Origin of the sequence: Parabacteroides johnsonii DSM 18315 (assembly GCF_025151045.1) — a bacterium.
GTDB lineage: Bacteria > Bacteroidota > Bacteroidia > Bacteroidales > Tannerellaceae > Parabacteroides > Parabacteroides johnsonii.
In genome coordinates this window covers 2,883,576-2,941,246 of record NZ_CP102285.1, presented here as the reverse complement: position 1 = coordinate 2,941,246, position 57,671 = coordinate 2,883,576, and the positions used below count along the sequence as shown (strand labels likewise).

Below are 57,671 nucleotides of genomic sequence, written 5' to 3'. Positions count from 1 at the left end.
ACAGACATAACCTGCGCCGACGGTCAGCACGTAAAGCCCCGTTACCGCTTCAACCGGCAACGACAATGCCAATATCCACCAGTTAAGGAAGAACAGCACGAACCCTGCGGCAAGAGCCGTCCAGATTCTTCTCCAAGTGATTTTCTCTCCCTTGACGCCCTTTGTCCCCAGACAGGACAGGGCAAGCAGGAGGACGGCGAACAGTTTCGTGTAGAGGATGGAGCGGAACAGCCCCGCCGTGCGGTTGAAGTTCATCAGGATTCTGTCCACCACGCCGATGTCCACGCCCCAGAGCCGTATGGCTTCATAGCAGAACCAGTACACGTTCATGACCACTAAAATAATACTCACGGCACGCAGAAAATCCATGATTTTCGCCAATGCCCTCAAATCGTCTTCTTGTTGTGACATAGATTGAAAAATTTGATTCGTAGATACTTCTGATTACATTCCCAAGCCCTTGCGCCTCTTCTTTTTCCTCTTACGCTGCATCGCCCGGATAAAGGCTTCCTCCTCGGTGTCCACAGCCGGACCTTCGGGAGTGAGCAGACCGACACCGCCCGCCGTGTTCTCGAGGTCGGATGCGGTCTGTCCGCGCATATCCTCTCCTGTTTCCACCGGAACGGAAAGCGGAATCGGCGGCAGTCCGGCGTAAGGCAGCGTGAAATGTTCCTGCAAGGCGTTGGCGGAAAGTTCCTTGCCCATGCGCGAGCCGTTCAGCACGCAGCCCGTGCGGTGGTCGATGAACGTGGCTCCGTAGATGCGTCCTACCTCCGTGTAGCGCAGCACGGTGTCGATGCCTTTCTCCCTGAGCCGCGAAACGAACTTCTCCCTGTCATACGTGCCTTCAAGCACGGAAAGGACGGTGCGTTTTGTCATGTCGGCGAGTTTCCGGTCCTGAATCTCCTGTTTGGAACGGGCAAACTTCTTCTGCACGGCTTCATAGCCTGCGGACTTCCCGAAAAGCGAGGACTTGAACGGGTTGCCCGTCTTGTTACCGGCATCATCAGTGACGGAATAGACCAGCCCGTGATATTCTCGTCCGCGCACGTTTCCCCGCGCTTCCTCCACCGTCATATTATATAAGGAAAGAAGGGCGCGGTATTCGCCCATCGTCTGGAAACGGTACTGTCCGTTCAGAGCCTTGACGGTATTCCCGACCTGCCTCTTCATGTCGCCCACCGAAGCATCCACCTTGCGCAGCGGGTTTTCCAGACGTGGATTCTTACGCTCCGCCGGGTGCAGCCCGTACTTCCGTTCCAGTTCCCGTCGGATGCGGTCGCTGCGGCGGAAAAGGAAATCCTGATTGAGCCGCCTGCCTTTCTCGTCCACATTGATTGTCACAATATGCAGGTGGTGGCGGTTTATGTCCTCGTGCTTGAAAACAAGATACGGCTGGTCCCCGTAGCCGAGTTTCTCCAGATACTCGCGTGCGATGTCCTGCAATTCCGTATCGGTCAGCACGTCGTCGGGATACGGGTTGAGCGAGATATGGAGTACCGGTTTCTCCACCCTCGTATGCTCCGGCATACAGGCAAGAAAGCCCTCCATCGCTTTGCGTATGTCCACCGTCCCCGTGCCGTCATTGTAGATGCGGTTGGTGGTGAGCAGACGCCCTTTCGCCTCGTTGATCTTTTCCCCGTTGTAGGCAAGTGCGCCGTACAACGACTTTCCTACACTGATTTTTGCGACCATTTCGCCTCCATTTCCCTTGAAAGTTCCACAATCTGACGGCTCAGTTTCACGAGTTCGACGGTCTGTTGCTCCAGCTTGTAGAGCAACGCCATCGCCTTTTTCTCGGAAAAATGCAGCCTGAGTTCCTTCACGACTTGGTTGTAGTTCGTGCCTACCGCGCGGAACTGCGCATGGAAATCGGACAGTCTGGTGTAGTAATCCACCAGCGTCTTGTCCACTTTCAGCACCCTGAACGGCTGCCCGAAGAAGTGCGCCTTGATGAAAACCGACTTGGCGTAAACGCCCGACTTCTCGAACATGGCGAGGAAACGGTTGTGTTCCTCCTCGTTGAAACGGACGGTGTAGCGGAACACCGCCGGATCAAGTTTGGGATTTCTCCCGGTCTTGTTTCTTTTCTCTTTCATATAAACTTTGGATTTAGCGGATGGACGGCATAAGCCGCCGCTTCTTGGCACAGACACCGCAGGTTTGAAAGGCTTCCCGACTTCGGAGAGGAAGCCCGTCCCCTGCAAGGGCAAGTGCTTTTCGTGGCTGCTCAAAACGTTTTGAGCGGCTGAAAAGACATCTTGCTATGTTCAGGCGAACATAAAAATCCGTCGGGGACGGATTGGGGGAATGCCTTTCAAACTCCGGGCTGCACCACCTTCGGCGAACCCTGCCGTTCGGGTGCAAAGTTACGCCCTTAAAGCGGTATCGGACAGAGGCTTGACCCGGACAATCAGTGCCAACCGGCGCAACATGCCGCCACTTGCCGGGGAAGTGATACAAGTTCCAAAATATCCTTGTTTATTTGCAGTGTGATTCGGATGAAGGTCTGAAAATACACCCTTCCACACGGACATTCGGACAGCGGTCCGTTTATCTGTCCCAATGGTCAAAAGCGGGTGTATGTGGGCAAACAGGTTACTGTCCCCATATCCGTATGGATTGATTAAAGTACGGGTGAACGGAAAAGCGTACGGTTGTCCGCAGACGTAACCGGATTAGTGAGTGAATAGACAAACGGACGGATATGCGTGCGTATGTATGAATGGCAATACGTTGACGCAACCGGACAGAAGTATAACCAAATAAATTATCAAACAGATGAAAGAAGCAACCTATGTGGCGATCTCCACGCAGAAAGGAGGAGCCGGTAAGACAACCCTGACAGTGCTTGTGGCAAGCTACCTGCACTACGTGAAAGGCTACAATGTAGCCGTGGTGGACTGTGATTTTCCGCAGTACAGTATCCATGACATGCGCAAGCGTGACCTGAAAGCCGTCATAGAGGACGGGCACTACAAGATGCTGGCGTATGAGCAGCTCAAGCGGCTGAAGAAAAACCCATACACAATCAGATGCAGCCGCGCGGAGGATGCGATAAGAACCGCAGAGAATCTGACGGATGCGCAGCCCGATCTTGACTTCGTGTTCTTCGACCTTCCGGGCACTATCAACAATGCCGATGTGGTACGGACCATCGCCAAAATGGACTATATCTTCACACCCATCATCGCAGACCGGGTGGTAATGGAAAGCTCCATCAAGTTCGCCACCGTCATCAACGACCAGATGATAAGCACGGGCAAATCCGGCATAAAAGGGATTTATCTCGTATGGAACATGGTTGACGGGCGCGAGAAGACCGAGCTTTACAAGGCATACGACAAGGTCTGCGCCGAGTTCGCGCTGCCCATTCTTGAAACATTCCTGCCCGACAGCAAGCGTTTCCGTAAAGAAACGGCTGCGGAGCGCAAGGCTGTGTTCCGCTCCACCGCGTTCCCTGCGGACAAGGCACTGGTACGTGGCAGTAACCTTGACAAACTCGTCGATGAGATTCTCGGCATCATCAAAAACTGAACGTCATGGCAAAGAAAGCAAGAATAGAGGACATCGACAGCGATGCCGTAATCAATTCGTTCCGCATGGATGATACAAGCATACCGCCGCAGGCAAGAAGCACGGACGGGAGCGTGCAGGCTCCATCACCGGAAGACGGGATGCGGACGGTCATTCCTCCGCCTGCATCCCGTCCCAAAGAGGAACCTGAACGCAGGCGCAGGAATGGAAAGACGGAGAAAACCGATTATGACGGCACATTCGTATGCGAAGCCAACGTCACCGCAAGGCTCGGAAAACAAGTGTATATCCGTAAGGAGTACCACGACCGCATACATAAGATGCTTCATGTAATCGGTGGCAACGAGGTGACTATCGCCAGTTTTCTTGACAACGTGCTGACACACCATTTCACACAGTTCCAAGACGAGATCGCGGAATCGTTCAGGCGGCATATGGAATCCTACAATTTATAAACAGTTTAATCAACAACAAGAACATCATGAAAAGAAAGATGAACAACAGTCAGGCTGAGAGCCTGCAAACAAGAAAGAGTGAAAGAACCGCTGCCCGTGCAGCACAGTGTACAACCGGCTGCGGTCAGGGAACGGACGGCGGTGTGTTCCGCAAGGGCAAAGACGGCGTCAAGCCTATCTCCACCTTCCTGCAAGCATCGGAAATCAAGACACGGCAATGTATATACATCAGCCGCGAAATCCATGAGAAAGTCGCCATAGTTGCCAGCCGCATGGGTAACGGGTTGAGCATCGGCAAGTTTGTGGACAACATCCTCCGTGACCACTTCCGGCAATACGGGGCGCAGTACACGGAACAGATTGAAAACGCTAAAAAAGTAAGGCTATGACAAAAGTGTTTTTAGCCGTATCGGTTGCCTGCAACGTATGGTTCCTGTTCATGCTCCTGTCCGACAGGATAATGGAAACAAAATTCGTCCGCTTCCTGAAAGGCGTTTCCGGATTGTGGCAGTCATTGGGAGCGAAGGAGGGAAAAACGGAAACGGCATCTGTGGAAATTTCGGCTGGTGGTGGAACGGACATCATTGGTAAAAGCAAGTTCAAAATGGCTCCAACCCGGACAACCGCTGCCATACCGGCGCAAGAAGCCGCCACTTCGGAAAAAGGCATTGAGCTGTCGGAGGAAGAGGCTACTTTTGACGACGGAAACACGGAAACCGCCTCACGCCCGGCACAGGTCCCGGAGGAGAAACTCGATGAAACCTTCACGAGCATGCCGCCTTCGGAACTGGAATACGGGGAGGATGAGCCGGACGATGACGAACCGGACAAAGGGCAGGCTTCGGGAAGCAGCTTTGAGGACATCGACATGGCAGTCCAGACGATACGGAAGGATACGCCGTCCGACGAGGAGATGCGACACGCTGGAAAGGTCATGACGGAACTTGACGGGACGGAACTTTTTTCCAGAATAACGGAGAGCCTGACCGATGAAGCTATGAGCGGCAGGCTTGCAAAAGCGATGGCTGTCTTCGTGGATACGGTAAACATGACCGTGACACGGCAAAAAGACAAGGTATTCGTGATTCCTGACAAAATAGAGGAGTTTGACATCCGCGACTATGTATAACGAAAAAAGAAATGGTAATGAAAATGTAAAATTACACCCATGCGGCGAGGGAGCGCAAGGCACGTCCAGTTCGCAACGGACAGTCCCAAGTCCGTAGAAACAAACGGGCAACCCACTAAACCAAAGTAAAGTAACCGAGTATCAACCGCCCGACAAAGGACCATCCACTCTTTGGACGGCACAAAACAAGAACAGTTTTATGAACAAGAACAACAGACAGAAACTTATCCTCTCAGCGGCACTTCTGGTTGCCGCAACCGCCTCCGCCTTCGCGCAGGGGAACGGCATCGCGGGCATCAACGAAGCCACCTCTATGGTGAGTTCGTACTTCGACCCCGGCACGAAACTCATCTACGCCATCGGCGCAGTAGTCGGGCTTATCGGGGGCGTGAAAGTGTACGGGAAATTCTCGTCCGGCGACCCCGACACCTCCAAGACAGCGGCAAGCTGGTTCGGAGCGTGCATCTTCCTGATTGTCGCCGCCACCATCCTGCGCTCATTCTTCCTTTAATAAACTAATGTATGGCTGAATACCCGATAAACAAGGGTATCAGCCGTCCGGTAGAGTTCAAGGGCTTGAAGGCTCAGTACCTCTTCATCTTCTGCGGAGGTCTGCTGGCTCTCTTCGTCCTGTTCGTCATCCTCTACATGGTCGGCATCGACCAGTGGGTATGTATCGGCTTCGGCGTGGCATCGTCCTCCGTCCTCGTATGGCAGACCTTCGCGCTGAACGCCCGGTACGGCGAACACGGGCTTATGAAATTGGGAGCGGCACGGAGCCATCCCCGATACCTTATCAACCGGCGGCGGATCACCCGATTATTCAAACGGAAACGAAAGGAAGAAATGACATGAGGAATACATCCAAAATGACAACACTGGAAAACAAGTTCCCGCTGCTGGCTGTGGAGCATGGCTGTATCATTTCCAAAGACGCCGACATCACGGTGGCTTTCGAGGTGGAACTGCCGGAGCTTTACACCGTGACGGGTGCGGAGTACGAGGCGATACACGGTTACTGGTGTAAGGCAATCAAGGTGCTGCCGGACTTCTCCGTCGTCCACAAGCAGGACTGGTTCATCAAGGAACGCTATCAGCCGGAACTTCACAAGGACGACATGAGCTTTTTAAGCCGCTCTTTCGAGCGTCACTTCAACGAGCGTCCGTACCTGAAGCACACGTGCTACCTCTACCTGACCAAGACGACAAAGGAGCGTAACCGGATGCAGAGCAATTTCAGCACGCTGTGCCGGGGACATATCATCCCGAAGGAGCTTGACAAGGAAACCGCTGCGAAGTTCATGGAGGCTGCGGAACAGTTCGAGCGTATCATCAACGACAGCGGCTTTGTCAGGCTGCGCCGCCTCTCCACCGACGAGATTGTGGGGACGGACGGCAAAGCCGGACTGATAGAGCGTTACTTCTCGCTCATGCCCGAAGGCGACGCCACGTTGCAGGACATCGACCTCTCGGCACGGGAGATGCGCATCGGCGACAACCGCCTGTGCCTGCACACCCTGTCCGATGCGGAAGACCTTCCCGGCACGGTGGCTACCGACACCCGGTATGAGAAACTCTCCACCGACCGCTCGGACTGCCGCCTCTCCTTCGCCTCCCCGGTGGGGCTGCTGCTTTCCTGCAACCACATCTACAACCAGTACGTGATTATCGACAACAGCGAGGAGAACCTTCAAAAATTCGAGAAGTCCGCGAGGAATATGCAGTCGCTATCCCGCTATTCAAGGAGCAACAGCATCAACCGCGAGTGGATAGACCGCTACCTGAACGAGGCGCACTCCTACGGGCTGACCTCGGTGCGGGCGCACTTCAACGTCATGGCGTGGAGCGACGATGCGGAGGAATTGAAACACATAAAGAACGATGTTGGCAGCCAGCTGGCAAGCATGGAGTGCGTGCCGCGCCACAACACCATCGACTGCCCGACACTTTATTGGGCGGCTATGCCCGGCAACGCTGCGGACTTCCCAGCGGAGGAAAGCTTCCATACCTTCATCGAACAGGCTGTGTGCCTCTTCACGGAGGAAACCAACTACCGCAGCTCGCTCTCGCCCTTCGGCATCAAGATGGTGGACAGGCTCACGGGAAAGCCGCTGCACCTCGACATCAGCGACCTGCCGATGAAGCGGGGTGTCACGACCAACCGTAACAAGTTCGTATTAGGTCCTTCGGGCAGCGGCAAGTCGTTCTTCATGAACCACTTGGTGCGCCAATACTACGAACAGGGCGCGCATGTGGTATTGGTGGACACGGGAAACTCCTATCAGGGGCTATGCGAGATGATACGGCGCAAGACAGGCGGGGCGGACGGTGTGTATTTCACCTACACGGAGGAGAAGCCCATCAGCTTCAACCCTTTCTATACCGATGATTATCTGTTCGACGTGGAGAAGAAGGACAGCATCAAGACGCTGCTGCTGACGCTCTGGAAGTCGGAGGACGACAAGGTGACGAAAACCGAAAGCGGGGAATTGGGCAGTGCCGTGAATGCCTACATCGAGCGCATCAGGGCAGACCGGAGCATCGTCCCCTCGTTCAACACTTTCTATGAGTACATGCGCGACGACTACCGCAGGGAACTGGCGGAGCGTGACATCAAGGTGGAGAAGGAGGACTTCAACATCGACAACATGCTCACCACCATGCGGCAGTATTACCGGGGCGGACGCTACGACTTCCTGCTCAACTCGGCGGAGAATATCGACCTGCTGGGCAAACGGTTCATCGTCTTCGAGATTGATTCCATCAAGGACAACCGCGAACTGTTCCCGGTGGTGACCATCATCATCATGGAAGCCTTCATCAACAAGATGCGCAGGTTGAAGGGCGTGAGAAAGCAACTTATCGTGGAAGAGGCTTGGAAGGCTCTTTCGTCGGCGAACATGGCTGACTACCTGCGCTATATGTACAAGACGGTGCGCAAGTATTTCGGTGAAGCAATCGTGGTGACGCAGGAGGTGGACGACATCATTTCCTCGCCCGTCGTCAAGGAGAGCATCATCAACAACTCGGACTGTAAAATCCTGCTCGACCAGCGCAAGTACATGAACAAGTTCGACCAGATTCAGGCGTTGCTCGGACTGACGGAGAAGGAGAAGTCGCAGATACTCTCCATCAACATGGCGAACAACCCCTCACGGCTCTACAAAGAGGTGTGGATAGGCTTGGGCGGCACGCAGTCGGCGGTCTATGCCACCGAGGTCAGTGCTGAAGAATATCTGGCGTACACCACCGAGGAAACGGAAAAGGTGGAGGTGTACCGTCTGGCGGAGCAATTGGGCGGCGACATCGAAGCCGCCATCCGGCAGCTTGCCGAAAGGCGGAGAAACAAGAACAATCAATAAACCAATTATCAACGAAAAAAGAAAAGCGTATGAGCATATCAAGAATGAAAATGCTGCAAGTCAGCAAGTGTCTGATCGGATTGGCGGTCATGGTGCTGCAATCCTGCGACGTGGCGGAGAACCGCCGCGACCTGCTGTGCGGAAACTGGGAAAGCGTGGAGGGCAAACCCGACGTGCTTATCTACAAGGAGGGCGAAGCCTACAAGGTGACGGTATTCAAACGGAGCGGCATCCGCCGCAGGCTGAAACCGGAAACCTACCTCTTGCAGGAGGAGAACGGCAACCTGTTCATGAACACCGGATTCCGCATCGACGTGGCGTATAACGAAGCCACCGACGTGCTGACCTTCTCACCCAACGGGGACTACGTGCGTGTGAAGCCGCAGCCGGAAACTCCGGCAGAAGAATAATGAACCGCTAAAATCCAAAGAAAACATGAGAACAAGAATAACATTCGCCATCTGCCTGTGCCTGCTTTTCGCGGGCAGGGCTTCCGCCCAATGGGTCGTGAGCGATCCGGGCAATCTGGCGCAGGGCATCATCAACGCCTCGAAGAACATCATCCACACCTCAAAGACCGCCACGAACATGGTGAACAACTTTCAGGAAACGGTGAAAATCTACGAGCAGGGCAAGAAGTATTACGACGCCCTCAAATCCGTGAACAATCTGGTCAAGGACGCCCGCAAGGTGCAGCAGACCATCCTGATGGTGGGCGACATCACGGACATCTACGTGACCAGCTTCCAGAAGATGCTGCGCGACGACAACTTCACGGTGGAGGAACTCGGAGCCATCGCCTTCGGGTACACGAAGCTGCTTGAAGAATCCAATGACGTGCTGACGGAGCTGAAGAACGTGGTGAACATCACCACGCTCTCCATGACGGACAAGGAGCGCATGGACGTGGTGGAACGCTGCCACTCCAAGATGAAGCGTTACCGCAACCTCGTGAGCTACTACACCAACAAGAACATCAGCGTGAGCTACCTGCGTGCGAAGAAGAAAAACGACCTCGACCGTATCATGGGACTGTACGGCAGTATGAACGAAAGATACTGGTAGCCTATGGAGTTCGACAACCTTCACCAGATTCTCCGCTCGCTCTACGAGCAGATGATGCCGCTGTGCGCCGACATGGCGGGCGTGGCGAAAGGCATCGCCGGGCTGGGCGCGCTCTTCTATGTCGCCTACCGGGTATGGCAGTCGCTGGCGAGAGCCGAACCGATAGACGTCTTCCCGATGCTCCGTCCCTTTGCCGTCGGTCTGTGCATCATGTTCTTCCCTACGGTGGTGCTGGGCACGATAAACAGCGTCCTCTCGCCCGTCGTGCAGGGTACGGCGAAACTGCTCGAAACGCAGACTTTGGACATGAACAAGTACCGGGAGCAGAAGGACAGGCTGGAATACGAGGCGATGGTGCGCAATCCCGAAACCGCCTACCTCGTGTCCAACGAGGAATTTGACAAGCAACTGGAGGAATTGGGCTGGTCGCCCTCCGACATGGTGACGATGGCGGGGATGTATATCGACCGGGGGATGTACAAAATGAAGAAGGGCATCCGCGATTTCTTCCGCGAGATACTGGAACTGATGTTCCAAGCCGCCGCCCTCGTGATAGACACCATCCGCACCTTTTTCCTCGTGGTGCTGGCGATACTCGGTCCGATAGCCTTCGCCATATCGGTGTGGGACGGCTTCCAAAGCACGCTCACGCAGTGGATATGCCGCTACATTCAGGTCTATCTGTGGCTGCCCGTGTCGGACATATTCAGCACCATACTCGCCAAGATTCAGGTGTTGATGCTCCAGAGCGACATCGAGCGCATGCAGACCGACCCCAACTTCTCGCTGGATTCAAGCGACGGGGTGTATATCGTGTTCATGATAATCGGCATCATCGGCTACTTCACCATTCCGACGGTGGCGGGCTGGATCATCCAAGCCGGGGGCATGGGCGGCTACGGGCGCAACGTGAACCAGATGGCGGGACGCGCCGGAGGCATGGCGGGCAGCGTGGCGGGTGCAGCCGCAGGCAACGCGGTGGGACGCATCGGCAAGCTGCTGAAATAGAGGCATGAATTACGGGACAGGCATCCGCATAAAAGCAACATACGTATGTCACCTGTCATGACATACGTATGTAATAGGCTGCTACATACGTATGCAGTAGCTCATTACATACGTATGTGGCAACCCGTTACATACGTATGTGGCAAACGACCGCATACCGATCCTATTGTATAACGAATTAAGAACCGAAAAATAAAATCAGACAATGGAATTCAAGTCACTCAAAAACATCGAATCATCGTTCAGGCAGATACGCCTGTTCGGTATCGTCTTCCTCTCGCTGTGCGCCGTGATAACGGTATGGAGCGTGTGGAGTTCCTACCGCTTCGCGGAGCGGCAGCGTGAGAAGATATATGTGCTGGACAACGGCAAGTCGCTGATGCTGGCACTCTCGCAAGACCTCTCGCAGAACCGTCCGGCGGAAGCGAGGGAGCATGTGCGCCGCTTCCACGAGCTGTTTTTCACGCTCTCGCCCGAAAAGAGCGCGATAGAACACAACGTGAAGCGTGCGTTGCTGCTGGCGGACAAGAGCGTGTACAACTACTATTCGGACTTCGCCGAGAAGGGGTACTACAACCGCATCATCGCCGGGAACATCAACCAAGTGCTGAAGGTGGACAGCGTGGTGTGCGACTTCAACGGCTATCCCTACCGTGCCGTGACCTACGCCACGCAGAAAATCATCCGGCAGAGCAACGTCACCGAGCGCAGCCTCGTGACCACGTGCCGCCTTTTGAACTCGTCCCGTTCGGACGACAACCCGAACGGGTTCACCATCGAGGGATTCACTATCATCGAGAACAAGGATTTACAAACCATCAAAAGGTAAACGGATATGAAGAAAATCAAGAAATCATTTTGGGGCGCATATTGGAAACTCCATGACAAAAAGAAAATGCTGGTGGCAAGGCTCAGGGGCTATCTGGACGGTTTGCCGCCGAAGACACGCAGGCGCATCGTGCTGGCAATGCTCGCCGCATTCGCCGCGCTTGCCCTCTACACCTTCGGCAAAGCCGTGTATGACATCGGCAGGAATGACGGCAGCCGGATGGAGATAGACCATGCCGGACGGGTGGAACTGCCTGCACAGCAACAAACGGACAATCACTTAATACCTTATTTATATGGAACAGACGAAGAATGAACCCAAGAACGAAAACAAGGCGGAGAACAAACCGGAAAGCACGGCTACACCCGACAAGAAGGGAAAACCGAAAAAGGAGCGCAAGCCGCTGACCGAAGCCCAACGGCTGAAACGTCAGAAAATGATAGTGCTGCCCGCTATGGTGCTGGTATTCATCGGGGCGATGTGGCTGATATTCGCTCCGTCCTCCGGCAAGGAGCAGGAGCCGGGAACGGGCGGCTACAACATCGAGATGCCCGACGCGGACAAGGAGAACCGCCGGATTATCGGTGACAAGGCGAAAGCCTACGAGCAGGGGGCGATGGAGGAACGGCAGGAGAACCGCAGCCGCGCCATGCAGCAGTTGGGCGACCTGTTCGACCGCGAAACGTCGGAAGCGGATGGGGACAGCGACTTCGACCTTGCCAATCCCGGTGGAACGGAAGAGGCGGTGAAGCCCGCACCGAAGACCATCCAGTCCTCGGCAGCAGCCTACCGTGACCTCAATGCCACGCTCGGCAACTTCTACGAGCAGCCGAAGAACGACAACGCGGAGATGGACGAACTGCTGGAACGCATCGCCACGCTCGAATCCGAACTGGAAAGCGGAAAAGAGAGAAGCTCCACGATGGACGAGCAGGTGGCACTCATGGAAAAATCCTACGAGCTGGCGGCGAAGTACATGGGCGGTCAGAACGGCACGCAGGCGGCAGCGGGACAGACCGCAGAGCCGTCCCCCGTGCAGAAAGCCGGAAAGAACACGGCAAAACCAGTAAGGCAGGTGACGCATCAGGTGGTGTCCTCGCTCGGACAGCCCGTGAGCAATGCCGAATTTGTTGCCACCTTCTCGCAGGAGCGCAACCGCAGTTTCAACACGGCGGTGGGCGTCACGACCGTATCGGACAGGAACACCATACCGGCATGTGTCTATGGGGCGCAGAGCGTGACGGACGGGCAGGCGGTCAGGTTGCGGCTGCTGGAGCCGATGGCGGTGGCTGAGAGGATCATCCCCCGAAATGCGGTAGTGGTCGGCGCAGCCAAGATTCAGGGTGAACGGCTCGCCATCGAAATCACCTCTCTGGAACACGACGGTACGATTATCCCGGTGGAGTTGGAGGTCTATGACACGGACGGGCAGCCCGGCATATTCATCCCCAACTCGATGGAGATGAACGCCGTCAGGGAGGTTGCCGCCAACATGGGCGGTTCGCTCGGCAGCAGCATCAACATCTCCACCAATGCAGGAGCGCAGCTCGCCTCCGACTTGGGCAAGGGGCTGATACAAGGCACGAGCCAGTACATTGCCAAAAAGATGCGCACCGTCAAAGTGCATCTGAAAGCCGGGTACAGGGTCATGCTCTATCAGGAGAAGGACTGATGTATAATCATAAGAAATCCAATCAATAACAACAACCCACTAAATTCAAAGTAAAATGAGAAAAGTAATCATGATGTTTGCCCTCGCTATGGGCATCGCAACTGCCTATGCGCAGGAGAACGTGACCGTTGAAACGACCAACGGCAGTGAAGGACTGACCTTGACAAAGGAGGTCTATCCGCAGAAGGAGGCGGACGGCGACCTGTATCACGGTCTGACGAGAAAGCTGGGTTTTGACCGCATGGTTCCCCCGCACGGCTTGGAAGTGACCTACGACAAGACCGTGCATGTCATCTTCCCGGCGGAAGTGCGCTATGTCGATTTAGGCTCGCCCGACCTGATTGCGGGCAAAGCCGAAGGTGCGGAGAACGTCATCCGCGTGAAGGCTACCGTGAGGAACTTCCCGAACGAAACCAACATGTCCGTAATCACGGAGGACGGGAGTTTTTACACCTTCAACGTGAAGTATGCCGCCGAACCGCTGCTGCTCAACGTGGAGATGTGCGACTTCATCCATGACGGCGAGGCGGTGAACCGTCCGAACAATGCGCAGGAAATCTACCTGAAAGAGCTGGGCAGTGAAAGTCCCATGCTGGTGCGCCTTATCATGAAGTCCATCCACAAGCAGAACAAACGTGAGGTGAAGCATATCGGCTGCAAGCGTTTCGGCATCCAGTACCTTCTGAAAGGCATCTACACGCACAACGGGCTTCTGTATTTCCACACGGAAATCAGGAACCAGAGCAACGTGCCTTTCGATGTGGACTACATCACATGGAAAATCGTGGACAAGAAGGTGATGAAGCGTACCGCAGTGCAGGAGCGTATCATCCTGCCGCTCCGTGCGCAGAACTACGCCACGCTCGTGCCGGGCAAAAAAAGCGAACGCACGGTCTTCACGATGGCGAAGTTCACCATCCCCGACGGCAAGTGTCTCGTGGTGGAGCTGAACGAGAAGAACGGAGGTCGTCATCAGTCTTTCGTGATCGAGAATGAGGATTTGGTGCGTGCCAATAACATCAACGAACTCCAAGTGCGCTGACCATGAGAAAGTACATCGCAATCATCATCGCGTCGCTTGCCCTGTTCACGGGGCAGGCGTACGCCCAGCGATGTCTGCCGAAAATGCAGGGCATCGAGGTAAGGGCGAATCTGGCGGACGGCTTCAAACCCGGCGGCAACGACGGCGGGTACAGTTTCGGGGCGGCTCTCTCCACCTACACGAAGAAGGGCAACAAATGGATGTTCGGAGGTGAGTATCTCCTGAAGAACAACCCGTACAAGGATACCGCCATACCTGTGGTGCAGTTCACGGCGGAAGGCGGCTACTATTTCAAGATACTTTCCGATGCCCGTAAAATCATGTTCGTCTATGCGGGGGCTTCGGCTCTCGTCGGATATGAATCGGTGAATTGGGGCGAAAAGGTGCTGCAAGACGGCTCGACCCTGCATAACCGGGACGCCTTCATCTATGGCGGTGCGCTGACGCTGGACGTGGAGTTTTACGTGGCTGACCGTATCGCCCTGCTCGCCAATCTCCGGGAGCGTTGCCTGTGGGGTGGCGACACACGAAAGTTCCACACGCAGTTCGGGGTCGGCATCAAGTTCATCATCAACTGATGCGCCGCATGGAACGGACGGATATAGACACCATGAGGCAAATATCCCTCGCGGACTTTCTCGCACGGCTGGGACATGAGCCTGTACGGAGAAGCGGAAACGAGCTGTGGTATCTCGCGCCGTACCGCAATGAGCGCACGCCCTCTTTCCGCGTGAACGTGGCGAAACGGCTCTGGTACGATTTCGGTTTGGGCAAGGGCGGTGACATCTTCACGCTTGCCGGGGAGTTTGCCCGAAGCGGCGACTTCATGGCGCAGGCGAGATTCATAGCGGAAACCGCCCGTATGCCGTTTGTCGCATCGGAAAAGCCGTTGTTCCTGCCGGAGCCGTCCGAACCTGCCTTTGAGGGAGTGGAAGCCGTCCCGCTGCTCCGCTCACCATTAACAGAGTATCTGGCGGAACGGGGCATCCCTTATGCCGTTGCATCCCGCCACTGCTGCCGCCTGAACTACGGCGTGCGTGGAAAGCGGTATTTCGCAATCGGTTTCCCGAACGTGGCTGGCGGCTATGAAATCCGTAGCCGCTACTTCAAGGGTTGCGTACCACCGAAAGATGTGTCGCTGGTAAAACCGGAAGATACCGCCTCCGACGTGTGCAGCGTGTTCGAGGGTTTCATGGATTTTTTGTCCGCCCTTACGCTCGGATTGGAAACAGGCGACTGCCTTGTGCTGAACTCCGTTGCCAACGTGGGTAAGGCTGTGAAGCACTTATACGGGTACGGGCGCATCGACTGCTTCCTCGACCGTGACGAATCCGGGCGGAGGACGTTGGAAGCCCTCAAAGGACACTACGGCGGACGTGTCTGTGACCGTTCCGCACCCTATGACGGTTGCAAGGACTTGAACGAGTATCTGCAACTGACAGCAAAAAAAGAAATGAACAATAACTTAAAAATCAAAGGACAATGAACATACTGAACAACAAGAACAAGAGAACATCCATCTTCAAGGCATTGGCACTCTGCCTGTTCGCCGCCGTGTCGCTCACGCTCGCATCGTGTGACGACGACATGGACATCCAGCAATCCTATCCGTTCACGGTGGAAACCATGCCCGTACCGAACAAGGTGACAAAGGGGCAGACGGTGGAAATCCGCTGTGAGCTGAAAAGGACTGGCGACTTCGCCAACACGCTCTACACCATCCGGTATTTCCAGTTCGAGGGGGAAGGCAAGTTGGAAATGGACAACGGCATCACTTTCCTGCCCAACGACCGCTACCTGCTCGAAAACGAGAAGTTCCGGCTGTACTACACGGCAGAGGGCGACGAGGCGCACAGCTTCATCGTGGTGGTGGAGGACAATTTCAAAAATTCCTACGAATTGGAATTTGACTTCAACAACCGGAACGTGAAGGACGACATTCAGACCGTCATCCCCATAGGCAATTACAAACCTCTGCCAAGATGATGCGTGTATTCATGGCTATTCTCTGTTCGCTGCTGGCGGTCTGCTCCGTGTCCGCACGGGACAGCCGTCAGAAGGGGACGGACGGGCAGCCGGCAATCTACCGCCTGCCGCCTTTCGAGCGGGCGGTTCGGTGTACGAAGTATTTTGAGGGCTGGCACTCGGAGAAACACCACCCATACGTGGGCTGGGGTCATCAGGTGCAGCCGGGGGAAAAGTATTCGGCACGCACCATGACGAAGCGGCAGGCGGACGCGCTTCTGCGGAAAGACTTGCGGAAGTTCTGCGCCATGTTCCGCAAGTTCGGGCGTGACAGTTTGCTCCTTGCCACGCTCGCCTACAATGTCGGTCCATACCGGCTTTTGGGGAGCGGGAAGATACCCAAAAGCACGCTGATCCGAAAATTGGAGGCGGGCGACAGGAACATTTACCGGGAGTATATCGCTTTCTGCAACTACAAAGGTAAACGGCACGCCATGCTGCTCAAACGGAGAAAGGCAGAATTTGCACTGCTGTATGTACCATAAAAAACACTCGTCCCTTTCAATTCTAAGTAAGGGACGAGTGTAAATGCACTGTAATTTGGCTATTTGCTTATAAGTGACTATCTTTGCATAAATTTTATATCATCACATAAAATGAATAGAGGCTCTGAATGGCGAATTTGGGATTTACATGTTCATACTCCATTTTCGCTTGAACATAACTACAAATGCAATCCCGGAGAAAATGTTTGGGATAAATATATTGATGCCTTAGAACACCTTCCTGCGGATATAAAAGTTTTGGGAATCAATGACTATCTTTTTATTGATGGTTATCGTAAAGTACTTGAATATAGAGAACAAGGCAGATTGCAAAATATTGAATTAATTTTACCAGTTGTTGAATTTAGGTTGGCAAAATTTTGTGGTAATGAAAAATTCAAAAGGATAAATTATCATATTATCTTTTCTAATGAATTAACTCCAGATCAGATTCAACAACAATTTCTTAATGCTCTTACCGCACATTATACTTTAAGTCCTGATTGTAATCAGCAATGGGGTGGCGTTGTTACAAAAGAAAGTTTAGAAGAATTAGGTAATAAGATAATAAATTCAGTACCAGAAGAAAAAAGGAGTCAGTATTCATCACCTTTAAAAGAGGGATTCAATAACTTGAATCTTGAACTTTCAGTAATAATGAATCCGTTAAATAATGCCAATCATATATTTGAGGGTAAGTTTATTACAGCGATAGGTAAAACAGAATGGGATGATTTTAAATGGGATGATAATTCTATTGCCGAGAAAAAAAGTATAATCAATGGTGCTGATGTCGTTTTTACAGCGGCTCAGGACATTGAGAAATATAACAAATCCAAGAAAAAATTGCATGAACAAAAGGTTAATGAATTATTATTGGATTGTAGCGATGCACACTGTTTCGCTGATGATATTGCAATTAAAGATAGATTAGGAAATTGTAAAACATGGATAAAAGCAGATACAACCTTTGAAGGTTTAAAACAGATATTGTTTGAACCAGAAGATCGAGTTCGTGTTCAATCAACAAAGCCTGATGAAAAAAATATATATCAAGTTATAGATAGTGTAACTTTAGATGAAGAAGGTTTTTGGCATGGGACAATCCTTCTAAATCCGAATTTAAATACCATTGTAGGAGGACGTTCTACCGGTAAATCTTCTTTGCTTAAAGCTATTGCTGCAAAACATGGGAATAAAGAAGTTGATAAAGACGATTTCATAAGACAACATTTGGATGGTATTACTATTCGCTGGCAAGATGGAAATGATCAACTTGGTCGAGAGATTGAATATTTCCGTCAAAGCTATATGCATGACATTGCATTCGATTCCGATAAGACAAATCAAATTGTAGAGAATATAATACAATCTAAAGACGAAACAGGTTTATTAAGGAAGTATTATGAACATTTGACGGATTTATCTAAGGCTATTTCAGAAGGAGTATTTTCTGTTTTCCAAATGCAGAAAGAAATAAACTCTTTAAAGAAGTCTTTATTTGAAAAAGGGAAAAGGGAAGGTGTCAATCAACAATTAAGTTTATTAAAAGCAAAAGTTGCTGAGTTACAAAAAGGTGCAGAATTAACTCCCGAAGAAAGATTGGCATTAGATGCATCAATAAAACAAGTTCAAGAGAAGAAAAAATTGATATCAGATGCAGAACAAGATTTATTAATATTTGAGAGAATACTAAAATCTACTCCATTTGATGCTTCGTATGAGGAAAAATATCAATTTGGAGGTATGCAGTTTGGGTTAAATCAATCTGAAATATATAGATTGTTTAATGAACTGAGAATCAATACCGAAACAGAATGGAATAAAATAATCAATCAGCTTAAAAATAATACAATAAAAGCAAAGGAACAATTGTCATCTGAAATACAAACTATCATAAAATCAGAAATTTATAAAAAGGGAATCCGTATATTTGAGGAAAATAAAGAACTCAAAGATTTAAATACTAAAATCCAAGAAGAAGAAAAGAAACTTGCTGCTATTGATACAATGCAGAGTAAAATTAATAAAATTCTGCAACAACAAAATAGCTCAATTTTACAAATAATCAATGCTCATTGTTCCTTTAAGAAAAGTGCAAACCAAGTTTCAGAACAATTGTCAATTTCGTATGACGGCCTTGATATTCATATAAATATTAGTTTTCATAAAAAAGATTTACAGGATTTTTTGGAAACCAGACTTAATCAAAGAGGGTATGAACGACAAGGATATTTGCAAGAGTTGCTAAATAATTATGATGATAATAATGAAAGCAATAGCAATGCCTTTATGAAGGACTTGTTAACAGGTGATGTTTTGTTAAAGAATGGGTATGATGCACAAAATGTTGCTGTAGAATTTTTATCACGGAATTGGTATAGCCTTAATTATGGCATAACATATCAAGCTGATACTTTCGCAAATATGTCAGAAGGGAAACAAGCTTTTGTTATTTTGAAATTACTCTTAGATTTTAGCGACAAAAGATGTCCGATACTTATAGATCAACCCGAAGATAGTTTAGACAATCGTGCTATATATAATGAATTGGTTGCATATATTAAACGCAAAAAACGAGAACGTCAGATAATACTGGTAACACACAATTCAAATGTTGTAGTTAGTGCAGATGCAGAGAATGTAATTGTTGCCAATCAAAATGGTACTGATACCCCAAATTGGGGCGGTTTTAAATTTCAATATATTTATGGAGCATTAGAGAACACTAAATGCAAAGATAAAACAGATTCACAAATATTATCTTCTCAAGGAATACGAGAGCATATTTGCGATATTTTGGAAGGTGGACGCGAAGCCTTTAAAAAGCGTGAACAAAAATATGGATTTAGGAGGTGAGTGTATCCAGATATATATAATACTTTTCCATACAAACTCCGATGAAGCCGCAACTTCATCGGAGTTTCCGCTTTTCATACATTCGGGATTTTTCCTTTGCCGATTACTTCACCATCCCTGCAATGCTCTATGATGCCGGGCGAAAATCCCATCTCCCCGATTGCGATGTGCCGGATATACTCCGCATATTCCTGACCTTGAAAATTCCTGCCCATGAGGTTTTTGAAAATCATCCTTATGCTTGTTCCGTCATCGCTGTGCAGGATGATTTTTCCGTTCTGTCTGATTTCTTCCATGATTGAAACTTGTTTTTGTGAATACTATCGTAGATTGGGACAGCGGTTTCTTTGCTACTTTCTTTGTCCGCCATCATGCTCACCGAAAGAAAGTAGGGCGGCTTTCGCCGCCGCCACTCAAAAACGGGTATAAAGTCCCGTTACCATCGTGAACATTTCTTCCAGCATGTCGCAGTATATGCCCTCGTGCGTTGCAATGTCCTTTGTCTTGCACTCGAATGTCTTTTTACTGAACGTCCTGCGGTAGAAACGCATATTGTAGAGGTCTAAGCCGGCATCGTAGATGATGTCAAGGCGGTTTGCGCTCGTCTTGTTCCTCGCAAGGCTCATGCGTAAGCCGTTGCCCATGTCTATAAAGTCCTTGCTTCCCGTCATGGCGGCAAAGCGTCTGCCGCCTATCTGCTGTAAAATAGTCTTTGCTATCATGCTTTTCTTGGTTTTAGGTTGGCGGTGCGGACACCGCCAACTTGTTTAACATTCTGTTATCTCGGCAATGGGTGTGTTTCGTTTCAACCACTCCATCAGGCACTCCATATTGTACTCGCTTGTGATGACTGCCGTATGGCTGTTGATGGCGGTAAACCTGCTGCTCTCGTAGTCGTCTATCCACTTTTTTAGGGTATCAACTCCCCACGCTTCGGCATCGTCAAAAATGCCGTCCAATACTTTGATAGGCTTGCTGAACTTCACTATCAGCGTTTGATAGGCTGCGTTCATCGGTTGTCCTCCTTTCCTTCCTTTTCCGTGAGCCACTTGTCCCGTGCGGCTCGGCACTCGTCCAATGTGGGTTTGACACAAGAGAACAACTCTCCGTCTGTGGGGTGGCGGTAGTCGTACTGCACAAGTGTCCGCTTGCGTCTGCCGATACCTAATTGGAAACGCTCGTATTTCTCCGTACCTGCTTCCGTGCAGGTGCTTATTCCGCCCGTGGTCATTCGTGTTGCCATAATCGTTGATTTTAGAGTGGTTAAAAATGTACTGACAGAATTCTGTTCTTCATCACCATTTCGGGGTCGCTCGTATAGCGTTGGTGCAGGTAGAAATGGTGGGAGCCGAAGCCGTAAAGGAAAAACCTGTCAAGTCCGTGCTTCTCGGCAAAGTCCTTTACACTCCGTCTTAACTGCTCCTCACTCGTTGCCAGAGTGAGGAGGTTTACAAATTCAAGGAACATCGTGGGGATTTTATCGTCCCACAGACAAATCATGCTTTCAATTCTTACTTCCATACTATTGGGATTATAGGTTGATACTATGCCGCTTCCATCCGCTGGCGGATAAGGTTCACGTTGCTGTTCACAAGGTTTACAATGCGGTCGTGGTACTCGGTATTGGAATTGTGCAAGCCACGACTTTGCACCACCTCCAATGTCTTTAAGGAAACCTCCACTGTTTCTATGCGCTTGCCGTCAATGGTGGCGGATAGGATAAGGGAGTTCTTTTCAAGGAAATAGGAGTTGGAAAACACGCAATGGTGCAGTTCCGTCCCTTCCGCTGCAAACTCCGCCACGCTCTCCAACACACGCACCTGCAAAGTGCCGTCCGTGAAGGCGATGCCGAAGAATATGCCTTTGAGTTTGCGGTATGCCTTCTCGTGTTTCTTCGCTTGGCGGATGCGTTCCTCCAACTTCTTGCGCTCTATCTCCTTGTTGCGCTTGTGCATAAGTCTGTCGTGTTCGGCTTTTAGGTCGGAGGGGCAAACGTACTTCGGGCTGTTCGTGTCCTTGCCGAAATGCCGCAGGAGGTCTATGGTGTCACGCCACATGGAGCCGTCAGCAATGGTGTAGCCGTTGCGGATACATATCTTTACGGATGCCCAATACCTCTCTATGTCAAAGGAACTGCGGATGTAGTGGCGCAACATGGGGTATTGCCCTGCCTTCAACAGCGTTTCGGCTCGGCTGTCGGAAAGGATAGCCGTGAAAAGGTCGTAAGGCAGTATGTTGTGGTATTTGCCATTGAAGCCGTTGCGTTTCAGTTCGGGAATGAAACGCTGTCGGGGATAGGTGCAGACGGGGTTTATATCGTATGCACGGAGTTTGTTGTTCTTGCGTACCTCCATGTCGCTGTATTCCGCCCATAGGTCGTAGTAAAGTATGGACATTCCACGCAGTCGGGCGACGGTGACGGTTGTGCCTTTGGGCGAAATCCACCTTTGCACCACTTCATAAATGGAATACCCGGCTGCCTGTCCTGCCTTGTATCGGGACTTGACGAAGAAGAAGCGTATCACTTGGTACTGCTTGCAGGTGGTGACGATGGAGAAATACTCGTTCTCGCTGAACACGCTCTTTCGGGTGCGCAACGCTTCCAACTCCATGCCGCAATGCGGGCAGGTGCATCCGCAAACGGTGTCTGCAAGGTCGTGTTCACTTTTCCACGAATGTCCGCACTCGGTGCAGATGTTCGTGCCGTCCGCCCTCTTGATGGCGTAATGCTTGAAGCAATGGCGGAAAGCGTATGCCCTCTGTGTGGCGGTCAATTTTGGCAGTCGCTCGCTCAATCGTGCGACTTCCTGCTGTATGGGTGTTCTCGGTTTCATAATCAGAAATTGAATAGGTTGGGTTGTTGTACTTCTTGTGCGGTCGCTTTGGTGGTGGTTCTCGGCTTGCTGCGGTTCTGCAACTTGCGGAGTTCCTCCTCTTGGTATCTGCGGAGTGCGTTCTGCCGTGCTTCCGCCTTTTCCTCTGCCGTGAGTTCCACAACGTGGTTCACCGCCACTTGGCATTGGATAGGCTTGCCCACCTCTATCTCGTTCTCGTCATAGTAGTGGACTGCTTGCCCGAATATCTCCCCGTCCGTGAAGCCGTTGCAACCGCTCCGCTGCACGTAGTTGAGAATGTAGGTGACGCAATCGTCTATGTTCTTGGCAGGGTTGCGGTAGTTCCTCGCAAAGAGTGTATCTTCCGCTGCACGCTGCTCCAGATACATCTGTATCGTTCTCTTGAAATGTTCTGTTCCTTTCATATCGCTGTCGTTTTTAGATTGTCTGTTTCAGTATTTCTCTCCAATAGGTCGGCTCCACCTCGCTCAGAAGGAAGTCTGTAAAGTCCCTCCGTGCGTCCTTGTTCAGTTCTCGGTAGAGTTCACGGAACACGGATATGTTGCCGTTGATGTACGTTTCAACCATATACACGAAGATGTTGTCCACCTCGTAGTATCTGCACTGCTGCGCTGCCGTTTTGCTGCTTCTCTTTGCCATGTCGGTAAGGATTAAAGGGTGAATGACCAAAGGATGAAGCCGAAGAAGGCGGTTGCGGAAAGGATAGCCACGATTACGCCTATCGCCACTCGGAACACTCCGTTTACAATCTCTCTAATGATGCCCCAAAGGATGCCGAACACCCCGAAGGCGGTGCGCACCATCAAGCCGCATATCGCAAGCCCTATGTACTGCGCCATTTGTCTGAAATTTGCCGTTGCCGTCATAGCCGTATTATTTGTTAAGTTCCACGATGCTGTCAATCCTGCCGTAAAGGAAACTGCGGAGTGCGGTCTTGTCGGTAGCCTTGTATTCCGTCCAGTGTCCGTACTGCTTCACAATGTAGGTTCGGAGAATGTCGGAGAAGTCAAACATCCACCCTTGCAAGGGTACTGCGCTCTTGAAATAGGTATTGCTGTTCACGTTGCGTGTAAGCCAATCCTTTTCCTCTCGGCTCAATTTTTCACCGTTGTTGAGTTTGGTGCGAAGTCCGTACACCTTGGTGTCTTGCAGGTTCTCCAAACTTGGTACTTCCCATGCCACGAATTTTATTGCTATTGCTGTCCTCATATCCGTTGTTTTTTGATTTTTAATGCGGATTCAAGAGCTGAGGGAGTTGAGTTTCAAACTATCTTATCTGCCTCTCGTTTATCCGACATTTTTTTTATGCGTCTTTCTGTCGCATCGGTCGTTTTCGTTTCGGGTGCTTAAAAAGGTAGGGATTAGGGGATGCAAGGTTTTTCGGGAAAAATACTACCCGCAGGGCTGGAGATTTTTTCCGAAAACAGGAGGCTTGACCTTGCATTCCCGTCCAATCCCGGAATTACCTTTGCGTCCAGAACGGAAATGACTGCCTGATGCGGCTCACTGAAAGACGCGAAAATGGAGGTAAACGGAAGTGGAGGCAGATTGGACAGGAAAACTTCAAAAGAGAAATCCGTGAAAAAGGGAAAACGCCAAAAGGAAAAGGGACACTGCCGGAGGCGTAAAACCGGGCAAACCACCGACAAGGAAGTATGATTTTGTATGTCTGGCCGAGCGTGTCCGGTCTGACGGATAAAATCATTCTTCCCGGTTTGCCTGCCGTGTGTGACGGCTTGTTCCATTCATGGATCGGGCGGTCAGACACGGCTTTCCGCTTACGGCACAAAGGAACAGCGAAAAAAGAAATCCTATAAAAATCCGTAAAAGCACCTCTTTGGCATAAGCACAAAAGAAATGGGCCTTGCATCATCAGTCTAAACTGTTGTTTAGGCGTGAGGCAAAGCCCTTTTCTCCGCTTATGCGGCAGTCGGCATACGTTCGTTCAAAATCCTTTTGGGCGATGGTGTGCCGACGGATAAAATTGCTTTTACGGAAAAACTTGTATGAGAAGAAAAAAATTAGGGAGATTCATTTCAAAATCTCCCGTTTTATTGTTACTTTTGCATACGAAGAGTTCTTTGAAGGTTACGCAACGCGCAGAAGGATGACGCAGTAGATAACTAACTAAATCGTAACCTATTACTATCATGAGCAATTAACCTACGCTCAGTTCCAATAAATTACACTCTTTTCGTAACTTCCTGCCACTAAGTTACGATTTTTTCCCCTCAGGATTTCGGGATGATCCGTCATGCCAACGAAGCCGGTCATCGTGCCGATGAAGACGGTTGTAGTCGTGATGAAGACGGTCTTCATTGGCGACAAATGGCCTTTATTCTCTCGGCTGTATCCGTACAAATGTCCGTTCGGATTTAAATATTCGGTTCTCCGGAAGTTGAGCTTTGTCGGAATGTGTAGAATGGAGGCTGTCTTCTTGACAAAATGTATGTTTTTGAGGTGAGGTAGGCGGTTCTTTTACTCGTATGTCACAAAAAGCAGAACTTTAACGAAGAAAAGTCAATTTAAAATCATCCGTTTTGAGGATCAAAATAGAAAAAACATCGGGTTATTGTAAAAAATGCTGTATCACTTCTCGCATATGCGTACCATATATATCCATTTTTTTGAGAGAAAAAAAGATAAAAAAAACTTTCCCAAACATTTGCATAAAAGAAATCTTCGTTCTACTTTTGCACCCGCATTCGAGCGAGAGTGGCCGTGATTGACATGATGCGAAGTAGGTAACGGTGATAGGGAAGGATGAGGTTAGCGAGGCTAAGCGAGATGTCCGACCACCCGGAGGGTTTCGAAAAAAAACTTTTCAAATTTTCTTCTAAAAAATTTGTCAGTTTAAAAAAAGTCCTTACCTTTGCAGCCGCAATCGAAACGATAGCGATAAGTTCTTTGAAAATATTACATATCAACAAGTAGTACAAGAGACGTATATGAAATACGAAACATACCGTCAGTGACTACGATAAAGACGAGATTCTGAGCGAAGATATAAAACAATTTCAACAACGAAGAGTTTGATCCTGGCTCAGGATGAACGCTAGCGACAGGCTTAACACATGCAAGTCGAGGGGCAGCATGGTAAGTAGCAATACTTATTGATGGCGACCGGCGCACGGGTGAGTAACGCGTATGCAACTTACCTATCAGAGGGGGATAGCCCGGCGAAAGTCGGATTAATACTCCATAAAACAGGGGTTCCGCATGGGACTATTTGTTAAAGATTCATCGCTGATAGATAGGCATGCGTTCCATTAGGCAGTTGGCGGGGTAACGGCCCACCAAACCGACGATGGATAGGGGTTCTGAGAGGAAGGTCCCCCACATTGGTACTGAGACACACGGACCAAACTCCTACGGGAGGCAGCAGTGAGGAATATTGGTCAATGGCCGAGAGGCTGAACCAGCCAAGTCGCGTGAAGGATGAAGGATCTATGGTTTGTAAACTTCTTTTATAGGGGAATAAAGTGTGGGACGTGTTCCATTTTGTATGTACCCTATGAATAAGCATCGGCTAACTCCGTGCCAGCAGCCGCGGTAATACGGAGGATGCGAGCGTTATCCGGATTTATTGGGTTTAAAGGGTGCGTAGGTGGTAATTTAAGTCAGCGGTGAAAGTTTGTGGCTCAACCATAAAATTGCCGTTGAAACTGGGTTACTTGAGTGTGTTTGAGGTAGGCGGAATGCGTGGTGTAGCGGTGAAATGCATAGATATCACGCAGAACTCCAATTGCGAAGGCAGCTTACTAAACCATAACTGACACTGAAGCACGAAAGCGTGGGTATCAAACAGGATTAGATACCCTGGTAGTCCACGCAGTAAACGATGATTACTAGGAGTTTGCGATACACAGTAAGCTCTACAGCGAAAGCGTTAAGTAATCCACCTGGGGAGTACGCCGGCAACGGTGAAACTCAAAGGAATTGACGGGGGCCCGCACAAGCGGAGGAACATGTGGTTTAATTCGATGATACGCGAGGAACCTTACCCGGGTTTGAACGTAGTCAGACCGACCTTGAAAGAGGTCTTCTAGCAATAGCTGATTACGAGGTGCTGCATGGTTGTCGTCAGCTCGTGCCGTGAGGTGTCGGCTTAAGTGCCATAACGAGCGCAACCCTTATCACTAGTTACTAACAGGTCGTGCTGAGGACTCTGGTGAGACTGCCAGCGTAAGCTGTGAGGAAGGTGGGGATGACGTCAAATCAGCACGGCCCTTACATCCGGGGCGACACACGTGTTACAATGGCATGGACAAAGGGCAGCTACCTGGCGACAGGATGCTAATCTCTAAACCATGTCTCAGTTCGGATCGGAGTCTGCAACTCGACTCCGTGAAGCTGGATTCGCTAGTAATCGCGCATCAGCCATGGCGCGGTGAATACGTTCCCGGGCCTTGTACACACCGCCCGTCAAGCCATGGGAGCCGGGGGTACCTGAAGTCCGTAACCGCAAGGATCGGCCTAGGGTAAAACTGGTGACTGGGGCTAAGTCGTAACAAGGTAGCCGTACCGGAAGGTGCGGCTGGAACACCTCCTTTCTGGAGCCAGAGTCTCATGAGAAAGTAGTAATTTCAATGAGGTATGTTATTCTCTGGTACTACGGTTGAATATGTATAAAATATGATCTTAACCGGGCATGCCGGTATAGAGAAAGATGAGGCTGAGGTATTTATCTCAGGCGCACAACAGTTGACAGTCCTATAGCTCAGTTGGTTAGAGCGCTACACTGATAATGTAGAGGTCGGCAGTTCAACTCTGCCTGGGACTACCAAACAGTTGACAGTTGAGAGTAAACAGTTGAAAGGTAAACAACTTTCCACTCTGCACTCTGCACTTTCAACTCTCTACGGGGGATTAGCTCAGCTGGCTAGAGCATCTGCCTTGCACGCAGAGGGTCAACGGTTCGAATCCGTTATTCTCCACACAAGATGAGTGATTATTGATTTATTAATTATTAATTATTCATTAAACATAAGATCTTTGACGTATTGGACAACTTCAAAAAAGTAAAGTAACAAAAAAAGTAAGAGCAAGCTAAAGATATATCAATCCGACACGCAAGATTAATTATTAATTGTTTAATTATTAATTTTGAAAACTGTGTCAGTGATAAAGAAAGTAAGCAAGGGCAGACGGTGGATGCCTTGGCTCTCGGAGGCGATGAAGGACGTGATAAGCTGCGATAAGCTTGGGGTAGGTGCAAATAACCTTTGATCCCAAGATTTCCGAATGGGGCAACCCGGCTGGTAGAAGGCCAGTCATTCCGTAAGGAAAGCGAACGTGGGGAACTGAAACATCTAAGTACCCATAGGAGAAGAAAACAAAAGTGATTCCGCAAGTAGTGGCGAGCGAACGCGGAACAGCCCAAACCGATGTTGTTTAGGCAATATCGGGGTTGTAGGACCACGCCATGGCAAGCGATTAAGGAAGTAGAACGTTTTGGAAAAAACGGCCGTAGACGGTGAAAGCCCAGTATACGACTCTTTAATGAAGCCTAGTGGTATCCTGAGTAGCGCGGAGCACGAGAAATTCTGTGTGAACCAGCGGGGCCCATCCCGTAAGGCTAAATACTCCCGAGAGACCGATAGCGAACCAGTACTGTGAAGGAAAGGTGAAAAGCACCTCGAACAGAGGAGTGAAATAGTCCCTGAAACCGTCTGCCTACAAGCGGTCGGAGCAATCTTTTGATTGTGACGGCGTGCCTTTTGCATAATGAACCTACGAGTTACTTTCTCCGGCAAGGTTAAGGACTTCAGGTCCGGAGCCGAAGCGAAAGCGAGTCTTAAAAGGGCGGTATAGTCGGAGTGAGTAGACGCGAAACCAAGTGATCTACCCTTGGTCAGGATGAAGGTTGGGTAACACCAACTGGAGGTCCGAATGGGTATACGTTGAAAAGTGTTCCAATGAACTGAGGGTAGGGGTGAAAGGCTAATCAAACTTGGAGATAGCTCGTACTCCCCGAAATGCATTTAGGTGCAGCCTTTATATAGTATATAATGAGGTAGAGCGACTGATTGGATGCGAGGGCTTCACCGCCTATCAAGTCCAGATAAACTCCGAATGCGTTATATATATTTATAAGGAGTGAGGGCGCGGGTGCTAAGGTCCGCGTCCGAGAGGAGAAGAATCCAGACCATCAGCTAAGGTCCCCAAATAACAGTTAAGTTGAACTAACGAAGTCAGACTGCAGAGACAGCTAGGATGTTGGCTTGGAAGCAGCCATTCATTTAAAGAGTGCGTAACAGCTCACTAGTCGAGGAGTCTGGCGTGGATAATACTCGGGCATAAACTGTTTACCGAAGCTATGGATCTCGTATGAGATGGTAGGGGAGCATTCCATGTACGTCGAAGGTGAGGGATGACCCTTGCTGGAGTGCATGGAAACGCAAATGTAGGTATAAGTAACGATAAAGGAGGTGAGAAACCTCCTCGCCGAAAGACTAAGGTTTCCTGATCAACGTTAATCGGATCAGGGTAAGTCGGGACCTAAGGATAAGCCGAACGGCGATTCCGATGGAAGAATGGTTTAATATTCCCATACTACTTTATGGAGCGATGTGGAGACGGAGAAGTGACAGTCCTGCCATCTGACGGAATAGATGGTTAAAGGGTGTAGATGTAGATCGAAGTAGGCAAATCCGCTTTGAGAGTCGAACCTGACAGTATGTCGCGTACTTGTACAAGGCAATATGGACGTAATCAGGCTCCCTAGAAAATCCGCTAAGCAAATTCATAAAGTACCCGTACCGTAAACGGACACACGTAGTTGGGTTGAAAATACTGAGGCGCTCGAGTGATTCACGGTTAAGGAACTAGGCAAATTGACCCTGTAACTTCGGGATAAAGGGTCCCTGCAGAGATGTGGGCGCAGAGAATAGGTCCAGGCAACTGTTTAACAAAAACACATGGCTGTGCGAAATAGAAATATGAAGTATACAGCCTGACACCTGCCCGGTGCTGGAAGGTTAAGAGGAGAACTCATCGCAAGAGAAGGTTTGAATTGAAGCCCCAGTAAACGGCGGCCGTAACTATAACGGTCCTAAGGTAGCGAAATTCCTTGTCGGGTAAGTTCCGACCTGCACGAATGGTGTAATGATCTGGACACTGTCTCAACCGTGAGCTCGGTGAAATTGTAGTATCGGTGAAGATGCCGATTACCCGCGATGGGACGAAAAGACCCCGTGAACCTTTACTATAGCTTTACATTGAATTTGGGCAACTAATGTGTAGGATAGGCCGGAGACTATGAAGCAGGCACGCCAGTGTTTGTGGAGTCGTCGTTGAAATACGGCCCTTTGGTTGTTTGAGTTCTAACTCGCAGAAGCGAGGACACTGTATGGTGGGTAGTTTGACTGGGGTGGTCGCCTCCAAAAGAGTAACGGAGGCTTCTAAAGGTACCCTCAGACCGATTGGTAACCGGTCGTAGAGTGTAATGGCATAAGGGTGCTTGACTGGGAGGCCTACAAGCCGATCAGGTAGGAAACTAGAGCATAGTGATCCGGTGGTTCCGCATGGAAGGGCCATCGCTCAAAGGATAAAAGGTACTCCGGGGATAACAGGCTGATCGCTCCCAAGAGCTCATATCGACGGAGCGGTTTGGCACCTCGATGTCGGCTCGTCACATCCTGGGGCTGGAGAAGGTCCCAAGGGTTGGGCTGTTCGCCCATTAAAGTGGCACGCGAGCTGGGTTCAGAACGTCGTGAGACAGTTCGGTCTCTATCTATCGTGGGCGTAGGATATTTGAGGGGCTCTGACACTAGTACGAGAGGACCGTGTTGGACAGACCACTGGTTTACCGGTTGTACCGCCAGGTGCACCGCCGGGTATCTAAGTCTGGATTGGATAAGTGCTGAAAGCATCTAAGTACGAAGCCAGCCTCAAGATGAGATATCCCTGAGGGTCGTTGTAGACTACGACGTAGATAGGCTACAGGTGTAAGGGCAGTAATGTCGAAGCCGAGTAGTACTAATCGCCCGAGACTTTCGTATCATGTATAGGATTGATATATCGCTTAGGACGATCCGAAGTTGGGTCGTTAGCTCAGGAGTTATGTAGCTTAACTTGGGGTTGTCCGGTCAAAAATCTTAATATAAAAAGTTATTAAGGTGGTTATAGCGTTGGGGATCCACCTCTTCCCATTCCGAACAGAGAAGTTAAGCCCAACCACGTCGATGGTACTGCGTAAAAGTGGGAGAGTAGATAGCCGCCGTTTTTAGAAAGTAGAGTTACAGAGCTCAAAAGAGAAAAGGAGTTAGTCGTAAGACTGGCTCCTTTTTCTGTTTCTGCCTTTTTCGATTAAACTTCTGCCGGAAAGGACTTCACGGATCATACCGAAATCCTGAGGGATTAAAATATAATCATCTCCCAAAGTATCCATTGCATCTTCCTATAAGCCCCCTGATAGTATTATAATCCCCGATAGTGTAAAAATAATTCCAGATAAATTTGTTTTGTATAAAATAAAAGCGTTCCTTCGTGCTGTCACTCATTTTCAGAGAGATTATAGGTATAGAGTGAACAAAAACAAAGGAGCCTTGACTGTGCAATGGGTATAGCTTGACAACTTTCAGGTCAAGCTTTTTTATAACAGTATATAACGACAAGAAATATAATAACCCAAACCTTAACTATTAGAAAGAGTGTGTTGCCTCTATATTAGAGGGACACGCTTTTTTATTGTAGTTATGTTGCAGTTCTTTTATTTAGCCCGGTTATGTACGTATAAGGAGATACCTATATTCATAGAGAATTAATTATGCATACATATTGGTGAGTCTGAATAAGAAAAAAGCAATATCCCTCACGCCTCTCAGCTGTGCTCTAAAAGCTTTGATTTTAGCATTGAAGGACTCACTCGCGGCATTGGTGGAGCGTCTTTTAAAAAAGCCAACAATATTCAAGTAGTGTGTTTGTATGGTTCTGGCAACAGTGCCAAAAGACAGGAAACCGGATTTGTCCACCTGATCATACCAATGTGCCAAACGCGTCAAGGCAATATCTGCCGATTGTGCCTGATGATATATCAACCCTAACCTCATGCTTAAGTAATAGGCCTTCTTGATATCGGGATATTCTCGGAAAAGGATTTTAGCTCTTTTTCTTTGGCTCTCCGACCACAGTTCAGTTTTTTTGAACAAAAGATAACGGCTTCTGGCCAACAGCTGTTTTCGACTGTCCCCATTCTCAAATGTTTCAGTAACAAAAGGCTGTCCTGATGCTTTAGCGTATGTGATCTCGACCATTTCTTTATCCAAGGCTTCCCATCGTGCCTTTATCCGCATTTCCTGAACGGCTTCAAAAGCTAACTTTTGAACATGAAAACGATCGATAACCAGCTTGGCAGCCGGGAAACAGAGACGAGCTATCCGGGCCATATTGGGTGCCATGTCCAATGTTATTTCCCGAACTTGAAACCGCCTGCGACGGGAAAGTTTGAGTATAGCTTGGGATACCTTTTCTACGGATGTCCCTTTGATCATGGCGATGATTGTGCCTTTTCTTCCTTTGGCCTCTTTGTTAATCAGGATTGTATACAGTTCTCCCGACGACAGTGCCGTTTCGTCCATCCCGACGTAGGGTCCAATGTTTTTCTCGAAGAGCATCCATTCTTCGGCATGGGCACGTTGCTCCCAATTCCTGAAATGACTCAGATGATTCTTATATTGGGACTCCAACAGTTTGGCTTCCATTCCGTAATGATCCGCCAAAAGACTAATGCTAAGAGCGCGCGAGTCGATCCAATGCTTTTAAAAAAGACGCAAATTCAGTCGTTATTTGCGTTCCTTCTGCCACTAATTTCCAATTGCGGCTTACATACTTGCCAGTACTGTGATTGAACCATCTTCGTTTTTTGATAAACAACAGGCAGCTACGCCCACGCATCGGATAATCCTGCATCCTGACTTGTTCATAAAAGCCCTTGCTCTCCAAGTTATCGGTTGCATATTCTTTAGGATGTATATTCTTCTCTTCAAAATATATTTCTACCCTATCCGACTTTTCTTTGAAATCAGACAACTCAAAATAATCAAACATTCCCTCCGGAAAGATAAAACGAAGAAATTGATCGTAACTCATCTCTTTTATTTTTTTACTGCCACTAAGATACGATTTTTCCCCTCAGGATTTCGGGATGATCCCTTCTTATAGTAGAAAAAAAATAAAATGAGAATTTTTCAAACCAACGATTTGATATTTTGAATAACAATCGGAAAGAATATGTCTACTGCGAGTGTAAGTTTTTTATAAAAATCTTATGAAATTTGCATAATTCGGAATAAAGCCGTTTCTTTGATGAAAATACTTGGTCCAAAGCCTTAACTATGAAAAAAGCCTTGATTATGAAGGAACAAATCGGAATACGTTTCCGTTTTTCCATGAAGCGGAGACGTCCGTTTCATCTTTTTGCCTTATCTGTTTTTTTATTCTGAAAAGCGAAGACAGATCTCTTTAGTCTAAGGAAAACGTTTTCGAATTGTACAATCGAAAATTCAGAGTAAGAAGAGACTCCAATTCTTCCTTGTATTCATCAATTCGGGCAAAAAAGTTCATGACGGCTTTCCTGAACATTTCTTTGCTCTGGTAAAAGCCGGTGTTTATCACTTTCTTACGTAGGAATTTCCATAAACGTTCTATAAGGTTTAAATTCGGAGAATACGCGGGTAAGAACAACTGAACGATTTTTGTGCCTTTGATCCATTCCCGCAAATCTTTGTTCCTATAATATTTGGCATTGTCAGATATGATATATATAACGGATGCCTCGGGGTGTTTTATCAAGGCCTTCTCATACAATGCTTTTGTAGATAGGGCATTGACACTGTCACAATCATGGGCTATCACATCTGTCACGTCATAAGCGTTGAGTAAACCGTTGATGTTCACACGGTCACGTCCACTTACGGTTGGCTGAGGAAACTATTCCCCTTTCTCGATCCAAGCGTACGTGGAACGGCTATTATGGGTAGGATGCACGCCGTCCGCGTAATAGACAATGCTCTTAGCGTCTTTCTTCTCCAGGCCCCGGGATAGTTCCTTCATGAACTCCTCTTGCCTGTCATGATCGGCCTTACATGGTATTTCTGAGGTTTTCTTATAAGTAAAGCCCATACAGTTTAAAAACTCACGCAGCCTTGGACTGTATAATGGATATCAAAGGTTTGACTTATCCACGACGAAACGCTTTTGGCTTCAGTATAAAGCTTTGTTTTCAGTTCCTTGCGTAGTAGGGATAACTGAAAACTATCCATTTTCCCCCAATAACCTACTTGCTCACACCGCAACAACTTGTCAATGCCACCGGACACATATAGCCCTATATAACGATAGACCGTAGCCACACTGATTCCCAAATCCTCGCTGATGGAGTCCACTGAGCGGCCATGATTGAACATCAGAACACTAGTCACACGAACATTGGCCGTTGTTCCGGATACCTTTCGTTGAATATGACGCAGGGACTCTCGCTCTTCTTGGGATAATTGAAACTTCATGACAACAAAGGAAATACTTTATGGGGATTTTCTCAAATCAATTACTTTTGACTATAATAGATCTGGAAAATGGCAAGTCTGAAAAGGTGGACATTACTTTCAGGGATTACTTTATCATAGGGAAATATTAAATTTCATTATGGGATGTCTTTAGGAAATAGATTATAAAATCGAATATATTCGTTTAGCAGTAGGAGGTCTCTGATAAATAATAATGTTTTAGTGATAGAATTATCAAATAAGATATTTATCTTCGCTACCTAAATCTAAATGCAGAAAAACATCTAAAATGAAGAGAAGAACGTTTCTTAAATCATCACTATTAATGACTTCCGGATTAGGTTTTGATACTTATGCGAAAGAAGAAGCCAGTGAGGAGAGTGTGTCGATTGAAAAGCCACATGTTATTTTGATTATGACTGATCAACATCGTGGGGATGCTCTTGGCTGTATGGGAAATTCCGCTGTTATATCTCCTAATCTCGATCGTTTGGCGAAGGAGGGAACTTTGTTTGTAAATGGATATTCTGCTTCTCCGAGCAGTACGCCTGCCCGTGCCGGACTTTTGACCGGTATGTCGCCTTGGCATCATGGTATGCTGGGATATGGACAAGTTGCGGAAAAGTACACGTATGAGATGCCGCAAATGTTACGTAATCTCGGTTATTATACATTTGGTGTCGGAAAAATGCATTGGTTTCCGCAAAAGGCCCTTCATGGTTTTCATGCGACATTGATCGATGAAAGCGGACGTGTCGAATCGAAAGATTTTATTAGTGATTATCGGGAATGGTTTCAGCTTCATGCGCCAGGTGAGAATCCAGATTTGACAGGTATCGGTTGGAATGCTCATGGGGCTAGTATCTATAAATTGCCGGAAAAGTTACATCCGACAACGTGGACCGGTCAGACTGCTTGTGAATTGATTCGGAATTATAGTTGTGATAAACCTCTATTCTTGAAAGTTTCATTTGCACGTCCCCATAGTCCTTATGATCCTCCCAAGCGTTATCTGGATATGTATAGGGATGCCGATATACCCAAGCCGTCTCTCGGCGATTGGTGTGGCAAATATGCAGAACATTTGGATCCGGAAAAAGCGGCTCCAGACGCTCCTTTCGGCAATTTCGGGGATGAATATGCAGTCAAATCCCGGAGGCATTATTATGCGAATATAACCTTTATTGACGACCAGATCGGAGAGATTATTGAGACATTGAAGGAAAAGGGAATGTATGATAATGCGATAATTTGTTTTACGGCTGATCATGGAGATATGTTAGGCGATCATTATCATTGGAGAAAGACATATCCTTATGAAGGTTCAACTCATATCCCTTATATCGTGAAATGGCCTGCCGGAGTGTTTAAAACTATCCCTTCGGGTGCAAAGATCGAACAGCCGGTCGAACTTCGTGATTTTTTGCCTACCTTTATCGAGTTGGCAGGTGGAGCCGTTCCTCCCGATATGGATGGCAAATCTTTGTTGAAGCTGGTTCAGGGTAGGCAAAACGAGTGGCGTAAATATTTGGATATGGAACATGCCACTTGCTATAGTCCGGATAATTACTGGTGTGCATTGACTGATGGTAAGCTTAAATATGTCTGGAATTTCCATACTGGAAAAGAGGAGTTGTTCGATCTCCGGAAAGATCCGAAAGAATTGGTGGAATGTTCTGGTAAACCAGCTTATGCTGCCCGGCTTAAAGAAATGCGTCAGGCAATGGTTGATCATCTGGCGGAGCGCGGCGAAGCTTTCGTGAAAGACGGAAAGCTGGTCACACGGGAGACAACAATGCTTTATAGTCCTAATTATCCTCAAACAAAATGATTCGTATAAATTATTTAAACTGTGTATGTTATGATAAGAAAATGGAAACTCCTGTTTGTTGGAGTGAGTTGTATAATGGGTACAGCTATGGCACAAAATAATCCTATTTTATTGTTTCCGAAAGGTGCGCCAGGCGAAACAACCAAGTTGATAGAAAAGGCTGATACTGAAGGAGGAAAGACGGGAGGCGAAACGGTTCTTCGTATCACAAATGTAAGTGAACCGACAATTACTGTCTATCCGGCACCTGACGAAGTGGCAACAGGCGCCGCGGTTGTGGTTTGTCCGGGTGGTGGTTATAATATCCTGGCTTATGACTTAGAAGGCGACGAAGTCTGTGAATGGTTGAATAATTTGGGAGTTACTGCCGTTTTATTGAAATACCGGGTTCCCCGCCGTGAGGGTCGAGCTAAACATGAGGCCCCTTTGCAGGATGTGCAGCGTGCGATCGGATATGTCCGGGCTCATGCAGAGGAAATGAACCTAGACCCGCAGCGGATCGGAGTAATGGGATTCTCGGCCGGTGCCCATCTCTCGGCAATGGCAAGTAACAATTTCGATAAACGTACTTATCCGACCGTGGATGCAGCGGACAAAATAAGTTGTCGTCCAGATTTCTGCTTGTTGGTCTATCCTGCCTATCTGGATGGTGAAAATTTTCAGTTGGCTCCGGAGGTAAAAGTATCTTCTGCCACTCCTCCCACGATGATGATTCAGGCTGAAGACGATAAATCCTATATCAACAGTAGCCTTTTTTACTATTATGCATTGAAAGAAGCAGGTGTGCCTGCATGGATGCATTTATACAGCAAGGGTGGTCATGGCTACGGCTTAAGAGATACGGGTGCAGCCGTAAATGAATGGCCTGACAGGGCTGAAGACTGGTTCCGTGAGATTGGTGTGATAGAATAAAAAAACTAAATGGAGTACAAAGATCTCCGTTTTTTTGTATCTTTGTACTCACAAATCATGGGGATGACCGGTTTTGACAGCGGGTAGAAGTGGTTTGTAAGCATGTAGTGCGTGGTCGGCTTGCACTTAAATCTCAGACGGCGAACAATTAACTGGCGAAAATAATTACGCTCTCGCTGCTTAATCGAAGTACAGTAGATTCAAGCTTAATCCCTGCAAAAGTTGCGGGGACGTGACATCACCCGGATGCTGTGGCTCCGAAGCGTTCTGATCAGGTGGTGCAGCAATATCGGAGATAGTTTGAAGTAAGCCTCGGACTTCAAGCGAAACTTTAGAGGATAAGGTTCAAGTGGGTGGCTTCGGTCTTGCTTGTACCCGACAATCGAAGGCGAAGATAAACATGTAGAAAGCAGATTAGTTCCTCGTTTGGACGAGAGTTCGAATCTCTCCATCTCCACAGAAAAGGCTGGCAGTTCCGACTGCTGGCCTTTTTCATTATATATATTTGTCTATATTCTGAATTAACTTTGTTACTTGGACTTGGAAAGTTCTTTTCGTAAGTAGACCATATCTACTAATTGCTTGCCATCTTCGTACATCGGATGATCATAATTGTCGGTAAAGAAATTCTTGATACGATGCGAGTATCTGAATCCGTTATGTTCGTAGAAAGGGACGGTTAGCGGACTTTCGCCTGTGCCGACAAGCAGGGTATCGTATTTTCCCGCATAATGTTCGGAAATAAACCGGATCAATCTTTTGCCATATCCCTGTTTCTGATATTCTGGGACGGTTGCGATATTTTTGAGTTCGACAGTTCTGTCACCTTCATCTGTGACAACGCAAATAGCTCTTAATATATTCCGGTCGTACAAAGCAAACATTTCTCCCCGTTCGAGATAGAGGTCTATCATCGATTCCTGTTCATCGGCCAACAACAGGAGATCGAGGAAACGTTTTTTACGATGGAGGATGTGTCGGATTTCAAGGGAGCCATCCGAAACCTGTACGGTTATTTCATTGAGCGAAAGATGCAAGATTGGGAACGGGTTGCCGCTTGGATCAGTTTCATCTCTTCCTGCAATATCAAATCCTCTGTTTAAGTAGAAAGATGTAGCCTTCTCGTTTTGTTCGTTGACGTCTACTTTGAAGATCCGTCTGTTGTGAATGGCAAATTCGATTAACTGCTTGCCGTACCCTTTTCCTTGTTCTTCCGGATGGACGAAAAGCATTTCGATTAATTCGTCACTCAGCCCCATAAATGCGGCTATCCGGTTTTGCTCATTCCGGATGGTGTATAATTCGACAACCGGAATATATTTGTTCCGGACTAACGGCTTGAAGAACTGGATATCCTTTTCGGCCAGGAAATGATGTGTACTGCGGACGGAGGCCTCCCACACTTCTACCAATTCGTCTTTTAGCTTTTCTGACTCATCGGGACTAATTGCAGACCAATCTATTTTCTGTTGCATGGATTTCTAATAACAATGGATTTCTACTTATGGAAAAACTCTTGGAGCAGATGCCGGATAGCTGCTACCGGATGATATAGTATCATTCTGGGACCGGCAAAACGCATCACCTCTTGCATCTTTTTGCGCATATCCGGTTTGTAGCAATGAACGGGACATAACCGGCATGTCGTTTTCTTCTCTCCGAAAGGACAACGAGACAATCGCGCATGAGCATATTGCAAAAGCTCTTTACAATCCGGGCATAATTCCGTATGCCTTTCTTTCTGACGACAATAGAGACGGATCATGTGTTCGACGATCTCCTGTTCTTGTCGGATACGGGTTGATGACATATTCACTCTGTTCTTTTCTACAAATTTAGGCAAATCAACTTTATCTTCCAAGTTTAAATACTAGCGGGGCGAACTGGATGAATCTGTGGAAATATGCATGGGGAGGACGGAGTCCTGTTGCGCAAGTCGTCCGTCGCTCCCTATGAAGATCTTCTGAGGAACCTGGCAAATGCCGGTTTCTAATTCTTACTGATAAGATAAAGAACAATATTCAAATATGGCAGGCTCCTTTTCGTCCCCTTCATGGTAAAGTCCCGGACGTGCCACCCGATCCCAGCGAATAAGTGAGCGTATGGCTTCTTCTGATAGTCCGTGGTTCACCGGAGTCCATTGCCTGCCGTCTTTACTCCAGGCGAATTGATAGGGGAGCCCTTCTTTCACTTGCATACGCAGGTGCAATGCCATGCTGGGCAGTGGCAGATCGGCCAACTGTTGTTCCTTCCCTTCTCGGACCAACTTTATTTGCAATCGGTCGCCGACCGGGCCGTAAGCGATATAATAGCTATTATCTCCGTAAAGCGTGATCCCTTTCCAACTGCCGTTTTGGTTTGTTATGCCGGCATCCAATGTGTAGCCCGAAGATGCAGGACGAAGACAAAGCGCCTCTCCTGTTTTGCATTCCGGCTTGGGAGAACCACTCAGCCATAGTCTGCCCGCTTCGATTTTAGTTTGGACATTCGAGTACGGATAATTCCAACTCCATTCCGGGCGCAGGTCCGAATCGGCAAAATTATCGAAGAAACCGGTTATCGGTTCTTGCACGCAATCGGCAAAAGGCATCGGTCCGGTCAGGCGGGCATATTCGCCGGTGACGAAATAAGGCCAGTTGTCCTCTCCAAAACGTAATTCCTGGAGATGGGGCTGACGCCCTAAAAAGAAATCGCTGCCTTCCGAATAGGCGTGACATAGATAAAACATACGTCCGTCAGGTGTCGTTGTCAACGTGCCATGACCGATAGATTGTATCTCGTCGCTCCCGTGCAGGATCGGATTTCCTTCATACTTTTCATAAGGCCCTTCGAGCTTCTTCGAGCGGGCGACAGCTACGGCATAGTCGCTATTGGGACCGCAACAACCATTAATCGCATAGATCAGATAATAGTAACCGTTCTTTTTGAACCAGTGCTGTCCTTCCATTCCTGCACGTTCGTCGTCGCGAAGCAGGCTGAACGGCTTGCCGGTCAATTTCAACCCGTCCGGAGTCAACTTGCTGGCGAGAAGTTCGATCGGCCGGTTGTCCAGCCCATAGGCTTTCCAACTGATGTATAAATCACCCTTGTCTTCGAGGATAAAGGCATCGATCGCTTCCGTCCCGAATTCGACAATCGGTCCATGATCTTTGAATTTACCTGTCGGAGAGTCGGATGTGGCTACCCCGATGTAGGAAGTATTGTTCGACTTCTTCCGTGCAGTATAGTATACATACACCTTGCCGTTATGATAATACCATTCCGGAGCCCAGAACGACGACTTGGTCCATTCCGGCTGCTGCTCGAATACGTGTCCGGTCTGTTTCCAGTTGACCAGGTCTTTAGAAGTGAATACCGGATAGTAGGGAGCCCATTCGGAGGAAGTCCCTGTTGCATAATAAGTATCGTCAATCCGTATGATGGACGGGTCGGCGACGTCCCCGCGAATAACGGGATTAGTGAAATAGGTCTGTTTCTGGGCCATACTTGCGCCGGAATACAGAACCGAGCCTAATAAGGCGATGACGAGTCTGTTCATGGTCTGTTAAAACACTAATTATTAATTGGTCTAAAATTGATGGTTACAAATCTACTGGATAAAACGGAGCTGTCCAAAAAAATCCTTTACTTTTGCCGGATAAAACGTTTTGATTCGGAAAAAGCATGGACAAACTTCACTATTTTGCAGATTCGATTTCCCTTCTCTCTCTACCGGAAAAGTTCACCTATCCGTTTCATTATACCCCGCATCCCCTTTGTGTGGCAGCAGCAGGAGAAGTCGGGCGTTATTTGGAGGCAAAAGGAGAATGGCAGGAGGAATTGCGGAAAGGAAAGATGTTCGGTGTTTTGATCGTTCGCACAGGCGGGGGGAAGGTCGGCTATCTGGCAGCCTTTTCCGGTATCCTGGCAGGGAAAAACCAACACGCTTATTTCGTGCCTCCAGTCTATGACGTGCAGGAGCCGGACGGCTTTTTCAGGATCGAAGAGGAGCAGATATCGGGAATCAACAGGCGGATCGAGGAATTGCAGGAGGAGGAGCGATATAAGGATTGCAAGCGACGGTTGGCTGACGAGACGATCTTTGCCGGACAGGTTTTGGACGAGATGCGCTGCCGGATGAAAGCGGCTAAGGCAGAACGTGACCGGCAGCGTTCGACCGCCACATTAGGCAATCCGGAATGGCTGATCCGCGAAAGCCAGTTCCAGAAAGCAGAACTAAAACGGCAGAAACAATATTGGAAGAACCGCCTTGCCTCCTTACAAGCAGAAATAGAGGCGTACGATATGGAGATCGAGCGTCTCAGGACGGAACGCAAGACCCGCTCGGCCGCCCTCCAGCAATGGCTTTTCAAGCAATTTCGCATGCTGAACGCCCTTGGTGAGGAACAGGATTTGTGCGACCTGTTTAAGGATACCGTTCAGAAGACGCCGCCAGCAGGTGCGGGCGAGTGTGCGGCTCCCAAGTTGCTGCAATATGCTTATCGGAATGGCTGGCAACCTCTTGCTATGGCTGAATTCTGGTGGGGAGATTCTCCGAAAAACGAGATCCGCCGTCATGGATATTATTATCCGGCCTGCAAAGGAAAATGCGGACCTATCCTGAAGCATATGTTGCAAGGCCTCGACGTCGAGGAAAACCCGTTGGAGACGGATGTGCACCGGGATGCGGAATTGGAAATCGTGTATGAAGACGAATCGTTGTTGGTGGTAAACAAACCGGCCGGAATGTTGTCGGTTCCCGGAAAGTCGGATGTCGACTCTGTCTATCAGCGAGTGAGACGGATGTATCCCGGAGCGACCGGACCGATGGTCGTGCATCGCTTAGATATGGCAACATCCGGTCTGATGCTCGTTGCCAAGACAAAGGAAGTGCACCAGAACTTGCAGGCACAGTTTAAAAACCGGACGGTGTGCAAACGGTATGTCGCCTGGTTGGATGGTATTGTGGAGGAAAAAGAAGGACATCTCGAACTCCCCCTCCGCCCGGACCCGGAAGATCGGCCGAGGCAGGTGGTCGATGTAGTTCATGGGAAACCTGCTGTGACTGATTATCGTGTGCTGCGATATGGCGGATGTAAAGGCGGTTTGCGAACTACCCCTACGGTCGTCTCTTTTGTTCCGAAAACCGGGCGTACCCATCAATTGCGTGTCCATTCGGCTCATCCGCTTGGTCTGAATGCTCCGATAGTAGGGGATGAGTTGTATGGCAAGAAAGCAGACCGCCTGTATCTGCATGCCGAATATTTGGGATTTACACATCCTGTCTCCGGGGTGTATATGGAAGTGGAGAAGGAAGCCGGCTTCGATGATCTTTTATAGTTGTGCCACGATTTTTCCATGCCATTGGCACAACCGTTCCCTCGGCATGGCACAACCGTTTCCTGCCTAGGGAACGACAGTTTCATGCTATGGTAACAGTTGTGTCATGCCTATGTAACGGTTGTGTTATGCTGATGGTAGAACTATTTTCATTCGAGATAAATCATTTTCTTCGTCATCCCTCCGTCGATCGTTACGTTCTCGCCGTTCATAAAGTCGTTTTCCTCCTGGCAGATGAACAGGCACATACGGGCGATGTCTTCCGGGCGGCCTACTCGCCCCGATGGATGTTGGGCGTGGTCTTCCGGACGGAGTTGTTCGTAGTCGCGCGTCTCGATCCAGCCCGGTGAGATCGAATTGACTGTGATATGCCACTCGGCAAGCGAGAGTGCAAGGGCGTGTGTCAGTGAATAGATGCCGCCTTTGGATGCCGCATAACCTTCGCTGCCAGGTTCGCTCATCAGGTAGCGGGTAGAGCAGATATTGACGATCCGACCGAACGGATTGGGTGATTCCTGTGACTGGCGGTGAATGGCCAATCTGCGTGAAGTGATGAAAGCCGGGCGCAGGTTGATGGACAATATCCGGTCGAAATCTTCCACACTGGTCTCTGTGATCGGGGAGAAACAACTGATTCCCGCATTGTTGATCACGATATCGATATCGCCCCATTCCTCGAAGATCTGCTGCATACAGTTTTCCAGTGCTTCCCGGTCGCTTACATCGACATGAAAAAAAGAGGTTCCGGTCTGCAACGCCGTCTCTTTACCAGCCGCCTCTCCCACGTCGCAGAACGCCACGCGGTGTCCGGCGGAACGGAACGTTTTTACAATCGCTTTGCCTATACCTTCCGCCCCTCCTGTCACAAAGACTCTCCTGGTTTTGTGGTGGGAGGCTGCTTTCCTGCTGTTGTATGGGCGGGAAGCGTGTCCCTCCTTGCGGGATTTGTATTCTTCGTATTTCTTTTCCAGATAATTGTCTGCCATGATCTAATTGAATATTTTCGATAAAAAAGATTTTAATAAATAGCAATTTTGATGACACCATCCAGTTTGTTTTCAAAAACGCGATAGGCTTCCTCGATCTCGTTCAGTGCAAAGCGGTGGGTGATAAGGGGAGTGGTGTCTATCTTGCCTTCTTCGATCAGCCGAAGAATCTCTGCACAATCACAACCGTCTACTCCACCAGTTTTGAAAATCAAGTTCTTTCCGTACATATCCGGTAAAGGGAAAATCAAAGGCTTGTCGTAAAGAGCCACGATCGTGACTATTGCATTTGGACGAGCGCACTCCCACGCCATCCGGAAGCTGTCTTCGGTTCCTGCTACTTCCAGAACAACATCTGCTCCGCCGTGGTCACTGTTTTCGAGTACAAATTCCTTACAGTTGTCAGGAGTCGTGATCAATATATCAGGATAATGTTCGCGGATAAACCGAACTCTTTCAGGAGACTTCTCACAGACAATGATATGCTTCGGATTCTTCAGTATCGAGCAGAGCAATGTACAAATTCCGGTAGGCCCTGCACCGATGATGAGGACAGTATCTTCCTCCGTGATTTCCGAGATGCGAGTGGCCCAAAAGCCTGTGGCAAGTACGTCTCCGACAAACAGCGCCTGCTCGTCACTGACCGTATCGGGAATACGGTTCAGGCCTTGCTCGGCATAGGGTACTCTGACATATTCCGCCTGCCCTCCGTCGATACGGCAACCTAACGCCCAACCCCCGTTGGGATCGGTGCAATTATTGACATATCCGCGATGACAAAAGAAGCACTTCCCGCAGAACGTCTCGACATTCACACTTACTCTGTCTCCAGGTTTGACTGATGTGACGTTCGTTCCCACTTCTTCGACGATACCTACCATTTCATGGCCGACTGTTATTCCGGGTACCGCACGCGGTACACTTCCATGCTTGATGTGCAGGTCACTGGTGCAGATGCTACCGAGGGTCACACGTACGATCGCATCCCGGGCATCCGTAATTTTAGGTTTCGGTTTTTCTCTTAAACCGAATTTACCCTTTTGAAGATATGTATATGCCAGCATGATATTTTTTTGTTGATTAATTGATACTTTGAAAGACAAAGATAGTGATTTCATGAATTGTAATCCTATAAATTTTTTTGTCAATCCGGACAAAAGATTTACCTTTGTTGTATGCTTAGAATTGTAACACATATTGAACGTTTGCTTTTGGTGCATGATTGTGTGATTGTACCGAAGTTCGGAGGTTTTGTTCTGCAGGCTGTTCCGGCTGTGCAGCATATGGAGGAACATACGTTTCGTCCTTTGAGAAAAGAGATCGGCTTCAATATGACGCTGCAACATAATGACGGACTTTTGCCTGAATCGTATATGCAGATGTATGCGGTGAGCTATCGTCAGGCCGGGCTGATGCTGGAAGAAGATGTGGAGGATATGAAGAGCACCCTGAAACAATATGGAAAGTTGTCATTAGGAGTGTTAGGCTCGTTCAGCATAGGAGAAGAGGGGCAGATGATTTTCCATCCGGGTGAAACCGATCTGTTCAGTGTCGGTTCGTATGGCTTGCCCGTTTTCCATTTCCCGGCTCTCGCACCGATAGAGGTGGAGCGGGAAGAAGTGGCTCTTCTTACATCCAAAAAAGCAAGGAAAGATACTCTTTATATTCCGATTAGTCGCAAACTTCTCCGTACGGCGGCGGCTTCGGCTGCTGCAGTGGCATTATTCCTGCTGGTTTCCACTCCGGTTAAAGATGTCAACCAAGAGGCTTATACAGCCAGTTTTGTTCCGACCGGGATGGTCGTGCAAAAACCGGTTCTTTCTGAAGTAGTTTTGCCCGGTAGTATTGCGGCAGAAACAAAAATGAAGCAGGAGCCGTCGGAAGAGGTGATGGCACGTGAAGTGAAAAAAGTTGAGCCGGCTCCGGTTTCGGAAAAGAAAGCGCCCCAGTCCAAGCCTGTGGTTGCCCAGCCTAAAAAAATGTATCATATCGTAATAGCCAGTTTTCCTTCAGAATCGCAGGCGGACGAATTTATTGCCGGTGTAGACCGTAACGAATGCAAGCATGTCAGCAAGGTTGTTCGCGACGGGAAGTATCGTATTTATGCGGATAAGTTCGATAATCGCGAAGCTGCGGAATCTTATATGCGGACTCTCCGTTCCAATCCGAAATATAAGGATGCGTGGTTGTTTATCAGCCGTTGATTTATATTCTATTAAAAAAGAAATATCCTTCGGATGAAAAGTCGTTTTCTACCGAAGGATATTTAAAAAACGTCCGGACAGGTTTTCGTTATTATTGTTTTCTACTCTTTATCTTTCTCTTCAGATTTTGGTTTTCGTTTCTTTTTGATCCGTCCAGCCTTGCGTAAGGCTTGATCCAAAATGTATTGTATCTGGCCGTTTGTGCTCCGAAATTCATCGACAGCCCAAGCTTCGATTGCTTCCATCATTTCTGCGTCCACACGCAATATGAAACTCTTGGTCGCATTTCCATTTTCCTTTTTGGCCATATTTTAGTATTACTGTATTAAATTACTGATATAAAGTGCCTGTATTGACTACAGGCTGTGCGGATATCCAAGTTCCGAATACACCGTATAAGCTTTCATAATGATTTTTATTTGATATTATTTTGATATCACAAAGTAAAGCAAAGTTCCGGACTTCTGCAAATAAATTATGAACTTTTTATAAGTAGATATATAAAATATTCTATAGCTTTGTCTACTCAAAAATTACACGATTGGAATTTCAGTTAGATACAGATAATAAGGAGTTTCAGGATGCCCTGCAACTGATCACTCATACACGCCAGTCCGTCTTCCTGACAGGGAAGGCCGGGACGGGTAAATCCACGTTCTTGAAATACATCTGCGCACATACGAAAAAGAAATATGTTGTATTGGCACCGACAGGTATAGCGGCGATTAATGCGGAAGGGGTGACGCTTCATTCTTTTTTTAAATTACCCTTTCGCCCGATGTTGCCCGATGATCCTGATTTGAGTCTGAAGAACGGACGTATTTTTGAGTTCTTCAAATACAGGAAAGAACATCGGAAGTTGATTTCGGAAGTGGAATTGATCATTATCGACGAGATTTCGATGGTGCGGGCAGATATCATCGATTGTGTTGACCGGATCTTACGTGTCTTTTCCGGTAATATGCGTTTGCCGTTCGGAGGCAAGCAATTGCTGTTTGTCGGCGATGTCTTCCAGTTGGAGCCGGTGGTCCCTTCCGACCAGAAGGAAATATTAAGTCTCTTCTATGCCAGCCCGTTCTTCTTTTCGGCCCGTGTCTTCAAGGATATAAATCTGGTCCCGATAGAATTGCAGAAAGTGTACCGGCAGACAGATCCGGTATTTATCAATATTTTGGACCGTATTCGTAGCAATGCCGCCCGGAAACAGGAGTTGGATACTCTGAATGCTCGTTATTTCCCGGATTTTACTCCTCGGAACGAAGATATGTATATTACGCTTGCCACCCGGCGGGATCAGGTGGATTTTATCAATGAACGGAAGTTGAAGGAATTGCCTGGTGAAGAGTTTGTCTTTCACGGCAAGATCGAAGGTGATTTTCCCGAATCGTCTTTACCGACACAATTGAACCTGTCCATCAAGGAGCAGGCCCAGGTCATCTTTATCGATAATGATTATGAACGTCGTTGGGTCAATGGTACGATCGGTATGGTGTCGGGGATCGACGAGAATGGAAATGTCTACGTCCTGTTGGAGGATGGGAGGGAATATCTGGTCGAACCGACTTCCTGGCGCAACTATAAATATAAGTACAATGAAAAGGAGAAAAAGGTCGAAGAGGAAATTGTCGGTACTTTCGAGCAGTTGCCGATTCGTCTTGCCTGGGCGATCACCGTGCATAAGAGCCAGGGGTTAACGTTCAGCCGTGTTGTGGTAGATTTGACAGGCGGCGTGTTTGCAGGCGGCCAGACATATGTCGCATTAAGCCGTTGTACGTCTCTGGAAGGGCTGGTGCTGAAAAGTAGGATTTCTCCGCATGACATTTTTGTGCGGAAAGAAATTGTCCAGTTCAGCCAGATGTTTAATGACCGGCAACTGATTGAAAAAAGTTTGCGTGAAAGTGAGGCGGAATTGTTGTATGCACGTGCCGCCCATAGTTTTAAATCCGGCAATGTGAAAGAGACAGTTGAGGCCTTCGTGGCTGCCGTCAGTAAGCGGAATGAGTTGGAAAAACCGGAAGTACAACGATTGCTCCGTATGAAATTGCAGACTATGAACACCGGGCGGGAACAGATCAAAAAACTCAGGGAGGAGATACACGCCCAGCGGGAGATTCAGAAAGAATATGCCCATGAATACTATTTGATGGGGAATGAATGTATCACGAAAGCCCACGATCTGAATGCGGCTATCCGCTCTTTCGACAAGGCGCTCAAGCTTTATCCTGAGTTTGTGGATGCTTGGGTGCGTAAAGGAGTGACTCTTCTCGATTTGGGTGACGGCTTCCAGGCGGTTACTTGTCTGAACGAAGCTGTGCGGCTGAATCCGAAATCATTTAAAGCGCGTTATAATCGTGGAAAATCTTATCTTCAACTGAAATATTATGACGAGGCCGTTTCTGACTTTATGAAAGCTGTCGACTTGAAGCCGAAGCACGCTGCAGCCCATGAATATCTTGCCGAAGCATTTCTTCATATAGGGGAGGAAGAGCTGGCGCGACAGCATCAGGATATTGCCGATGAGCTTCGCAACGAAAATAAAAATTAATAAGTTGTCGTTAATTTTATACAGAAATGTAATAAAAGCGTGATTATAAGGTTGTATCTTTGTGGTGCAATGTTAAAATTCGTAGAGGGTATTCATTAAAAACAAATTTCTGTATGAAAAAAGTTATCTGCTTTTTTGTATGTGTTTTGATATGCATAGGGTTCTCCGTGAAAGCTCAGGTGACAACTTCTGCACTGAGCGGAAAAATTATCGACGATCAAAATGAGTATGTGATAGGGGCTACGGTGGTGGCAGTACATGAACCGTCCGGAACCATGTATGGGGCGGTGACGAATATGGATGGCCGTTACACGATCCAGGGGATGCGTACCGGAGGTCCCTATAAAGTGGAAATTTCCTATGTCGGTTATAAAAAAGCTGTTTTTACGGATATCAGGCTGGAGCTGGGCAATACATATATCCTGAATGCAACCTTGTATCCCAATTCGGAGCAATTGGGCGAAGTGATTGTCACTGCTGATGCAAAAGCGAATATCGGTGCATCCGAAAATTTTTCTACAGGAAGGATACAGGGGACTCCGACAGTCGACCGTAATATATATGATGTCGTAAAGAATATGCCGATGGCCATGATTTCCAAAAACGGAGGGATCACGTTTGCCGGTTCCAATAACCGGTATAACAGTTTCCAGATCGACGGCACGGTGAGCAATGATGTTTTCGGACTGGCCCCGTCGGGTACAAACGGTGGTCAGACGAATGCCAACCCGATTTCGATGGATGCCATCCAGGAAATCCAAGTGGTGGTAGCTCCTTTCGATGTCCGCCAGAGCGGTTTTACCGGAGGGGGCATCAATGCAATTACCAAACAGGGAAACAACACATATCATGCATCGGTCTATTCCTATTTTACAAATGAAGGTCTTTACGGAAAATACAATGCTTATAAAGACAACATAAAAGATAAGTTGACGGAACAGTCCACAAAAACTTTTGGTGGGACATTGAGCGGTCCTATCATCAAAGACAAACTGTTCTTCTTTGCTAATGCCGAAAACCGCAAGGAATCTTACCCCTCGCGTTTTTATGCCGGATATGACGAGAAAGGTTTTTCTACCGATATGGCACAGAAAATCGCCGATAAGTATGAAGAATATACCGGAATCCGGGAGAGCTTCGGATCACGCGATGTAGATCAGAGGGCCTTTAATTTCTTAGGACGTATCGACTGGAATATCGACCGGAACAATAAACTGGCTTTCCGTTATCAGTATAATAACTCATACGATGACATTTTTAGCCCGTCGAGCACGACCTACTTTTTTAACGGGAGTGGTTACCGGATGAAAAATAAAACGAATTCGTTTGTGGCCGAGTGGAACTCCCATTGGAGCGATGTCTTGTATAACGAGTTTCGTGCAGGTGTTACGACAGTCCGGGATGAACGCCAGGTGGCTTACCAGGGACCGAACGTAAAGATTAACGGTAGTGATAACAGCGGAACAAACAATACGACGGTCAATATCGGTACGGAGTATTCTTCAGGAGCAAACGCCCTGGATCAGGATATTTACACATTTGAGGACAATCTTTCCTGGTATGAGGGAAATCATACTTTTACCTTCGGTACGCACAATGAAATCTTCCGGATGAAGAATCTCTTTATCCAGGCCGTTACCGGTTCCTGGGAGTTCGGTTCGATGGACGCATTCTTGAACGACAGTCCTTCTAAATATGTATTCAAGTATACGGACCCCGATGTGACGGGCGGTAACTATCGCTATACACCTATTATTAAAGCCGGTCAGTTCGGTTTCTATGCACAGGACAAATGGGATGTTGCCGATAATTTCTCACTGACTTACGGTTTACGTTTCGATATCCCTTTGTTGTTTAATGATCCGACAGTCAATCATGAGTTCAATGAATATGCCGCAAGCAAAAATATTAAGGAAAGAGTAGGAGAAATGCCCGGAGCCAAAGTGATGGTCTCTCCCCGTTTGGGATTCCGCTGGTATACGGATGACAGCCGGACTACCTTGATTCGTGGTGGACTGGGGCTGTTTACGGGACGTGTTCCTTTTGTATGGCTTTCCAATGCTTATAATAATACTGGGGTTGAGCAGAAAGGTACGACTATCTTTGCTTCCGGCTCGACTTCTGCCCCTTCGTTGGGACAATATGCGGATGACCCGATCGGTGCCATGAATTCCCAAAAGGGAAGTCCTGCGACTCCCGATATCGTGACCGTGTCCAAAGACTTTAAATATCCGCAGGTTTTCCGTATGAACTTAGCCTTGGAACGAGTCTTGCCCGGTGATGTGAAGATGACTTTGGAAGGGCTGTATTCCAAGACATTCAATAACGTATATTTCGAGAACCTGGCATTATCGGGCAATGCCAAAGTCTATGCCGTTCCGGGTGTGGAAACTTCCGCCACTCCTTATTACTCCGTAGACAAGAAGTATTTCAGCATTACCAATCTGAAAAATACGAATATGGGATATACCTATTCTCTGTCTGCGTTGTTTGAAAAGAATTTCCATTTCGGTTTGGATTTGGTTGCTTCTTATACGTTCGGGCATTCCAAATCGGTGTATGACGGAACCTCCTCTGTGGCTTATTCCAACTGGAAATATAATTATGCGGTAGATTCCAACAACCCCGGTCTGGCTTATTCCATGTTCGATATACCTCATCGTGTGATGGTTTCTGTCGGTTATCGTACCCCCCGCTATGCCAAAGGTTTTATGGCGACTACCGTCTCTCTTGTCTATAACGGCTACGTGGGACAGCGTTACAGTCTGACAATGAACGAATCCTACTACGATGCAGAGAAAAAGAAAACGGTCTATATCGACTACAACGGTGATGGTTTCGGGGGAAACTCATTGCTTTATATCCCGACTGAAGACGAACTGCAGAAGATGGACTTCAAGACGGAAGAAGACCGTCAGAAGTTTAACGAGTGGATCGAAGGCGACAGCTATGCAAAGAAACATCGTGGAGCGTACGCCATGCGTAACTCCAATTCGGCTCCGTGGGAAAACCGGGTCGACCTGCATGTGGCGCAGGATATTTTCGTACTGAAAGACCGTGGCAGCAAATTTCAGGTGACATTCGACGTTACGAACTTTGCCAACATGTTGAATAAGAAATGGGGAACCACTTACACCGCTGCCTATAATGTAATGCCTTTGCAGGTAATCGGGAATAAGAAGGGGGAAGATGGCAACTATACAAACACGTATGCTTATAATTCGAGGAATACGATTACCAAGAATGATATCTTGTCCCGCTGGCATGCCCAGATTGGTTGTAAATATATTTTCTAAACCTATATGTACAGATTCCAGACATTCATATTAGTAAGTCTCTTTTCGATAATCTGTTTGTCGATAGCCGGATGTACGGCTCACTCGAAGAAGGAACGCTATGTCGTAGTCCTGTCTATGGACGGTTTTCGTTCGGATTATCCGTTGTATGCACATACGCCGACGCTCGATTCGTTGGCTCGAGTTGGGGTGAAAGCGGCTTTTCGTCCCAGTTTTCCGAGTGTGACTTTTCCGAACCATTACAGTATGGCGACAGGCTTGCATCCGGATCATCACGGATTGGTGAATAATTTCTTTTATGCTCCCGATCTGGATAGTGTTTATGTGATGGGAAATCCGAATCCAGCCTTTTTCGGAGGAGAGCCGATCTGGAACACGGCGGAAAAGCAGGGGGTCCGAACCGCCTCGTTCTATTGGGTTGGTAGTGAATATCCGATACAGGGACGCCAGCCTTCCATCTGGAAGCCGTTCGATAAGAATGTCCCTTTTTCTGACAGGGCAGATTCGGTGATTGCCTGGTTGCAGCTGCCTGAGGAAGTTCGCCCGCATCTGATCATGTGGTATATGGAAGAACCGGACGGGATCGGGCATAAGGCAACTCCCGATTCGTCGGCAACTCTTTCAACGGTTGAACATTTGGACCGGATATTAGGTGACTTTTTTGCTAAAGCCCGTAGACTGGATATCTTTGACCTGATTGATTTTATCGTCCTGTCCGATCATGGTATGGCGACTTATTATCCGGAGAATTATGTGAACCTGAATGACTATCTGCCTCGTGACAGTTTCGATTATGTTTTCGACGGAGTGCCGACTTTGCTTTATCCGAAACCGACTTATACGGATAGCGCTTATGCGATCCTGAAGTGTGTACCTCATGTAACGGTTTGGAGAAAGAACGAGATTCCGGAAAAGTTCGTGTATGGGAAGAATCCACGTATAGGTGATCTGTTCGTATTGCCGGATATCGGGACGTATCTGCAATTCCGCCCTGAATCACGTCCTATATTTGCGGCTACACATGGATATGATAATTTTGCTCCGGAAATGGAGGCTATCTTCTATGCGGCAGGACCTTCTTTCAAACAGAATGTCGAGCTACCGGTGATGGCGAATGTCAATTTGTATCTGATAATTGCCCGCTTGCTGGATCTGCAGCCGGCTCCTAATGACGGAGATAGCGTGGTTGTTTCAACATTGTTCAGATAGGTATATGAAAATTCGGTAGGAGGGTTGGCTTGATAATCATCGGGAATAGCGCAAGGGCAAAAAGCAAAGACAATCCTTATTTATCACTTAAATATATAGTTGGTGGATATAAAGCGTGGTGGCATGGTCAACCTGAATCGGGGTGAGACAGAAAAAGCCCGCAAGTAAACTGCGAGCTTTTTGTAGTGCGTCCGGGGTTCGAACCCGAGTTTCCGCCGTGAGAGGGCGGCGTCCTAGACCACTAGACGAATGCACCGGATAGTCTTTGTTTGACGTTGCGAAATTAGTAAATATTTTATTCCGGTGTATCATTTGGAGAAATTTTTTTGAAGAAAATGATTATCCCCTGTCATTTTGGTATCGAATTCTTTGTATCTCCACTAAAAGGCGTTAAAAGAGGCATCAAATTCGTTTGTATTTCATTTGCGTTCAAGTTTATTTATTCTACCTTTGCCTTCTGTTATTGAACAATATACTATTGAACAATTACTAATACCAGTATTAAAATAACTAATATTATGGCAGAATTAAAAGAAAAACTTTTCTCAGAATTCGCACCTGTGTCTACTGAAGAGTGGATGGCGAAGATTACGGCTGACCTGAAAGGGGTTCCGTTTGAGAAAAAGCTTGTTTGGAAGACAGGCGAAGGATTTAATGTGAATCCTTTCTATCGTGCAGAAGACATCGAAGGTTTGAAGACGACCGAGTCTCTTCCCGGTGAATTCCCTTATGTTCGCGGAACAAAGAAGGACAACGATTGGAAGGTGCGCCAGAACATCGAAGTCACCTGTTTCAAAGGTGCTAATGAAAAAGCCCTTGACATCCTGAATAAGGGTGTGACGTCTCTTGGCTTCATCATTAAAGGAAGCGACGTAAACGCTGAAAACATTGCAACCTTACTTGACGGTATTTGTCCTGAGTGTGTGGAACTGAATTTCAACACTTGCAACTGCAAGGCTGAAATGCTGATCGGTATTCTTGCCGACTACTTCAAGGGAAAAGGTGCAGACCTGGAAAAATGTAAAGGTTCTGTAAACTACGATCCGTTCAAGAAACCTCTGGTAAAAGGTAAGGAAAATGAAAACTGGGTGGAAGCTGCTGCTGCTGTGCTCAAAGCGGGTGCCGCTCTGCCGGGTTACAAAGTATTGGCTGTAAATGCCTTCTACTTCAACAATGCGGGTGCCTATATCTCTCAGGAGTTAGGATATGCATTGGCTTGGGGTAATGAACTGCTGGCTAAGCTGACCGAGGCCGGCCAGGATGCTACGGAAGTAGCCAAGAAGATTAAATTCAATTTCGGTATCAGTTCCAACTACTTTATGGAAATCGCCAAGTTCCGTGCTGCTCGTTGGTTGTGGGCTGAAATCGTTGCCGCCTACAATCCTGCTTGTCAGTGTGCTTGCAAGATGCATGTTCATGCACAGACTTCGGAATGGAACATGACAGTTTATGATGCTCACGTAAATTTGTTGCGTTCACAGACGGAAGCTATGTCTGCTGCTCTTGCCGGTGTCGATTCGATCACAGTTCGCCCGTTCGACAAGACTTATCAGACTCCGGACGACTTTTCCGAACGCATTGCCCGTAACCAGCAATTGTTGTTGAAGGAAGAATGCCATTTGGATAAGGTTGTCGATCCTTCTGCTGGTTCTTATTATGTAGAGGTTCTGACGAACTCCCTGGCTGATGTAGCCTGGAAATTATTCTTGGAAGTGGAAGATAAGGGCGGTTTTGGTGCGGAAGTTGCTTCCGGCGAAATCCAGAAAGCTGTTAATACATCCAACGAAGCCCGTAAGAAAGCAGTTGCTACCCGTCGTGAAATCCTGTTAGGAACCAACCAGTTCCCGAACTTCAACGAAGTGGCTGCCGAAAAGATACAGAACGAAGCTGCCGGTTGCTGCTGTGGCGGCGGTCACAATTGCGGTGAAGCGACTATCACGGCTCTTGACTTCTCACGCGGTGCTTCGGAATTTGAAGCTTTGCGTCTGGCAACGGAAAAGAGCGGCAAGACTCCGAAAGTATTCATGCTGACGATCGGTAACCTGGCTATGCGCCTGGCTCGTTCTCAGTTCTCAAGCAACTTCTTTGCTTGTGCAGGGTATAAGGTAATTGATAACTTAGGCTTCGATACGGTTGAAGCTGGTGTGGAAGCTGCTGTTGAGGCTGGTGCTGAAATCGTGGTTCTTTGCTCAAGCGATGATGAATATGCAGAATTGGCTCCTGCTGCTTACAAGGCTTTGGCCGGAAGAGCAGAATTTGTTGTAGCCGGTATGCCTGCTTGCATGGAGGATCTGAAAGCAGTAGGCATCGACCAATATGTAAATGTAAAGAGCAACGTGCTTGAAACATTGAAAGCTTTCAACGTAAAATTAGGAATCGCTTAAGTAGAAATAATTATGAGACCAAATTTTAAAAACATAGATATAAAGAATGCCGGTTTTGCAGCTACTAACGCTGCCGAATGGGCTAAAGCCAATGGCATCGAGGCCAATTGGAAAACACCCGAGCACATCGAGGTGAAACCCGTATATACTAAAGAAGATCTGGAAGGAATGGAACACTTGAACTATGCTTCCGGTCTGCCTCCTTATCTGCGTGGTCCGTATAGCGGTATGTACGCTATGCGTCCTTGGACGATCCGCCAGTATGCAGGTTTCTCTACTGCTGAAGAGTCCAACGCATTCTACCGTCGTAACCTGGCTTCCGGCCAAAAAGGTTTGTCTGTCGCTTTCGACCTTCCGACACACCGTGGTTATGATGCCGACAATGAACGTGTGGTAGGTGACGTCGGTAAAGCCGGTGTGTCTATCTGTTCGCTGGAAAACATGAAAGTTCTGTTTGCCGGTATTCCTTTGAACAAGATGTCTGTTTCTATGACCATGAATGGTGGTGTTCTTCCTGTATTGGCATTCTATATCAATGCCGGTTTGGAACAGGGCGCCAAGTTGGAAGAAATGGCCGGTACGATCCAGAACGATATCCTGAAAGAATTCATGGTGCGTAACACCTATATCTACCCGCCTGAATTCTCCATGCGTATCATCGCCGATATTTTCGAATATACTTCTCAGAAGATGCCGAAGTTCAACTCCATCTCCATCTCCGGCTATCATATGCAGGAAGCTGGGGCGACAGCCGATATCGAAATGGCTTATACGCTTTGTGATGGTCTGGAATATCTTCGTGCCGGTGTGAACGCAGGTATCGACATCGATGCTTTCGCTCCGCGTCTGTCATTTTTCTGGGCAATCGGTGTGAACCACTTCATGGAAATCGCCAAGATGCGTGCTGCACGTATGTTGTGGGCGAAGATCGTGAAGAGCTTCGGGGCCAAGAATCCGAAATCTTTGGCTTTGCGTACTCACTGCCAGACTTCTGGTTGGTCACTGACCGAACAGGACCCGTTCAACAACGTTGGCCGTACTTGTATCGAGGCTATGGCTGCTGCTTTGGGCCACACACAGTCTTTGCATACGAATGCATTGGACGAAGCTATCGCATTGCCGACAGACTTCTCTGCACGTATCGCCCGTAATACCCAGATTTATATCCAGGAAGAAACGAAGATCTGTAAGGAAATCGACCCGTGGGCAGGTTCTTATTACGTGGAATCTCTGACAAACGAACTGGTCCATAAAGGTTGGGCCTTGATCCAGGAAATCGAAAGCATGGGTGGTATGGCGAAAGCTATCGAAACCGGTCTGCCTAAGATGCGCATTGAAGAGGCTGCTGCCCGTACCCAGGCTCGTATCGACTCTGGTATCCAGACAATCGTAGGGGTGAACAAATATCGTCTGCCGAAAGAAGATCCGATTGATATCCTTGAAATCGATAATACTGCCGTTCGTAACGAACAGATCGAACTGTTGAAAGAATTGCGTGCCAACCGTGATGAAGAAGCCGTACAGAAAGCATTGGCCGACATTACAGAGTGTGTTCGTACGAAGAAAGGCAACTTGCTGGAATTGGCTGTCAAAGCAGCCGGCTTGCGTGCATCACTGGGAGAAATCTCCGATGCTTGCGAAGTTGTAGTAGGTCGTTATAAAGCAATCATCAGAACTATATCAGGCGTGTATTCATCAGAAACTAAGAAAGATGCAGACTTCCAGAAGGCTTGTGAGCTGACTGCCGAGTTTGCTAAGAAAGAAGGTCGCCAGCCGCGTATCATGATCGCTAAGATGGGTCAGGACGGACACGACCGTGGTGCTAAAGTTGTTGCTACAGGTTATGCTGACTGTGGTTTCGACGTGGATATGGGACCGTTGTTCCAGACTCCGGCCGAAGCTGCCCGCCAGGCTGTGGAAAATGACGTTCACGTAATGGGTGTTTCTTCTTTGGCTGCCGGACACAAGACTTTGGTTCCGCAGGTTATTGAAGAACTGAAGAAGTTAGGACGCGAAGATATCATCGTGATCGCTGGTGGCGTTATCCCTGCACAGGATTATGACTTCTTGTATAAAGCAGGCGTTGCTGCCATCTTCGGTCCGGGTACTTCTGTGGCGAAAGCTGCTGTTCAGATCCTGGAAATACTGTTAGGTGAATAATAAAAACGTAAGTTTTTCCAATAAAAGCCGCGTAGTTTCCGTTTGGAAATTGCGCGGTTATTTTTTCAATATAATACAGATATGACAATGAAACAGAAGTTTGCTTTAGAGAAAACGACGTTTGCCGTCCTCATGGGATTGCTGGCTGTCCTTTTGCTTGTACCGTCTTGTACGACGGATGATAAGGTTCCGGATCTCTCCGACGAGGGTACGAATGATTGGATCTATAAAGTCATGACGGATTACTATTTATGGAACGAGGATGTGCCTGACAAAGGAAACTTGAACTTCTCGTTATCTCCAGACAAGTTTTTCGATTCATTGTTGTCTGATCAGGATGGTGTAAAATACGGAGACGGATGGCTCACTTTTTCCCGGATAGAGAAAAAGGAAGAAGAGACGAAGTCTGTTATGGCAGCCGACTCGTATGGTTTTGAGTTTGCATCATATAAAAACGGTAACCTTTATTATGCCTGGGTTTTATATGTCTTGCCCGGTTCTCCTGCTGCTGAGGCCGGACTGGAACGGGGTGACTGGATTATTGCCGTCGGTAGTGAGACTCCGAACGTGACGAACTTGTCTGCTTTTTATAGCGGAAGTGAAACTACTTTTTTATTGGCAGATGCGGTAAGGAAAGGTAATGAGATCACTTTTAATAAGAAAAAAACTATTTCGGTTGCCGCTTCCCGGGCAGTGGAAGACACACCTTTTCTGAAAGATTCTGTTTATACGGTGGGGGACAAGAAGGTTGGTTATTTGGTTTACAACAGTTTTTCTTCCGGTCCGGACGATGAAAGTACAATCTATGATGACCAGATGAAGCAAGTCTTTGCGGAGTTTAAGGCTGAAAATGTGAGTGAATTTGTATTGGATTTGCGATATAACCAGGGAGGGCTGGTCACTTGTGCGCAGTTGATGACCTCTCTTCTGGCTCCGGCCGATGCTTTGGGCAAGACTTTCTGTATCATGGAGCATAATGAAAAGCAATCAAAGAA

Annotated in this window: 54 protein-coding genes, 3 tRNA genes, 3 rRNA genes, 1 other RNA gene and 1 pseudogene (2 of these 62 cut by a window edge); 35 read left to right on the top strand and 27 right to left on the bottom strand. The window is 48.1% G+C overall.

The genetic code is table 11. The features are described from left to right. The 3 genes in view from mobC to mobA are tightly spaced (at most 33 nt apart) and all read right to left on the bottom strand, a layout consistent with a single transcriptional unit that may run on beyond the window. Positions 1-411, bottom strand: the start of a protein-coding gene (mobC, locus tag NQ564_RS12195; protein WP_008151569.1) for a conjugal transfer protein MobC. The gene continues 1,599 nt to the left of window position 1, outside the view; 411 of the gene's 2,010 nt are visible here — the first part of the coding sequence; its start codon is at positions 409-411; its stop codon lies beyond the left edge, outside the window. A gap of 33 nt (positions 412-444) precedes the next feature. After that, positions 445-1,695 carry a conjugal transfer protein MobB gene (gene mobB, locus NQ564_RS12190; protein WP_129650132.1) on the bottom strand — a complete coding sequence of 417 codons (1,251 nt, stop codon included), beginning with the start codon at positions 1,693-1,695 and terminating at the stop codon, positions 445-447. Next, positions 1,674-2,099, bottom strand: coding sequence for a conjugal transfer protein MobA (gene mobA, locus NQ564_RS12185; RefSeq protein ID WP_129650130.1), 426 nt, complete (start codon positions 2,097-2,099; stop codon positions 1,674-1,676). Before mobA ends, mobB begins: the two co-directional genes overlap by 22 nt. A 682-nt stretch (positions 2,100-2,781) precedes the next feature. Between mobA and NQ564_RS12180 the strand changes: the two genes are divergently transcribed. The 19 genes from NQ564_RS12180 (at position 2,782) to NQ564_RS12090 (ending at position 19,468) form a co-directional block, all read left to right on the top strand. Beyond that, the gene (locus NQ564_RS12180; RefSeq protein WP_008151560.1) at positions 2,782-3,537 is read left to right on the top strand and encodes a ParA family protein; all 756 of its coding nucleotides are present in this window, start codon (positions 2,782-2,784) and stop codon (positions 3,535-3,537) included. Positions 3,538-3,542: 5 nt separating this feature from the next. Then, positions 3,543-3,992: a DUF3408 domain-containing protein gene (locus NQ564_RS12175; RefSeq protein ID WP_008151559.1), complete on the top strand. Its 450-nt coding sequence runs from the start codon at positions 3,543-3,545 to the stop codon at positions 3,990-3,992. A gap of 26 nt (positions 3,993-4,018) precedes the next feature. Then, positions 4,019-4,381 (top strand): DUF3408 domain-containing protein, encoded by a 363-nt coding sequence (locus tag NQ564_RS12170; protein ID WP_008151558.1) that lies wholly within the window; start codon positions 4,019-4,021, stop codon positions 4,379-4,381. After that, positions 4,378-5,121 (top strand): hypothetical protein, encoded by a 744-nt coding sequence (locus tag NQ564_RS12165; protein ID WP_008151557.1) that lies wholly within the window; start codon positions 4,378-4,380, stop codon positions 5,119-5,121. Before NQ564_RS12170 ends, NQ564_RS12165 begins: the two co-directional genes overlap by 4 nt. A 199-nt stretch (positions 5,122-5,320) precedes the next feature. Next, on the top strand, positions 5,321-5,632 hold the full coding sequence (locus tag NQ564_RS12160) for a DUF4134 domain-containing protein (RefSeq protein ID WP_009016663.1): 312 nt from the start codon (positions 5,321-5,323) through the stop codon (positions 5,630-5,632). 11 nt (positions 5,633-5,643) lie between these two features. After that, positions 5,644-5,976, top strand: a complete 333-nt coding sequence (locus NQ564_RS12155) for a DUF4133 domain-containing protein (protein WP_129650126.1) — start codon at positions 5,644-5,646, stop codon at positions 5,974-5,976. Beyond that, a complete protein-coding gene (locus NQ564_RS12150) occupies positions 5,973-8,483 on the top strand; it encodes a TraG family conjugative transposon ATPase (RefSeq protein ID WP_129650124.1) in 2,511 nt (836 codons plus the stop codon). Before NQ564_RS12155 ends, NQ564_RS12150 begins: the two co-directional genes overlap by 4 nt. 29 nt (positions 8,484-8,512) lie before the next feature. Then, positions 8,513-8,893: a DUF3876 domain-containing protein gene (locus NQ564_RS12145; protein ID WP_120387575.1), complete on the top strand. Its 381-nt coding sequence runs from the start codon at positions 8,513-8,515 to the stop codon at positions 8,891-8,893. 25 nt (positions 8,894-8,918) lie between these two features. Continuing rightward, positions 8,919-9,548, top strand: a complete 630-nt coding sequence (locus tag NQ564_RS12140) for a DUF4141 domain-containing protein (RefSeq protein ID WP_129650122.1) — start codon at positions 8,919-8,921, stop codon at positions 9,546-9,548. A 3-nt stretch (positions 9,549-9,551) separates the two neighbouring features. Beyond that, positions 9,552-10,556, top strand: a complete 1,005-nt coding sequence (traJ, locus tag NQ564_RS12135) for a conjugative transposon protein TraJ (RefSeq protein ID WP_129650120.1) — start codon at positions 9,552-9,554, stop codon at positions 10,554-10,556. 205 nt (positions 10,557-10,761) lie between these two features. Beyond that, the gene (traK, locus tag NQ564_RS12130; protein WP_004308925.1) at positions 10,762-11,385 is read left to right on the top strand and encodes a conjugative transposon protein TraK; all 624 of its coding nucleotides are present in this window, start codon (positions 10,762-10,764) and stop codon (positions 11,383-11,385) included. A 6-nt stretch (positions 11,386-11,391) separates the two neighbouring features. Further along, a complete protein-coding gene (locus NQ564_RS12125) occupies positions 11,392-11,700 on the top strand; it encodes a TraL conjugative transposon family protein (RefSeq protein WP_046147707.1) in 309 nt (102 codons plus the stop codon). Then, positions 11,681-13,057, top strand: a complete 1,377-nt coding sequence (gene traM, locus NQ564_RS12120; RefSeq protein ID WP_129650118.1) for a conjugative transposon protein TraM — start codon at positions 11,681-11,683, stop codon at positions 13,055-13,057. The genes NQ564_RS12125 and traM overlap by 20 nt, the downstream gene beginning before the upstream one ends. Positions 13,058-13,112: 55 nt before the next feature. Then, positions 13,113-14,099 carry a conjugative transposon protein TraN gene (gene traN / locus NQ564_RS12115; protein ID WP_129650116.1) on the top strand — a complete coding sequence of 329 codons (987 nt, stop codon included), beginning with the start codon at positions 13,113-13,115 and terminating at the stop codon, positions 14,097-14,099. Positions 14,100-14,101: 2 nt separating this feature from the next. Further along, positions 14,102-14,677: a conjugal transfer protein TraO gene (locus tag NQ564_RS12110; protein ID WP_005850473.1), complete on the top strand. Its 576-nt coding sequence runs from the start codon at positions 14,102-14,104 to the stop codon at positions 14,675-14,677. Between the two features lie 8 nt (positions 14,678-14,685). After that, complete coding sequence (locus NQ564_RS12105; RefSeq protein WP_129650114.1) at positions 14,686-15,585, top strand: toprim domain-containing protein; 900 nt, start codon at positions 14,686-14,688, stop codon at positions 15,583-15,585. Next, positions 15,582-16,085: a DUF3872 domain-containing protein gene (locus tag NQ564_RS12100; RefSeq protein ID WP_008151547.1), complete on the top strand. Its 504-nt coding sequence runs from the start codon at positions 15,582-15,584 to the stop codon at positions 16,083-16,085. The genes NQ564_RS12105 and NQ564_RS12100 overlap by 4 nt, the downstream gene beginning before the upstream one ends. Beyond that, complete coding sequence (locus NQ564_RS12095; protein WP_227963153.1) at positions 16,082-16,609, top strand: glycoside hydrolase family protein; 528 nt, start codon at positions 16,082-16,084, stop codon at positions 16,607-16,609. The genes NQ564_RS12100 and NQ564_RS12095 overlap by 4 nt, the downstream gene beginning before the upstream one ends. A gap of 111 nt (positions 16,610-16,720) precedes the next feature. Beyond that, the gene (locus tag NQ564_RS12090) at positions 16,721-19,468 is read left to right on the top strand and encodes a TrlF family AAA-like ATPase (protein WP_008151544.1); all 2,748 of its coding nucleotides are present in this window, start codon (positions 16,721-16,723) and stop codon (positions 19,466-19,468) included. Between the two features lie 74 nt (positions 19,469-19,542). Here the strand turns inward: NQ564_RS12090 and NQ564_RS12085 are convergent, their stop codons facing one another. From NQ564_RS12085 to NQ564_RS12035, 11 genes are all read right to left on the bottom strand, one after another. Further along, entirely contained in the window at positions 19,543-19,764 is a 222-nt protein-coding gene (locus tag NQ564_RS12085) for a DUF7688 family protein (protein ID WP_039848315.1), read from the bottom strand. Positions 19,765-19,881: 117 nt separating this feature from the next. Continuing rightward, positions 19,882-20,190, bottom strand: a complete 309-nt coding sequence (locus NQ564_RS12080; protein ID WP_008151539.1) for a hypothetical protein — start codon at positions 20,188-20,190, stop codon at positions 19,882-19,884. A gap of 45 nt (positions 20,191-20,235) precedes the next feature. Further along, positions 20,236-20,481 carry a DUF6956 domain-containing protein gene (locus tag NQ564_RS12075; protein WP_008151538.1) on the bottom strand — a complete coding sequence of 82 codons (246 nt, stop codon included), beginning with the start codon at positions 20,479-20,481 and terminating at the stop codon, positions 20,236-20,238. Then, positions 20,478-20,711: a DUF3873 family protein gene (locus NQ564_RS12070; RefSeq protein WP_008151536.1), complete on the bottom strand. Its 234-nt coding sequence runs from the start codon at positions 20,709-20,711 to the stop codon at positions 20,478-20,480. The genes NQ564_RS12075 and NQ564_RS12070 overlap by 4 nt, the downstream gene beginning before the upstream one ends. A gap of 20 nt (positions 20,712-20,731) precedes the next feature. After that, the gene (locus tag NQ564_RS12065) at positions 20,732-20,989 is read right to left on the bottom strand and encodes a hypothetical protein (RefSeq protein WP_008151534.1); all 258 of its coding nucleotides are present in this window, start codon (positions 20,987-20,989) and stop codon (positions 20,732-20,734) included. Between the two features lie 23 nt (positions 20,990-21,012). Next, positions 21,013-22,302, bottom strand: a complete 1,290-nt coding sequence (locus NQ564_RS12060; protein ID WP_008151532.1) for a PcfJ domain-containing protein — start codon at positions 22,300-22,302, stop codon at positions 21,013-21,015. Positions 22,303-22,304: 2 nt separating this feature from the next. Continuing rightward, positions 22,305-22,727 carry a PcfK-like family protein gene (locus NQ564_RS12055; RefSeq protein ID WP_008151530.1) on the bottom strand — a complete coding sequence of 141 codons (423 nt, stop codon included), beginning with the start codon at positions 22,725-22,727 and terminating at the stop codon, positions 22,305-22,307. 13 nt (positions 22,728-22,740) lie between these two features. Further along, positions 22,741-22,962 (bottom strand): hypothetical protein, encoded by a 222-nt coding sequence (locus NQ564_RS12050; protein WP_007366491.1) that lies wholly within the window; start codon positions 22,960-22,962, stop codon positions 22,741-22,743. 11 nt (positions 22,963-22,973) lie between these two features. Further along, a complete protein-coding gene (locus NQ564_RS12045) occupies positions 22,974-23,189 on the bottom strand; it encodes a hypothetical protein (RefSeq protein ID WP_039848488.1) in 216 nt (71 codons plus the stop codon). 7 nt (positions 23,190-23,196) lie between these two features. Further along, positions 23,197-23,532, bottom strand: coding sequence for a hypothetical protein (locus tag NQ564_RS12040; RefSeq protein ID WP_039848487.1), 336 nt, complete (start codon positions 23,530-23,532; stop codon positions 23,197-23,199). Positions 23,533-24,492: 960 nt separating this feature from the next. Then, positions 24,493-24,642, bottom strand: a complete 150-nt coding sequence (locus tag NQ564_RS12035; protein WP_157632106.1) for a hypothetical protein — start codon at positions 24,640-24,642, stop codon at positions 24,493-24,495. 701 nt (positions 24,643-25,343) lie between these two features. Between NQ564_RS12035 and NQ564_RS12030 the strand changes: the two genes are divergently transcribed. The 5 genes from NQ564_RS12030 (at position 25,344) to rrf (ending at position 30,550) form a co-directional block, all read left to right on the top strand. Then, positions 25,344-26,876, top strand: a 16S ribosomal RNA gene (locus NQ564_RS12030). 156 nt (positions 26,877-27,032) lie between these two features. Then, positions 27,033-27,109: transfer RNA gene (locus tag NQ564_RS12025), tRNA-Ile, on the top strand. A 77-nt stretch (positions 27,110-27,186) separates the two neighbouring features. Further along, positions 27,187-27,260 (top strand) — tRNA-Ala (locus NQ564_RS12020). 190 nt (positions 27,261-27,450) lie between these two features. Beyond that, a 23S ribosomal RNA gene (locus tag NQ564_RS12015) occupies positions 27,451-30,326 on the top strand. 113 nt (positions 30,327-30,439) lie between these two features. Then, positions 30,440-30,550, top strand: a 5S ribosomal RNA gene (rrf, locus tag NQ564_RS12010). Together the 16S, 23S and 5S rRNA genes with 2 tRNA genes alongside form the textbook arrangement of a ribosomal RNA operon. A gap of 541 nt (positions 30,551-31,091) precedes the next feature. Here rrf and NQ564_RS12005 read toward each other — a convergent pair. From NQ564_RS12005 to NQ564_RS11990, 5 genes are all read right to left on the bottom strand, one after another. After that, on the bottom strand, positions 31,092-32,027 hold the full coding sequence (locus tag NQ564_RS12005) for an ISAon1 family transposase (protein WP_129650050.1): 936 nt from the start codon (positions 32,025-32,027) through the stop codon (positions 31,092-31,094). A gap of 28 nt (positions 32,028-32,055) precedes the next feature. Continuing rightward, positions 32,056-32,415: an ISAon1 family transposase N-terminal region protein gene (locus NQ564_RS12000; protein WP_087375557.1), complete on the bottom strand. Its 360-nt coding sequence runs from the start codon at positions 32,413-32,415 to the stop codon at positions 32,056-32,058. A 372-nt stretch (positions 32,416-32,787) separates the two neighbouring features. Further along, positions 32,788-33,180, bottom strand: a complete 393-nt coding sequence (locus NQ564_RS11995) for a transposase (RefSeq protein WP_233421231.1) — start codon at positions 33,178-33,180, stop codon at positions 32,788-32,790. A 75-nt stretch (positions 33,181-33,255) separates the two neighbouring features. Next, on the bottom strand, positions 33,256-33,447 hold the full coding sequence (locus NQ564_RS19420; protein WP_008151505.1) for a hypothetical protein: 192 nt from the start codon (positions 33,445-33,447) through the stop codon (positions 33,256-33,258). 5 nt (positions 33,448-33,452) lie between these two features. Then, positions 33,453-33,830, bottom strand: a complete 378-nt coding sequence (locus tag NQ564_RS11990; protein ID WP_008151503.1) for a helix-turn-helix domain-containing protein — start codon at positions 33,828-33,830, stop codon at positions 33,453-33,455. A gap of 325 nt (positions 33,831-34,155) precedes the next feature. Between NQ564_RS11990 and NQ564_RS11985 the strand changes: the two genes are divergently transcribed. The 3 genes from NQ564_RS11985 (at position 34,156) to ssrA (ending at position 37,033) form a co-directional block, all read left to right on the top strand. After that, positions 34,156-35,661 carry an arylsulfatase gene (locus NQ564_RS11985; protein WP_008151501.1) on the top strand — a complete coding sequence of 502 codons (1,506 nt, stop codon included), beginning with the start codon at positions 34,156-34,158 and terminating at the stop codon, positions 35,659-35,661. Between the two features lie 30 nt (positions 35,662-35,691). After that, positions 35,692-36,573 (top strand): alpha/beta hydrolase, encoded by an 882-nt coding sequence (locus tag NQ564_RS11980; RefSeq protein ID WP_008151499.1) that lies wholly within the window; start codon positions 35,692-35,694, stop codon positions 36,571-36,573. Positions 36,574-36,632: 59 nt separating this feature from the next. Next, positions 36,633-37,033, top strand: a transfer-messenger RNA (tmRNA) gene (gene ssrA / locus NQ564_RS11975). 70 nt (positions 37,034-37,103) lie between these two features. Here the strand turns inward: ssrA and NQ564_RS11970 are convergent. From NQ564_RS11970 to NQ564_RS11955, 4 genes and pseudogenes are all read right to left on the bottom strand, one after another. Continuing rightward, complete coding sequence (locus NQ564_RS11970; RefSeq protein WP_370009128.1) at positions 37,104-37,556, bottom strand: GNAT family N-acetyltransferase; 453 nt, start codon at positions 37,554-37,556, stop codon at positions 37,104-37,106. 156 nt (positions 37,557-37,712) lie between these two features. Further along, positions 37,713-37,805, bottom strand: a pseudogene (locus NQ564_RS19415) (GNAT family N-acetyltransferase); the annotation flags it as partial. A 266-nt stretch (positions 37,806-38,071) separates the two neighbouring features. Further along, entirely contained in the window at positions 38,072-38,383 is a 312-nt protein-coding gene (locus NQ564_RS11960) for a nitrous oxide-stimulated promoter family protein (protein WP_021861866.1), read from the bottom strand. A gap of 186 nt (positions 38,384-38,569) precedes the next feature. Continuing rightward, positions 38,570-40,111, bottom strand: coding sequence for a family 43 glycosylhydrolase (locus NQ564_RS11955; protein ID WP_008151494.1), 1,542 nt, complete (start codon positions 40,109-40,111; stop codon positions 38,570-38,572). Between the two features lie 125 nt (positions 40,112-40,236). On the opposite strand from NQ564_RS11955, the gene NQ564_RS11950 reads away from it, so the two are divergent. Then, the gene (locus NQ564_RS11950) at positions 40,237-41,892 is read left to right on the top strand and encodes an RluA family pseudouridine synthase (RefSeq protein WP_008151493.1); all 1,656 of its coding nucleotides are present in this window, start codon (positions 40,237-40,239) and stop codon (positions 41,890-41,892) included. A 149-nt stretch (positions 41,893-42,041) separates the two neighbouring features. On the opposite strand, the gene NQ564_RS11945 is transcribed toward NQ564_RS11950, so the two are convergent. Further along, positions 42,042-42,878, bottom strand: a complete 837-nt coding sequence (locus NQ564_RS11945) for an SDR family NAD(P)-dependent oxidoreductase (protein ID WP_008151491.1) — start codon at positions 42,876-42,878, stop codon at positions 42,042-42,044. A gap of 32 nt (positions 42,879-42,910) precedes the next feature. Beyond that, positions 42,911-43,942: an alcohol dehydrogenase gene (locus NQ564_RS11940; protein ID WP_039848302.1), complete on the bottom strand. Its 1,032-nt coding sequence runs from the start codon at positions 43,940-43,942 to the stop codon at positions 42,911-42,913. Between the two features lie 111 nt (positions 43,943-44,053). Between NQ564_RS11940 and NQ564_RS11935 the strand changes: the two genes are divergently transcribed. Then, positions 44,054-45,082, top strand: coding sequence for an HU domain-containing protein (locus tag NQ564_RS11935; protein WP_021862200.1), 1,029 nt, complete (start codon positions 44,054-44,056; stop codon positions 45,080-45,082). Between the two features lie 101 nt (positions 45,083-45,183). Here the strand turns inward: NQ564_RS11935 and NQ564_RS11930 are convergent, their stop codons facing one another. Continuing rightward, positions 45,184-45,390 (bottom strand): Arc family DNA-binding protein, encoded by a 207-nt coding sequence (locus tag NQ564_RS11930; RefSeq protein WP_008151485.1) that lies wholly within the window; start codon positions 45,388-45,390, stop codon positions 45,184-45,186. Positions 45,391-45,623: 233 nt separating this feature from the next. Between NQ564_RS11930 and NQ564_RS11925 the strand changes: the two genes are divergently transcribed. The 3 genes from NQ564_RS11925 (at position 45,624) to NQ564_RS11915 (ending at position 52,132) form a co-directional block, all read left to right on the top strand. Then, a complete protein-coding gene (locus tag NQ564_RS11925) occupies positions 45,624-47,627 on the top strand; it encodes a tetratricopeptide repeat protein (RefSeq protein WP_008151483.1) in 2,004 nt (667 codons plus the stop codon). 113 nt (positions 47,628-47,740) lie between these two features. Further along, complete coding sequence (locus NQ564_RS11920; protein WP_008151481.1) at positions 47,741-50,923, top strand: TonB-dependent receptor; 3,183 nt, start codon at positions 47,741-47,743, stop codon at positions 50,921-50,923. A 6-nt stretch (positions 50,924-50,929) separates the two neighbouring features. Next, the gene (locus NQ564_RS11915; protein ID WP_039848301.1) at positions 50,930-52,132 is read left to right on the top strand and encodes an alkaline phosphatase family protein; all 1,203 of its coding nucleotides are present in this window, start codon (positions 50,930-50,932) and stop codon (positions 52,130-52,132) included. Between the two features lie 183 nt (positions 52,133-52,315). Here the strand turns inward: NQ564_RS11915 and NQ564_RS11910 are convergent. After that, positions 52,316-52,388: transfer RNA gene (locus tag NQ564_RS11910), tRNA-Glu, on the bottom strand. Between the two features lie 262 nt (positions 52,389-52,650). On the opposite strand from NQ564_RS11910, the gene mutA reads away from it, so the two are divergent. The 3 genes from mutA to NQ564_RS11895 all read left to right on the top strand — a co-directional run. Then, positions 52,651-54,516, top strand: a complete 1,866-nt coding sequence (gene mutA, locus NQ564_RS11905; RefSeq protein ID WP_008151475.1) for a methylmalonyl-CoA mutase small subunit — start codon at positions 52,651-52,653, stop codon at positions 54,514-54,516. A gap of 12 nt (positions 54,517-54,528) precedes the next feature. After that, positions 54,529-56,676, top strand: a complete 2,148-nt coding sequence (gene scpA / locus NQ564_RS11900) for a methylmalonyl-CoA mutase (RefSeq protein ID WP_008151473.1) — start codon at positions 54,529-54,531, stop codon at positions 56,674-56,676. An 87-nt stretch (positions 56,677-56,763) separates the two neighbouring features. Beyond that, positions 56,764-57,671 carry the 5' portion of a S41 family peptidase gene (locus NQ564_RS11895; RefSeq protein WP_008157086.1) on the top strand. The gene runs 505 nt beyond the window's last position, so the window shows 908 of its 1,413 coding nt (coding positions 1-908); its start codon is at positions 56,764-56,766; its stop codon lies beyond the right edge, outside the window.

Coding starts and splice junctions, on each gene's coding strand:
- NQ564_RS12180 (WP_008151560.1), top strand. CDS start 2,782: ATGAAAGAAGCAACCTATGTGGCGATCTCCACGCAGAAAGGAGGAGCC.
- NQ564_RS12065 (WP_008151534.1), bottom strand. CDS start 20,989: ATGGAAGTAAGAATTGAAAGCATGATTTGTCTGTGGGACGATAAAATC.
- NQ564_RS12105 (WP_129650114.1), top strand. CDS start 14,686: ATGGAACGGACGGATATAGACACCATGAGGCAAATATCCCTCGCGGAC.
- traM (WP_129650118.1), top strand. CDS start 11,681: ATGGAACAGACGAAGAATGAACCCAAGAACGAAAACAAGGCGGAGAAC.
- NQ564_RS12160 (WP_009016663.1), top strand. CDS start 5,321: ATGAACAAGAACAACAGACAGAAACTTATCCTCTCAGCGGCACTTCTG.
- NQ564_RS11945 (WP_008151491.1), bottom strand. CDS start 42,878: ATGGCAGACAATTATCTGGAAAAGAAATACGAAGAATACAAATCCCGC.
- NQ564_RS12140 (WP_129650122.1), top strand. CDS start 8,919: ATGAGAACAAGAATAACATTCGCCATCTGCCTGTGCCTGCTTTTCGCG.
- NQ564_RS12070 (WP_008151536.1), bottom strand. CDS start 20,711: ATGGCAACACGAATGACCACGGGCGGAATAAGCACCTGCACGGAAGCA.
- NQ564_RS12155 (WP_129650126.1), top strand. CDS start 5,644: ATGGCTGAATACCCGATAAACAAGGGTATCAGCCGTCCGGTAGAGTTC.
- NQ564_RS11940 (WP_039848302.1), bottom strand. CDS start 43,942: ATGCTGGCATATACATATCTTCAAAAGGGTAAATTCGGTTTAAGAGAA.
- NQ564_RS12060 (WP_008151532.1), bottom strand. CDS start 22,302: ATGAAACCGAGAACACCCATACAGCAGGAAGTCGCACGATTGAGCGAG.
- NQ564_RS11990 (WP_008151503.1), bottom strand. CDS start 33,830: ATGAAGTTTCAATTATCCCAAGAAGAGCGAGAGTCCCTGCGTCATATT.
- NQ564_RS12035 (WP_157632106.1), bottom strand. CDS start 24,642: ATGAAGACCGTCTTCATCACGACTACAACCGTCTTCATCGGCACGATG.
- NQ564_RS12125 (WP_046147707.1), top strand. CDS start 11,392: ATGAAGAAAATCAAGAAATCATTTTGGGGCGCATATTGGAAACTCCAT.
- NQ564_RS11920 (WP_008151481.1), top strand. CDS start 47,741: ATGAAAAAAGTTATCTGCTTTTTTGTATGTGTTTTGATATGCATAGGG.
- NQ564_RS11960 (WP_021861866.1), bottom strand. CDS start 38,383: ATGTCATCAACCCGTATCCGACAAGAACAGGAGATCGTCGAACACATG.
- traJ (WP_129650120.1), top strand. CDS start 9,552: ATGGAGTTCGACAACCTTCACCAGATTCTCCGCTCGCTCTACGAGCAG.
- NQ564_RS11915 (WP_039848301.1), top strand. CDS start 50,930: ATGTACAGATTCCAGACATTCATATTAGTAAGTCTCTTTTCGATAATC.
- NQ564_RS12075 (WP_008151538.1), bottom strand. CDS start 20,481: ATGAACGCAGCCTATCAAACGCTGATAGTGAAGTTCAGCAAGCCTATC.
- NQ564_RS12090 (WP_008151544.1), top strand. CDS start 16,721: ATGAATAGAGGCTCTGAATGGCGAATTTGGGATTTACATGTTCATACT.
- NQ564_RS12100 (WP_008151547.1), top strand. CDS start 15,582: ATGAACATACTGAACAACAAGAACAAGAGAACATCCATCTTCAAGGCA.
- NQ564_RS12005 (WP_129650050.1), bottom strand. CDS start 32,027: ATGGAAGCCAAACTGTTGGAGTCCCAATATAAGAATCATCTGAGTCAT.
- scpA (WP_008151473.1), top strand. CDS start 54,529: ATGAGACCAAATTTTAAAAACATAGATATAAAGAATGCCGGTTTTGCA.
- mobB (WP_129650132.1), bottom strand. CDS start 1,695: ATGGTCGCAAAAATCAGTGTAGGAAAGTCGTTGTACGGCGCACTTGCC.
- traK (WP_004308925.1), top strand. CDS start 10,762: ATGGAATTCAAGTCACTCAAAAACATCGAATCATCGTTCAGGCAGATA.
- NQ564_RS12055 (WP_008151530.1), bottom strand. CDS start 22,727: ATGAAAGGAACAGAACATTTCAAGAGAACGATACAGATGTATCTGGAG.
- NQ564_RS12045 (WP_039848488.1), bottom strand. CDS start 23,189: ATGACGGCAACGGCAAATTTCAGACAAATGGCGCAGTACATAGGGCTT.
- traN (WP_129650116.1), top strand. CDS start 13,113: ATGAGAAAAGTAATCATGATGTTTGCCCTCGCTATGGGCATCGCAACT.
- NQ564_RS12085 (WP_039848315.1), bottom strand. CDS start 19,764: ATGGAAGAAATCAGACAGAACGGAAAAATCATCCTGCACAGCGATGAC.
- NQ564_RS12050 (WP_007366491.1), bottom strand. CDS start 22,962: ATGGCAAAGAGAAGCAGCAAAACGGCAGCGCAGCAGTGCAGATACTAC.
- NQ564_RS19420 (WP_008151505.1), bottom strand. CDS start 33,447: ATGGGCTTTACTTATAAGAAAACCTCAGAAATACCATGTAAGGCCGAT.
- NQ564_RS12150 (WP_129650124.1), top strand. CDS start 5,973: ATGAGGAATACATCCAAAATGACAACACTGGAAAACAAGTTCCCGCTG.
- NQ564_RS11930 (WP_008151485.1), bottom strand. CDS start 45,390: ATGGCCAAAAAGGAAAATGGAAATGCGACCAAGAGTTTCATATTGCGT.
- NQ564_RS12175 (WP_008151559.1), top strand. CDS start 3,543: ATGGCAAAGAAAGCAAGAATAGAGGACATCGACAGCGATGCCGTAATC.
- NQ564_RS12000 (WP_087375557.1), bottom strand. CDS start 32,415: ATGAGTTACGATCAATTTCTTCGTTTTATCTTTCCGGAGGGAATGTTT.
- mobA (WP_129650130.1), bottom strand. CDS start 2,099: ATGAAAGAGAAAAGAAACAAGACCGGGAGAAATCCCAAACTTGATCCG.
- NQ564_RS11935 (WP_021862200.1), top strand. CDS start 44,054: ATGCTTAGAATTGTAACACATATTGAACGTTTGCTTTTGGTGCATGAT.
- NQ564_RS12040 (WP_039848487.1), bottom strand. CDS start 23,532: ATGAGGACAGCAATAGCAATAAAATTCGTGGCATGGGAAGTACCAAGT.
- NQ564_RS12165 (WP_008151557.1), top strand. CDS start 4,378: ATGACAAAAGTGTTTTTAGCCGTATCGGTTGCCTGCAACGTATGGTTC.
- mutA (WP_008151475.1), top strand. CDS start 52,651: ATGGCAGAATTAAAAGAAAAACTTTTCTCAGAATTCGCACCTGTGTCT.
- NQ564_RS12080 (WP_008151539.1), bottom strand. CDS start 20,190: ATGATAGCAAAGACTATTTTACAGCAGATAGGCGGCAGACGCTTTGCC.
- NQ564_RS12170 (WP_008151558.1), top strand. CDS start 4,019: ATGAAAAGAAAGATGAACAACAGTCAGGCTGAGAGCCTGCAAACAAGA.
- NQ564_RS12145 (WP_120387575.1), top strand. CDS start 8,513: ATGAGCATATCAAGAATGAAAATGCTGCAAGTCAGCAAGTGTCTGATC.
- NQ564_RS12095 (WP_227963153.1), top strand. CDS start 16,082: ATGATGCGTGTATTCATGGCTATTCTCTGTTCGCTGCTGGCGGTCTGC.
- NQ564_RS11955 (WP_008151494.1), bottom strand. CDS start 40,111: ATGAACAGACTCGTCATCGCCTTATTAGGCTCGGTTCTGTATTCCGGC.
- NQ564_RS11985 (WP_008151501.1), top strand. CDS start 34,156: ATGACTTCCGGATTAGGTTTTGATACTTATGCGAAAGAAGAAGCCAGT.
- NQ564_RS11950 (WP_008151493.1), top strand. CDS start 40,237: ATGGACAAACTTCACTATTTTGCAGATTCGATTTCCCTTCTCTCTCTA.
- NQ564_RS11980 (WP_008151499.1), top strand. CDS start 35,692: ATGATAAGAAAATGGAAACTCCTGTTTGTTGGAGTGAGTTGTATAATG.
- NQ564_RS12110 (WP_005850473.1), top strand. CDS start 14,102: ATGAGAAAGTACATCGCAATCATCATCGCGTCGCTTGCCCTGTTCACG.